53 protein-coding genes, 2 tRNA genes and 3 pseudogenes (1 of these 58 cut by a window edge) are annotated in these 55,576 nt (G+C 64.1%); 32 read left to right on the top strand and 26 right to left on the bottom strand.

Features of this window, described 5'->3' with window-relative positions; translation table 11 throughout:
- On the top strand, positions 1 to 1,429 hold the 3' portion of the coding sequence (locus CR105_RS23650) for a sensor histidine kinase, YfiR-like protein-associated (RefSeq protein ID WP_099792830.1). Its footprint begins 470 nt before the window's first position; only the last 1,429 of its 1,899 coding nucleotides appear in the window; the start codon falls outside the window, past its left edge; the stop codon is at positions 1,427 to 1,429.
- A 140-nt stretch (positions 1,430 to 1,569) separates the two neighbouring features.
- Here the strand turns inward: CR105_RS23650 and CR105_RS23645 are convergent, their stop codons facing one another.
- From CR105_RS23645 to CR105_RS23635, 3 genes are all read right to left on the bottom strand, one after another.
- Positions 1,570 to 2,097, bottom strand: coding sequence for an FxDxF family PEP-CTERM protein (locus tag CR105_RS23645; protein ID WP_229414093.1), 528 nt, complete (start codon positions 2,095 to 2,097; stop codon positions 1,570 to 1,572).
- A 405-nt stretch (positions 2,098 to 2,502) separates the two neighbouring features.
- Positions 2,503 to 2,579, bottom strand: a tRNA-Arg gene (locus CR105_RS23640).
- A gap of 116 nt (positions 2,580 to 2,695) precedes the next feature.
- Positions 2,696 to 2,772: transfer RNA gene (locus CR105_RS23635), tRNA-Arg, on the bottom strand.
- A 265-nt stretch (positions 2,773 to 3,037) separates the two neighbouring features.
- Here CR105_RS23635 and CR105_RS23630 point away from each other — a divergent pair.
- Entirely contained in the window at positions 3,038 to 4,183 is a 1,146-nt protein-coding gene (locus tag CR105_RS23630) for an alpha-hydroxy acid oxidase (protein WP_099792826.1), read from the top strand.
- A 26-nt stretch (positions 4,184 to 4,209) separates the two neighbouring features.
- Here CR105_RS23630 and CR105_RS23625 read toward each other — a convergent pair whose 3' ends face one another.
- Positions 4,210 to 5,157 (bottom strand): D-2-hydroxyacid dehydrogenase, encoded by a 948-nt coding sequence (locus tag CR105_RS23625; protein ID WP_099792824.1) that lies wholly within the window; start codon positions 5,155 to 5,157, stop codon positions 4,210 to 4,212.
- 165 nt (positions 5,158 to 5,322) lie between these two features.
- Between CR105_RS23625 and ligD the strand changes: the two genes are divergently transcribed.
- The 6 genes from ligD to CR105_RS23595 all read left to right on the top strand — a co-directional run bounded on the left by ligD (position 5,323) and on the right by CR105_RS23595 (position 15,805).
- On the top strand, positions 5,323 to 7,848 hold the full coding sequence (gene ligD, locus CR105_RS23620) for a DNA ligase D (RefSeq protein ID WP_099792822.1): 2,526 nt from the start codon (positions 5,323 to 5,325) through the stop codon (positions 7,846 to 7,848).
- 85 nt (positions 7,849 to 7,933) lie between these two features.
- Positions 7,934 to 9,607: an L-lactate permease gene (locus CR105_RS23615; protein WP_180288296.1), complete on the top strand. Its 1,674-nt coding sequence runs from the start codon at positions 7,934 to 7,936 to the stop codon at positions 9,605 to 9,607.
- Between the two features lie 93 nt (positions 9,608 to 9,700).
- Complete coding sequence (locus CR105_RS23610) at positions 9,701 to 12,547, top strand: type VI secretion system Vgr family protein (RefSeq protein ID WP_099792818.1); 2,847 nt, start codon at positions 9,701 to 9,703, stop codon at positions 12,545 to 12,547.
- Positions 12,548 to 13,152: 605 nt separating this feature from the next.
- On the top strand, positions 13,153 to 13,545 hold the full coding sequence (locus CR105_RS23605) for a hypothetical protein (RefSeq protein WP_143752810.1): 393 nt from the start codon (positions 13,153 to 13,155) through the stop codon (positions 13,543 to 13,545).
- Positions 13,542 to 14,048 (top strand): DUF3304 domain-containing protein, encoded by a 507-nt coding sequence (locus tag CR105_RS23600; RefSeq protein WP_099792814.1) that lies wholly within the window; start codon positions 13,542 to 13,544, stop codon positions 14,046 to 14,048. Before CR105_RS23605 ends, CR105_RS23600 begins: the two co-directional genes overlap by 4 nt.
- Positions 14,045 to 15,805, top strand: a complete 1,761-nt coding sequence (locus CR105_RS23595; protein ID WP_099792812.1) for a T6SS phospholipase effector Tle1-like catalytic domain-containing protein — start codon at positions 14,045 to 14,047, stop codon at positions 15,803 to 15,805. Before CR105_RS23600 ends, CR105_RS23595 begins: the two co-directional genes overlap by 4 nt.
- Positions 15,806 to 15,915: 110 nt before the next feature.
- On the opposite strand, the gene CR105_RS23590 is transcribed toward CR105_RS23595, so the two are convergent.
- From CR105_RS23590 to CR105_RS23580, 3 genes are read right to left on the bottom strand one after another with little or no spacing between them, the layout of a single operon-like run.
- Complete coding sequence (locus CR105_RS23590; RefSeq protein WP_099792810.1) at positions 15,916 to 16,149, bottom strand: hypothetical protein; 234 nt, start codon at positions 16,147 to 16,149, stop codon at positions 15,916 to 15,918.
- A gap of 5 nt (positions 16,150 to 16,154) precedes the next feature.
- The gene (gene ku / locus CR105_RS23585; RefSeq protein WP_099792808.1) at positions 16,155 to 17,246 is read right to left on the bottom strand and encodes a non-homologous end joining protein Ku; all 1,092 of its coding nucleotides are present in this window, start codon (positions 17,244 to 17,246) and stop codon (positions 16,155 to 16,157) included.
- Between the two features lie 25 nt (positions 17,247 to 17,271).
- Positions 17,272 to 18,243 (bottom strand): SDR family oxidoreductase, encoded by a 972-nt coding sequence (locus CR105_RS23580; RefSeq protein WP_099792806.1) that lies wholly within the window; start codon positions 18,241 to 18,243, stop codon positions 17,272 to 17,274.
- Positions 18,244 to 18,418: 175 nt separating this feature from the next.
- Between CR105_RS23580 and CR105_RS23575 the strand changes: the two genes are divergently transcribed.
- The 10 genes and pseudogenes from CR105_RS23575 (at position 18,419) to ureG (ending at position 26,876) form a co-directional block, all read left to right on the top strand.
- On the top strand, positions 18,419 to 19,864 hold the full coding sequence (locus tag CR105_RS23575; protein WP_099792804.1) for a GGDEF domain-containing response regulator: 1,446 nt from the start codon (positions 18,419 to 18,421) through the stop codon (positions 19,862 to 19,864).
- Positions 19,865 to 19,869: 5 nt separating this feature from the next.
- Positions 19,870 to 21,498: a SulP family inorganic anion transporter gene (locus CR105_RS23570; protein WP_099792846.1), complete on the top strand. Its 1,629-nt coding sequence runs from the start codon at positions 19,870 to 19,872 to the stop codon at positions 21,496 to 21,498.
- A 57-nt stretch (positions 21,499 to 21,555) separates the two neighbouring features.
- Positions 21,556 to 21,711, top strand: coding sequence for a hypothetical protein (locus CR105_RS28515; protein WP_180288291.1), 156 nt, complete (start codon positions 21,556 to 21,558; stop codon positions 21,709 to 21,711).
- Positions 21,712 to 21,902: 191 nt separating this feature from the next.
- Positions 21,903 to 22,736, top strand: a complete 834-nt coding sequence (locus tag CR105_RS23565; RefSeq protein WP_099792802.1) for an urease accessory protein UreD — start codon at positions 21,903 to 21,905, stop codon at positions 22,734 to 22,736.
- 11 nt (positions 22,737 to 22,747) lie between these two features.
- Positions 22,748 to 23,050, top strand: a complete 303-nt coding sequence (locus CR105_RS23560; protein WP_099792800.1) for an urease subunit gamma — start codon at positions 22,748 to 22,750, stop codon at positions 23,048 to 23,050.
- Between the two features lie 7 nt (positions 23,051 to 23,057).
- On the top strand, positions 23,058 to 23,366 hold the full coding sequence (locus CR105_RS23555; protein ID WP_099792798.1) for an urease subunit beta: 309 nt from the start codon (positions 23,058 to 23,060) through the stop codon (positions 23,364 to 23,366).
- Positions 23,363 to 25,063 carry an urease subunit alpha gene (gene ureC, locus CR105_RS23550; protein ID WP_099792796.1) on the top strand — a complete coding sequence of 567 codons (1,701 nt, stop codon included), beginning with the start codon at positions 23,363 to 23,365 and terminating at the stop codon, positions 25,061 to 25,063. Before CR105_RS23555 ends, ureC begins: the two co-directional genes overlap by 4 nt.
- 10 nt (positions 25,064 to 25,073) lie before the next feature.
- Positions 25,074 to 25,580, top strand: a complete 507-nt coding sequence (gene ureE, locus CR105_RS23545; protein WP_099792794.1) for an urease accessory protein UreE — start codon at positions 25,074 to 25,076, stop codon at positions 25,578 to 25,580.
- Positions 25,577 to 26,242 (top strand): annotated as a pseudogene (locus tag CR105_RS23540) (urease accessory protein UreF). The gene ureE and the pseudogene CR105_RS23540 overlap by 4 nt, the downstream one beginning before the upstream one ends.
- A gap of 16 nt (positions 26,243 to 26,258) precedes the next feature.
- The gene (gene ureG / locus CR105_RS23535; RefSeq protein WP_099792792.1) at positions 26,259 to 26,876 is read left to right on the top strand and encodes an urease accessory protein UreG; all 618 of its coding nucleotides are present in this window, start codon (positions 26,259 to 26,261) and stop codon (positions 26,874 to 26,876) included.
- On the opposite strand, the gene CR105_RS23530 is transcribed toward ureG, so the two are convergent.
- Positions 26,873 to 27,496, bottom strand: coding sequence for a 1-acyl-sn-glycerol-3-phosphate acyltransferase (locus CR105_RS23530; protein WP_099792790.1), 624 nt, complete (start codon positions 27,494 to 27,496; stop codon positions 26,873 to 26,875). The two genes, ureG and CR105_RS23530, sit on opposite strands and share 4 nt — an antisense overlap.
- 170 nt (positions 27,497 to 27,666) lie before the next feature.
- Between CR105_RS23530 and arsC the strand changes: the two genes are divergently transcribed.
- Positions 27,667 to 28,092, top strand: coding sequence for an arsenate reductase (glutaredoxin) (arsC, locus tag CR105_RS23525; RefSeq protein ID WP_099792788.1), 426 nt, complete (start codon positions 27,667 to 27,669; stop codon positions 28,090 to 28,092).
- Here arsC and CR105_RS23520 read toward each other — a convergent pair.
- Positions 28,074 to 28,730 carry a DUF2306 domain-containing protein gene (locus CR105_RS23520; protein WP_099792786.1) on the bottom strand — a complete coding sequence of 219 codons (657 nt, stop codon included), beginning with the start codon at positions 28,728 to 28,730 and terminating at the stop codon, positions 28,074 to 28,076. The genes arsC and CR105_RS23520 overlap by 19 nt on opposite strands.
- Before the next feature lie 88 nt (positions 28,731 to 28,818).
- On the opposite strand from CR105_RS23520, the gene CR105_RS23515 reads away from it, so the two are divergent.
- A complete protein-coding gene (locus CR105_RS23515) occupies positions 28,819 to 29,475 on the top strand; it encodes a response regulator (protein WP_099792784.1) in 657 nt (218 codons plus the stop codon).
- Entirely contained in the window at positions 29,472 to 30,854 is a 1,383-nt protein-coding gene (locus tag CR105_RS23510) for a sensor histidine kinase (RefSeq protein ID WP_099792782.1), read from the top strand. The genes CR105_RS23515 and CR105_RS23510 overlap by 4 nt, the downstream gene beginning before the upstream one ends.
- Here CR105_RS23510 and CR105_RS28510 read toward each other — a convergent pair.
- Positions 30,826 to 31,272 (bottom strand): hypothetical protein, encoded by a 447-nt coding sequence (locus CR105_RS28510; RefSeq protein ID WP_131021768.1) that lies wholly within the window; start codon positions 31,270 to 31,272, stop codon positions 30,826 to 30,828. The genes CR105_RS23510 and CR105_RS28510 overlap by 29 nt on opposite strands.
- A 104-nt stretch (positions 31,273 to 31,376) precedes the next feature.
- Between CR105_RS28510 and CR105_RS23500 the strand changes: the two genes are divergently transcribed.
- On the top strand, positions 31,377 to 31,673 hold the full coding sequence (locus CR105_RS23500; RefSeq protein WP_099792778.1) for an alpha/beta fold hydrolase: 297 nt from the start codon (positions 31,377 to 31,379) through the stop codon (positions 31,671 to 31,673).
- Here the strand turns inward: CR105_RS23500 and pepN are convergent.
- Entirely contained in the window at positions 31,670 to 34,312 is a 2,643-nt protein-coding gene (pepN, locus tag CR105_RS23495) for an aminopeptidase N (RefSeq protein WP_099792777.1), read from the bottom strand. The two genes, CR105_RS23500 and pepN, sit on opposite strands and share 4 nt — an antisense overlap.
- 117 nt (positions 34,313 to 34,429) lie before the next feature.
- Between pepN and CR105_RS23490 the strand changes: the two genes are divergently transcribed.
- Positions 34,430 to 34,774, top strand: coding sequence for an ArsR/SmtB family transcription factor (locus tag CR105_RS23490; RefSeq protein WP_099792775.1), 345 nt, complete (start codon positions 34,430 to 34,432; stop codon positions 34,772 to 34,774).
- Positions 34,761 to 35,267 (top strand): SRPBCC family protein, encoded by a 507-nt coding sequence (locus CR105_RS23485; protein ID WP_099792773.1) that lies wholly within the window; start codon positions 34,761 to 34,763, stop codon positions 35,265 to 35,267. Before CR105_RS23490 ends, CR105_RS23485 begins: the two co-directional genes overlap by 14 nt.
- Positions 35,268 to 35,392: 125 nt before the next feature.
- On the opposite strand, the gene CR105_RS23480 is transcribed toward CR105_RS23485, so the two are convergent.
- The 4 genes and pseudogenes from CR105_RS23480 to CR105_RS23465 all read right to left on the bottom strand — a co-directional run bounded on the left by CR105_RS23480 (position 35,393) and on the right by CR105_RS23465 (position 38,247).
- Positions 35,393 to 36,451 carry an alkene reductase gene (locus CR105_RS23480; protein WP_099792771.1) on the bottom strand — a complete coding sequence of 353 codons (1,059 nt, stop codon included), beginning with the start codon at positions 36,449 to 36,451 and terminating at the stop codon, positions 35,393 to 35,395.
- A gap of 9 nt (positions 36,452 to 36,460) precedes the next feature.
- Positions 36,461 to 36,757 (bottom strand): ArsR/SmtB family transcription factor, encoded by a 297-nt coding sequence (locus tag CR105_RS23475; protein WP_099792769.1) that lies wholly within the window; start codon positions 36,755 to 36,757, stop codon positions 36,461 to 36,463.
- Positions 36,758 to 36,951: 194 nt separating this feature from the next.
- A pseudogene (locus tag CR105_RS23470) lies at positions 36,952 to 37,311 on the bottom strand (DUF1304 domain-containing protein).
- Positions 37,312 to 37,353: 42 nt separating this feature from the next.
- A complete protein-coding gene (locus CR105_RS23465; protein ID WP_099792767.1) occupies positions 37,354 to 38,247 on the bottom strand; it encodes an EamA family transporter in 894 nt (297 codons plus the stop codon).
- 183 nt (positions 38,248 to 38,430) lie between these two features.
- Between CR105_RS23465 and sugE the strand changes: the two genes are divergently transcribed.
- Positions 38,431 to 38,751 (top strand): quaternary ammonium compound efflux SMR transporter SugE, encoded by a 321-nt coding sequence (gene sugE, locus CR105_RS23460; protein WP_099792844.1) that lies wholly within the window; start codon positions 38,431 to 38,433, stop codon positions 38,749 to 38,751.
- A 3-nt stretch (positions 38,752 to 38,754) separates the two neighbouring features.
- Here the strand turns inward: sugE and CR105_RS23455 are convergent, their stop codons facing one another.
- Positions 38,755 to 39,534, bottom strand: coding sequence for a substrate-binding periplasmic protein (locus CR105_RS23455; protein ID WP_099792765.1), 780 nt, complete (start codon positions 39,532 to 39,534; stop codon positions 38,755 to 38,757).
- Between the two features lie 266 nt (positions 39,535 to 39,800).
- On the opposite strand from CR105_RS23455, the gene CR105_RS23450 reads away from it, so the two are divergent.
- Positions 39,801 to 40,952 carry a glycosyltransferase family protein gene (locus tag CR105_RS23450; RefSeq protein WP_099792763.1) on the top strand — a complete coding sequence of 384 codons (1,152 nt, stop codon included), beginning with the start codon at positions 39,801 to 39,803 and terminating at the stop codon, positions 40,950 to 40,952.
- Between the two features lie 51 nt (positions 40,953 to 41,003).
- A complete protein-coding gene (locus CR105_RS23445; RefSeq protein ID WP_099792761.1) occupies positions 41,004 to 41,285 on the top strand; it encodes a lipid-A-disaccharide synthase N-terminal domain-containing protein in 282 nt (93 codons plus the stop codon).
- 18 nt (positions 41,286 to 41,303) lie between these two features.
- Here CR105_RS23445 and CR105_RS23440 read toward each other — a convergent pair whose 3' ends face one another.
- Entirely contained in the window at positions 41,304 to 42,272 is a 969-nt protein-coding gene (locus tag CR105_RS23440; protein ID WP_099792759.1) for a M14 family metallopeptidase, read from the bottom strand.
- Between the two features lie 106 nt (positions 42,273 to 42,378).
- Between CR105_RS23440 and CR105_RS23435 the strand changes: the two genes are divergently transcribed.
- On the top strand, positions 42,379 to 43,533 hold the full coding sequence (locus tag CR105_RS23435) for an acyltransferase family protein (RefSeq protein WP_099792757.1): 1,155 nt from the start codon (positions 42,379 to 42,381) through the stop codon (positions 43,531 to 43,533).
- On the opposite strand, the gene CR105_RS23430 is transcribed toward CR105_RS23435, so the two are convergent.
- Genes CR105_RS23430 through CR105_RS23420 form a run of 3 tightly spaced genes read right to left on the bottom strand, consistent with a single transcriptional unit; the run spans position 43,514 to position 45,577 of the window.
- Positions 43,514 to 44,044 carry a hypothetical protein gene (locus tag CR105_RS23430; protein WP_229414091.1) on the bottom strand — a complete coding sequence of 177 codons (531 nt, stop codon included), beginning with the start codon at positions 44,042 to 44,044 and terminating at the stop codon, positions 43,514 to 43,516. The two genes, CR105_RS23435 and CR105_RS23430, sit on opposite strands and share 20 nt — an antisense overlap.
- Before the next feature lie 13 nt (positions 44,045 to 44,057).
- Positions 44,058 to 44,930, bottom strand: coding sequence for a pirin family protein (locus tag CR105_RS23425; RefSeq protein WP_180288290.1), 873 nt, complete (start codon positions 44,928 to 44,930; stop codon positions 44,058 to 44,060).
- Positions 44,931 to 44,977: 47 nt separating this feature from the next.
- Complete coding sequence (locus CR105_RS23420; RefSeq protein WP_099792753.1) at positions 44,978 to 45,577, bottom strand: FMN-dependent NADH-azoreductase; 600 nt, start codon at positions 45,575 to 45,577, stop codon at positions 44,978 to 44,980.
- 114 nt (positions 45,578 to 45,691) lie between these two features.
- Between CR105_RS23420 and CR105_RS23415 the strand changes: the two genes are divergently transcribed.
- Positions 45,692 to 46,603, top strand: coding sequence for a LysR family transcriptional regulator (locus CR105_RS23415; RefSeq protein ID WP_099792751.1), 912 nt, complete (start codon positions 45,692 to 45,694; stop codon positions 46,601 to 46,603).
- A 116-nt stretch (positions 46,604 to 46,719) separates the two neighbouring features.
- On the opposite strand, the gene CR105_RS23410 is transcribed toward CR105_RS23415, so the two are convergent.
- Positions 46,720 to 47,343 (bottom strand): PEP-CTERM sorting domain-containing protein, encoded by a 624-nt coding sequence (locus CR105_RS23410; RefSeq protein ID WP_099792749.1) that lies wholly within the window; start codon positions 47,341 to 47,343, stop codon positions 46,720 to 46,722.
- Positions 47,344 to 47,507: 164 nt separating this feature from the next.
- A complete protein-coding gene (gene asd / locus CR105_RS23405; protein ID WP_099792747.1) occupies positions 47,508 to 48,356 on the bottom strand; it encodes an archaetidylserine decarboxylase in 849 nt (282 codons plus the stop codon).
- A 111-nt stretch (positions 48,357 to 48,467) separates the two neighbouring features.
- Between asd and CR105_RS23400 the strand changes: the two genes are divergently transcribed.
- Complete coding sequence (locus CR105_RS23400) at positions 48,468 to 48,788, top strand: hypothetical protein (RefSeq protein ID WP_099792745.1); 321 nt, start codon at positions 48,468 to 48,470, stop codon at positions 48,786 to 48,788.
- 110 nt (positions 48,789 to 48,898) lie between these two features.
- Positions 48,899 to 51,070, top strand: coding sequence for a TonB-dependent receptor plug domain-containing protein (locus tag CR105_RS23395; RefSeq protein ID WP_099792743.1), 2,172 nt, complete (start codon positions 48,899 to 48,901; stop codon positions 51,068 to 51,070).
- Between the two features lie 63 nt (positions 51,071 to 51,133).
- Here CR105_RS23395 and CR105_RS23390 read toward each other — a convergent pair whose 3' ends face one another.
- From CR105_RS23390 to CR105_RS23380, 3 genes are read right to left on the bottom strand one after another with little or no spacing between them, the layout of a single operon-like run.
- Complete coding sequence (locus CR105_RS23390; protein WP_099792741.1) at positions 51,134 to 51,976, bottom strand: EamA family transporter; 843 nt, start codon at positions 51,974 to 51,976, stop codon at positions 51,134 to 51,136.
- On the bottom strand, positions 51,973 to 52,617 hold the full coding sequence (locus CR105_RS23385) for an HD domain-containing protein (protein WP_099792739.1): 645 nt from the start codon (positions 52,615 to 52,617) through the stop codon (positions 51,973 to 51,975). Before CR105_RS23385 ends, CR105_RS23390 begins: the two co-directional genes overlap by 4 nt.
- On the bottom strand, positions 52,604 to 53,299 hold the full coding sequence (locus CR105_RS23380) for a ribonuclease HI family protein (RefSeq protein WP_099792737.1): 696 nt from the start codon (positions 53,297 to 53,299) through the stop codon (positions 52,604 to 52,606). The genes CR105_RS23385 and CR105_RS23380 overlap by 14 nt, the downstream gene beginning before the upstream one ends.
- Before the next feature lie 94 nt (positions 53,300 to 53,393).
- On the opposite strand from CR105_RS23380, the gene CR105_RS23375 reads away from it, so the two are divergent.
- The gene (locus CR105_RS23375; protein WP_099792735.1) at positions 53,394 to 55,292 is read left to right on the top strand and encodes a S9 family peptidase; all 1,899 of its coding nucleotides are present in this window, start codon (positions 53,394 to 53,396) and stop codon (positions 55,290 to 55,292) included.
- Positions 55,293 to 55,385: 93 nt separating this feature from the next.
- Here CR105_RS23375 and CR105_RS28730 read toward each other — a convergent pair.
- A pseudogene (locus CR105_RS28730) lies at positions 55,386 to 55,576 on the bottom strand (group II intron reverse transcriptase/maturase); the annotation flags it as partial.

Below are 55,576 nucleotides of genomic sequence, written 5' to 3'. Positions count from 1 at the left end.
TTACGCCACCATCCTCGGGGCGGTGATGCTCGGCGCGCTGGTGATCGCCGCGCTGGTGGCGTCACGGCTGCAGGAGAGCATCACGCGCCCGCTGCTGGCGGTCACCAACGTCGCGCGCGAAGTGATGCAGCGGCGCGACTTCACGTTGCGGGTGCCGGGCAACAACAGCGGCGAAATCGGCGTGCTGGTGGCGGCCTTTAACGACATGCTGGCCGAGATCGGCAGGCGCTCGCACGCCTTGCAGGAAGCGAACCTGACCCTGGAGCACGAGATGCAGGTGCGCCACCGCGCCGAGCAGGCGCTGCTGGTGGCCGACCGTCGCAAGGACGAATTCCTGGCGACCCTGGCCCACGAGTTGCGCAATCCGCTGGCACCGATCCGCACCGGCCTCGACATCCTGCGCCTGCGCAGCGGCGACGCCCAGGCCACCCAGCGCGCCACCGACATCATGGAACGCCAGCTGCGCCAGATGGTCCGCCTGGTCGACGACCTGCTCGACGTCTCGCGCATCAATACCGGCAAGTTTGCCATCAAGACCGGCCGCGTCGAACTGAAGGCGGTCGTCAACGACGCCCTCGAAGTGGTCCGCTCGTACGTCGAGCTGCATGGCCACGACCTCGTCATCGACTTGCCGGACCGGCCGGTGTTCCTGAATGGCGACGCCACCCGGCTGGCGCAGATCCTGTCGAACCTGCTCAATAACGCGGCCAAGTACACCAACCGCGGCGGGCGCGTGACCTTGAGCGCCCGCGTCGAGGACAAGAACTTGATCGTCTGCGTGTCCGACAACGGCATCGGCATCGCGCCCGACATGCTGGCCAACGTGTTCGAGATGTTCGTCCAGGTCGATTCGACCCTGGAGCGCACCAATGCGGGCCTCGGCGTCGGCCTGTCGCTGGCGCGCCGGCTGGTCGAACTGCATCACGGCACCATCGAAGCGAAGAGCGAAGGGATTGGCCGCGGCAGCGAATTTACGGTACGCCTGCCGATCGTCGTCGAGCCGGAACTGCCGACCAAGACGATGCCGGCCGCCTTCATCAGCTCGGAGACCTACCGCATCCTGCTGGCCGACGACAACGTCGACTTCGTCAACAGCATCGGCGCGCTGCTCTCGGCGATGGGACACAGCGTGGTGATCACCCACAACGGCCCGGATGCCTTGACGGCGGCGGCGCGCTTCTGTCCCGACTTCGCCTTCCTCGACATTGGCCTGCCGCAGATGTCCGGCTACGACCTGGCGCGCGGCATTCGCCGCCTGTCGTGCGGTCCGATGACCTTGCTCATCGCCGTGACCGGCTGGGGCCAGGAGAAGGATCGCCAGCTCGCCTTCGAGGCCGGGTTCGACCACCACATGGTCAAGCCGGTGCGCTTCGAGCAGATCGAGGAAATCCTGTCGAACCGCACCAGCGTCAAGAAGCTGCGCACGTAACGGCACTGGTGGCAAAAACAAAAACGGAAGCGTCGCCGCTTCCGTTTTTTTATCTTCAGCTTGGTCGCCGACGGCAAAACCGGGCTCTGATGGGACGCCGAGTCTCGGTGGGGTCAGATCCCGGACGTGACGTTGTCGCTTTACTTCGGCGAACGGCGGCGTGCCATGAAGCCGACCATGCCCAGACCTGCCAGCATCATGCCATAGGTTGCCGGCTCAGGCACAGGCTGCAGCATGACCGCGCCGCCGAAGGCGCCGGAGGTGTCCGACACCATCGTGCCGCTAACCTGAAGGTAATAGCTGCCTACCCCCAGGTTGTCGGCCCGCACGGTCCAGACGTCGATCGCACCGGTCGACATTGACGTGCCGGTGGCCAGCTGGGCGCCGGCTCCGCTGTACAGCGACAGGCCTGTGATGTCCAGGCCGACCGCTGCCGAGCGGGAGATCGACGAGACGATCGCATCGAGATTGGACGGCAGCTCGCCCGTCACCGAGAACGAGAACTGATCGGAGAAGGTGTCGTTCGCCTGGTCAATGTCGAAGGAATCGCCAAAGAATGCGCTGGTCCCCACCAGGTTCAGCGCCTGGGGCGGGGTGGAGATGTCCTGTTGGGCGTACGCCGCGCCCGAACCGAGCGAAGCGGTTGCCAACACTAATGCAGCGATCATGGATTTCGAGTTTTTCATTTTGTTACCTCGCAAGAAACAGCCGCGACATGCAGCCATGGTTATCAAGGATCGGGGGGTGAGATCACTGTATCAAAGCGCGTTTTCGAAAGCGCCTGTCGGTGTGGCGCGCGCGTCAGATTGTCAAACAAGTCGCGAGGGTAATTGGTTGCGCGTGACCTAGACGCTGACTTAACTCGTCATAGGAGAGACGGGTCTTTTTCCGTTGCCGCGGTTTAAAAAGTCGCTGGGTTGCCGCGCAAGCGTCAGGTCAGTCCTACGCGCAGAGAAGTCTGATTCCTCTGCAGAGTTGACAATTGATGAGATAGGGAGGGGATGCCGGCAATCCGGCGGCGCAAAGAAAAATGGCCCAAAGATTTCTCTTTGGGCCATTCATCTTACGAATTGTGGTGCGGCTGGCAGGAATTGAACCCACGACCCCTTGGTTCGTAGCCAAGTACTCTATCCAACTGAGCTACAGCCGCGAAAAACAAAATTATAGCAGGGGTTGAAGAAATCGCCAAGACGTATAGTTAGAAAGTAACGATGCGGTCGGAAACGAAAAAAGGGACCAGCTCTTTCGAACTGGTCCCTCATATTCTGGTGCGGCTGGCAGGAATTGAACCCACGACCCCTTGGTTCGTAGCCAAGTACTCTATCCAACTGAGCTACAGCCGCGAAAGCAAGCATTCTAGCAGTTTCGTTTTGTTTCCGGAAGAGTAAAATTTACCGTTTCCGCAAGCTAAAACATTGCTGCCTGGAGTTCCGACGCGCTCCTTTGCATCGGTACCGGAGGACTTGCCCTCCGAAGAAGCAGCATTGTAGGGGCAGCGCGCCGGTTTGTCCAGAGGCCGTTGAAAGGGCGCCACCGGGCGGCCGAAAGATTTTTCGCCAGGCAGCGCATCTGTTAGATTAGATGTCTCATTCATCATAAGGACGTTCCATGACCATCATCACCACGATCGAAGACTTGCGCGTGCTGGCAAAAAAGCGGGTGCCGCGCATGTTCTACGATTATGCCGATGCCGGCTCATGGACCGAATCGACCTACCGTGCCAACACCGATGACTTCGGCAAGATCAAGTTTCGCCAGCGCGTCGCCGTCAACCTGGAAAACCGCAGCTTGCGCAGCACGATGGTCGGCCAGGAAGTGTCGATGCCGGTGGCGCTGGCGCCAACCGGGCTGACCGGCATGCAGCACGCCGACGGCGAGATCCTCGCCGCGCGCGCCGCCGAAAAATTCGGCGTGCCGTTCACGCTGTCGACGATGTCGATCTGCTCGATCGAGGACGTCGCCGCCAACACCACCAAGCCGTTCTGGTTCCAGCTGTATGTGATGAAGGACCGCCCGTTCATCGAGCGCCTGATCGAGCGCGCCCGCGCCGCCAAATGCTCGGCGCTGGTGCTCACGCTCGACCTGCAGGTGCTGGGGCAGCGCCACAAGGATATCCGCAACGGCATGACGGCGCCGCCGAAGATGACTCTGGCGAACATCGCCAACCTGATGACCAAGCCGGCCTGGTGCATGGAGATGCTCGGCACCAGGCGCCGCAGCTTCGGCAACATCGTCGGCCACGCCAGCGCCGTGTCCGACATGTCGTCGCTGTCGTCGTGGACGTCGCAGCAGTTCGATCCTGCCATGTCGTGGGACGACGTGGCGTGGGTCAAGCAGCGCTGGGGCGGCAAGCTGATCATCAAGGGCATCATGGACGTCGAGGACGCCAGGCTCGCTGCCGACAGCGGCGCCGACGCGCTGATCGTGTCCAACCATGGCGGCCGCCAGCTCGATGGCGCGCAGTCGAGCATCGGCGCGCTGTCGGCGATCGTCGAGGCGGTCGGCGACCGCATCGAAGTGCACATGGATGGCGGCATCCGCTCCGGCCAGGACGTGATCCGCGCGCTGGCGCTGGGCGCCAAGGGCGTCTATATCGGCCGCCCGTTCCTGTATGGCCTGGGCGCCGGCGGGGAAGCGGGCGTCACCAAGTGCCTCGACATCATCCGCAACGAGCTCGATCTGACGATGGCGTTCTGCGGCCTGCGCGACGTCAACCATGTCGACAAGAACATCTTGCTGCCAGGCACGTTCTAGTAATGCGGGGATGACGTCTTAAAGGTCTACACGACGACATTCAGCGGCTGGCCCGTCACGAACGCCTCGACATTATCGACCAGCATATCGGCCAGCGTCTGCATCGCCCCCGCGCTGGCCCACGCCACGTGCGGCGTCAGGATAAAGTTCGGCTGATGCACGCCGAGCAGCGGATTGTCCGCCGCCGGCGGCTCCTTGCTCAGCACATCGAAGCCGGCGCCGCCGATCACGCCATCCTTGAGCGCCTGCGCCAGCGCCGCCTCATCGACCAGCCCGCCGCGCGCCGTGTTGATCAGCAGCGCGGTCGGCTTCATCATCGCCAGCTCGCGCGCGCCGATCATGTTGCGCGTCTGCTCGTTCAGCGGCAGGTGCAGGCTGATCACGTCGCAGGTGCGCAGCAATTCTTCCAGCGCCATGTTCGTCACTTCGGCGTCCTGCACCGGCGAGCGCGAGGCCACGCACACTTGCATGCCGAAGGCGCGTCCCAGCTGCGCCACCTTGTGCCCGAGCGCACCGTAGCCGACGATGCCCAGCTTGCTGCCGGCCAGGTCGCCAATCGGATGGTTGAACAGGCAGAACGTGCTCGACTTCTGCCACAGGCCGGCGTCGACATCGGCGCAGTAGGCGCGCAGGTTGCGGCGCAGCGCCAGGATCATGGTAAAGACGTGCTCCGGCACCGCCACCACCGAATAGTTGCGAATGTTCGACACGACGATGCCGCGCTCGCGGCAGGCCGCCAGGTCGACGTTGTCGGTCCCGGTCGCCGCCACAGCAATCATCTTCAAGTCAGGCAGCCGGGCAATATCGGCCGCGCGCACCGGCACCTTGTTGGTGATGGCGATGGTGGCGCCGGCCAGCCGCTCGACCACGTCGCCAGGCTGCGTGGCCGGATAGTCGCGCCACGCATGCTCGAAGGCGGGCGGGCGCACGTTGGCAAGCAAACTGTCGCGGTCGAGGAAGACGATTTTCTGCATGGCGGTCCTTATGAAGATTGAGTAAAAACACGGCGGTTCATCCGAGCATAACCCACATTGCGCTTTCAGGCAGCCGTCGCTTCCCCGCACACGGTTAGGTGGCGAACAGTCGCCGCGCGGCCCTCCCCATAGACTCGTCAGTATATTGAACGCAGGGGTACTCCAATGCCAGACGCACTCAAAGCCTACAAGGAAAAGCGCAATTTCTCGATCACCTCCGAACCGGCCGAAGGCGGCGAGGCGGGCCTCGACGGCCTCACGTTCGTCATCCAGAAGCATTGGGCCAGCCGGCTCCATTACGACTTTCGCCTGGAGCTCGACGGCACCATGAAAAGCTGGGCCGTGCCGAAGGGCCCCAGCTACGACACCAAGGACAAGCGGATGGCGGTGCATGTCGAAGACCATCCGATCTCGTATTCCAGTTTCGAAGGCACCATCCCCGAAAAGCAGTACGGCGCCGGAAAGGTCATCATCTGGGACAAGGGCACCTGGCAGCCGCAGGGCGATCCGCACACGGGCTACGAAGCGGGCAACCTCAAGTTCGAGATGCACGGCCACAAAATGCACGGCAAGTGGGCGCTGATCCGCATGAAGGGCAAGGGCGAGAAGCAGGAGCCGTGGCTGCTGATCAAGGAAAAGGACGACTTCGCGCGGCCCGCCAGCGAGTTCTCGGTGGTCGACGAAATGCCCGACAGCGTCAAGACGCTGAAGGCGCCCAAGGCTCCGAAGAAGAAAGCGGTGCCGGTCGAGGCCGCGGCGCCGAAGGCAAAAGTCGCCCGCGGCAAGGCGCCGGCCGGCGCCGTGAAGGCGGAGCTGCCCGACGAATTCGCGCCCGAACTTGCCACGCTGGTCGACAAGCCGCCATCCACGCCGGAAGACTGGGTGTTCGAGATCAAGTTCGACGGCTACCGCATGCTGGCGCGGGTGCAGGGCAAGAGCGTCGCGCTGATTTCGCGCAACGGCAAGGACTGGACCGCCAAGCTCGTCCCGCTGCAAAAAGAACTGCTGAAAATGAAGCTGCCGGACGGCTGGTATGACGGCGAGATTGTCGTCCACGACGGTGACGGGCGCCCCAACTTCGGCATGCTGCAGCTCGCGTTCGACGGCTCCAACACGGCGCCGATCGTGTTCTTCCTGTTCGACGCCCCATACCTGAATGGCTACGACATGCGCGAGGTGCCGCTGGTGGAGCGCCGCGCCGCGCTCCAGGCAGTGCTCGACAAGTCGGACTCGAACGTGGTGCGCTTCAGCGACGAATTTGGCAGCGATCCGGGCGAGCTGGTCGCGGCCGCCTGCAAGATGGGACTTGAAGGCGTCATCGGCAAGCGGCGTGACTCGCGCTACGTGCAGCGCCGCTCGCCGGACTGGATCAAGCTCAAGTGCGGGCAGCGGCAGGAATTCGTCATCGCCGGCTACACCGATCCGCAAGGCTCGCGCACCGGCATCGGCGCGCTGCTGCTCGGCACCTACGACAAGGATGGCGTGCTGCAGTATGCAGGCAACGTCGGCACCGGCTTTAACGAAGTGAGCCTGCGCGACCTGAAGGCCAAACTGAGCAAGCTCGACACCGACGAGAGCCCGTTTCCACCGAAAGCGGTGGCCGGACGCAAGCACCACTGGGTCAAGCCGAAGCTGATCGCCGAGGTCAGCTTTGCAGAGTGGACCAGCTCCGGCTCGGTCAGGCATGCCGTCTTCCAGGGACTGCGCGACGACAAGCCGGCCAGGGTCATCACGCGCGAAACGGCCAAACAAGTGGAGGAAGTCGTGGACAAGCAAACCGAACCCGTCGCGCCCGAGGGCAAGCTGCCTGCCAGCCTGAAGGTCACCAATCCGGAGCGGGTGATCGACGCCCAGAGCGGCGCCACCAAGCTCGACCTGGTGCGCTACTACGCGCTGGTCGGCCCGCTGATGATCGAGCACCTGAAGGGGCGCCCGCTGTCGCTGGTGCGCGCGCCGGCCGGCGTCGGTGGTGAGCTGTTTTTCCAGAAGCACGCCGATATCGGCAAGCTGCCCGGCATGAAGCAGATGGACAAGGCGCTCGATCCCGACCATCCGCCGATGCTGGAGGTGGCCACCGTCAACGGCATCCTGTCCGCGGCGCAGTGGAACGTGGTGGAGTTTCACAGCCAGAACGCGGTCGGCAAGGCCTATGAAACGCCGAATCGCGTCATCTTCGACCTGGACCCGGGCGAGGGCGTCGACTGGAAGACGATCCAGGAAGCGGCTGCACTGATGAAGGCCTTTCTCGACGAACTCGGGCTGACGTCGTTCGTCAAGACCAGCGGCGGCAAGGGCCTGCACGTGGTGGTGCCGATCAAGCCGGCGTACGACTGGGATACGGTCAAGGATTTTTCGCAGCAGGTGGTCAGCCACATGGCGATGACCTTGCCGGACCGGTTTGCCTTCAAGAGCGGCCCGCGCAACCGCGTCGGCAAGATCTTCATCGACTATCTGCGCAATGGCCGCGGCGCCACCACGGCGGCCGCGTGGTCGGCGCGCGTGCGTCCTGGCCTGGGCATTTCGGTGCCGATCAGCTGGGAAGAACTGCCGTCGATCAAGGGCGGCGACCACTGGAATGTGCAGACCGCGCACACGCGCCTGGACAAGGGAAACGAGCCGTGGGCGGCGTATGCGAAAAGTGCGCGCAGCCTGACCGCGGCGATGAAGAAGCTGGGGTTTACGCCGGGGTAACGAATCAACGTTGTTCCGCAACCGGGACTACACTCGAAGTCAGATGGGGTAGAGCGCTCACCGTATAAATTCGGAGGCAATCATGATCTGGCAGCATGTGTACGATCCCTTGCAAAACTTCGCGCTGTCGACCATCGCGGCGGGCATTCCGGTCGCCGTGCTGCTGGCGGCGCTGGCATTTTTCCACATGCGCGCGCACTATGCGGCCGGGCTCGCGCTGCTGATCGGCATCGGCATCGCCGTCAGCATTTTTGGCATGCCGGCCGACATGGCGGTCAAGGCGGCCGGCTACGGCATCGCTGCCGGTTTGTTCCCGATCGGCTGGATCGTCCTCAACATCATCTTCCTGCACCGTCTGACAACGCTGAACGGCTACTTCAAGGTACTGCAAAACAGCATCAGCGGCATCACCGAAGACAGGCGGCTTCAACTACTGCTGGTCGCCTTCTGCTTCGGCGCATTCTTCGAAGGCGCGGCCGGCTTCGGTACGCCGGTGGCCGTCACCGGCGCCATCCTGATTGGACTCGGCTTTTCGCCGCTGGCCGCATCCGGCCTGGCCCTTATCGCCAACACCGCGCCAGTAGCGTATGGCGCGCTCGGCGCGCCGGTCATCGCGCTGTCGGCCGTTACCGGACTCGACCTGCACGACCTGTCCTCGATGATCGGCCGCCAGTTGCCGTTCTTTTCGCTGCTGGTGCCGTTCTGGCTGATCTGGGCGTTCGCCGGCAGACGCGGCATGGCCGAGATATGGCCGGCCATCCTGGTGACCGGCGTCTCGTTCGCGATCCCGCAATTCGTCGTCTCCAACTACCACGGCCCATGGCTGGTCGATGTAATCGCCTCGATCATCTCGATGGGATCGCTGGTGTTGTTCCTGAAAGTGTGGCAGCCGAAGCAGGTCTGGCGCACAGTCGCCTTCGCGAACTACCATGACGACTCATTGAAAGACGTCGTCCATGACGAAGTGCCGACCCACGACGCGACCGGCGCCAGGATTTCTGTCGTCAAGGCGTGGATGCCGTGGGCGCTGCTGTCGATCCTGGTATTTATCTGGGGCACGCCCTGGTTCAAGAAGCTGCTCGACGCCATCTGGTCTTATAGGTATCCCATCCCCGGTCTCGACACGATGATCATGAAGATGCCGCCTGTGGTCAAGGAGCCTGTGCTGGAAGCGGCCGTCTACAACTTCAACGTTCTCTCCATGGCCGGCACCGGCATTATTGTTTCCGCCATCCTGGCAGGGTTCTTGATGGGCTATTCGGTCCGCCAGCTAGTCAAGGAATACTGGGAGACCATCAAGCTGGTGCGTTTCTCGCTAATGACAATCTGCGCGATGTTTGCGGTCGGTTATCTGACGCGGTACTCGGGCCTGGATGCGACGCTCGGCCTGGCGTTCGCGCTGACCGGTGCGTTCTACACGCTGTTCGGCACCATGCTCGGCTGGCTCGGCGTCGCCCTGACCGGGTCCGACACGGCCGCCAACGTGCTGTTCGGCAGCCTGCAGAAGACTACCGCCGAACAGCTCGGCCTGTCGCCGATCCTGATGGCGTCGGCCAACAGCTCCGGAGGCGTGATGGGCAAGATGATCGACGCCCAGTCGATCGTCGTGGCGGCCACCGCGACCAAGTGGAGCGGCCACGAGGGCGACATCCTGCGCTACGTGTTCTTCCACTCGGTCGTGCTCGCGATGCTGGTCGGCGGCGTGGTATCGCTGCAGGCATACGTGTACCCGTTCACCCTGATGGTCGTCGGAGGTTGATCAATATCAAGCAGCGGCAAAGGCACGGGCTTAGTATTTTCCGATAGGAATCTCCTGCCCGTTGTCAATTTTGTCGAAAGGCGCCGTCTGCTTATGAGTTCCTCGCTTGCCCGTGAAGTGCTGAGTGCGCTGTCCGAATTCAGCAGCCACACACGGCTCTATGAGCTGAAATTCAAGGATGAGCGCAAGGGCGCCAGTCTGCTCGTCGACGCATTCGCCGCCGACGAACAGCTGCTGGGCGTTGGCGGCATTGACGTCATTGCGCTGTCGACCCGGTCAAAGATTGCGCAAGCTTCGCTGCTGGGGCAGGAAACATGCCTCGAGATCAGCTTGGCCAACGGCACGCGCGCCAGCTTTAGCGGCTTCGTTAGCAAGATTGCTTCGCTCGGCAGCGACGGCGGCCTGGCGCGCTACCGGCTGCGCCTGTCGCCGTGGATCTGGTTGCTGAGCCAGGCGCGCAGCAGCCGCGCCTGGCAAGACAAGACCGTGATCGAGATCATCGATTCGGTGTTCGAGCAGTATCAGCCGTATGCGCAATGGGTGTGGAGCGGCGATGTCAACCTGTTCATGAGCGACGCTGTCGCCCGCAGCTATTGCTGCCAGTACCGCGAATCCGACCTCGACTTCGTCACCAGGCTGCTGACTGAAGAAGGACTAGGCTGGCGCTTCGAGGAGCACGATGACGGCAGCCGAATGGTGTTGTTCGCCGACAGCAGTCAGCTGAGCGCGGCGCCGGATGACGTCAGCAGCGAAGCAGGTGGCGGCATCCGATACCACGCCGCCAGCGCGGTCGAAAATAGCGACAGCATTCAGTACCTGCAGGCGTTTCGCAAACTCGGCGTTGCTGTGGTGAAGGTGCTCAGCTACGACTACAAGGCTAAGCAGACTGTGTCGGTCAGCGTGTCGACCAAGTATCCGATCGGCGGAAAAAATGCTCAGGCCGTCGAAAGTTTCGATGCGCCCGGACAGTACGCCTACGCCGACGCGCGCCAGGCTCGCCGCTATGCCGGGCTGAAGATGGAAGCGTATGAGGCGCGTGGCTTCATTTGGCAGGGAAGGTCGACCGTGCGTACCTTGCGGCCAGGCACGCGCATATGCATCACGGACATCCCGATGAAAAAATATCGCTATGACGCGCCTGAGTTTGTGCTGACGCGGGTAGCAAGCGTTGGTGTGAACAATCTGCCGGTCACTGCCAAAAATGGATTGACCGAATTGTTTGGGGCGCTGCCGGAGCTGCTTGAAGAGTCTATCAAGGGAATTCCCCTCGCCGAATTTGACCGGGCAGTAGAGCAGGCGCAGAAGAGCGGTTATGCCAACTGCTTCGAGGCGATTCCCCTCGAGCGGCCATGGCGCCCGAAGATGGAGCTGAGGGTTGCTCCGACTGCCAACGGCAGCCAGACCGCAATCGTTGTGGGACCGGATGGGTCGGACGAGCCGAATGGCGCCGATGAAATCTACTGCGACCGGCTCGGCCGCGTGCGAATCCGTTTTCACTGGCAGGAAAGCGATGCGGCCTGCTGGGTGCGCGTCGGCCAACGTTCCGCCGGCGCCGGCATGGGCAGCCAATTTCTGCCGCGCATCGGCCAGGAAGTGCTGGTCAAGTTCATCGAAGGCGACATCGACCGCCCTGTGATAGTCGGCGCACTGTACAACGGGCGAGGCGAGGGTGGTGTGATGCCGACCCCCCGCGGCGTATCGGACCGTGAAAGCAGCAGCGCTGCCTTCGAACGCGCCCACGATCAAATGCCATCGGGACAGGTCAACCTCGCCGGTGGCAACAGCCCGGTATGGCACGGCGCATCGGCCGGCAGCGCAGGGCATCGCAACAACTCGGCTCAGTGGGGCGTGCGCAGCAAGGAGTTTGGCGGTCGTGGCTATAACCAGTTGCTGTTCGACGATACTGACGGACAGGGCCGTATTCAGCTCAAGACTACGCATGCGGCAACCGAGCTCAACCTTGGCCACCTGATCCACACCGCCGACAACTATCGCGGCAGCATCCGCGGTAGTGGCGCCGAGTTGCGGACGGATGCCTACGGCGCTTTACGTGCCGGCGCCGGCTTGCTGATATCGAGCTACAAGATCAGCCATTCTTCCGCGGTTCGCGAAGCTGCAGGCGAGAACGCATCCGGCAACGCGCTGCTGAAGCAGGCGATAAAACTTGCCGAAAGTTTTAGCGCAGCCGCCAAGACCCACGAGACGGTCGGCCTCGCAGGCCACCTCGGCGCGACCAAGGCAGGAACCAGCGCAATCGACGACGAAGCAGCGCCGCTGAAGGCGTTGTGGACGGCATCAGCAGGAATGCTCAGCAAAAATAGCATTGACGAGGCGCGCTCCGACGCGGGATCGAAAAATGTCGACGCCGGCGCCGGCAAGGTGCCTCACGCCGGTGCGCCGATGATTGGCATCGCTGCGAAAGCAGGTCTCGGCGTTGTAGCCGGCCAGGATGTCCAGCTGTCCACCGGCGAAACCGTGACGATTGCTAGCGGAGCCGACACCGAGTTCACCGCCGGCGGCCAGATGCGCGTCCACAGCGGCCAAGCCATTGGCGTGCTCGCGGGCGCCGTAAAAGCCGGCGAAGGCGACGTCGGCCTACAACTCATCGCCGGCAAGGGCGCGATCGACTACCAAGCGCAGGCAGACGAACTCAAAGTGCAAGCTCGCGACGATATCAATGTCATCAGCGCCAACGCCCACATGGACTGGGCCGCCGCAAAGAGCATCAGCCTGTCCACCGCCGGCGGCGCCAACATCACCATCGACGGCGGCAATATCACGGTGCAGTGCCCTGGCAAGATTACAGTTCATGCGGGTATGAAAAAATTCGGCAATCAAACAAAGTTCAACTATTCAATGCCGCTTTTGCCAAAATCGATCTGCGTTGAATGCCTGTTGGTCGCAGTTAAGTCGGGAATTCCATTTGCAATCCCAAAATGATTGAGAAAGGCGGCCATGGTGAATTACATGCAGGATCGACCCCAGTCATGCGTCAAATCCGAACTAGTCGGTTGGCTTGGAACACCTCAGCCTTGTGCGAACTACGAGAAGTGGGTGTTGGTTGACCGTGCAGTCCTCGGCGAACCAATACTTAGTGGGCTACTAAAGGATGTGCGCCCAAATGGAATCGTCAATGTGCTTGCTGGCACAGAGTTCTCTTCTTATGGAAAACTTGCCCCGCATCTGATACGACTGTCATGTGCATACAGCCCGACCGAATTTCTGGGTTGCGTACTTGAGAGGTCGTCTGGCTTTCCATCTGTAGCGGTATTGGACGCTTGCAGCGACGTGGTTCATTTGGTCGACACCTTGCGCTGGTTAGCGCGGGCGCGCACGGAGGATGCGTCGAACTTTATTGCCGGTTCGCGGACACCCGCGTCACTCCAGCCCTTATGGAAGTGATTCATGCTCATCAGCGTTCTAGGCTGGCGAACAGTATTGACGGATGGCAGATAATTGATCGTCACGGAGCCATCTGTCCGCTTAATGAGAACCTTAACTCCATATCTCTCTCGCCGCGCCACTCTGGCCCTACAGAAAGTGGCTTGGAAAAATTAATTCTTTCAGAGAAGCAATTCTCGTCAATGATGGCATCGTGCGAAGCTGACGAGATTTTCCACCTGTTCTGCGAAGGGGCCACAGACTTGGTGCCTGAAGGTGGCCTCGGTCTATTTCACGCTCGCCTTACCAAGCTAGTTACAGCGGCTAGGCGCCTAGGGCTTGAGGCGACCGGAGAAATCTTTCAGTTTTGCGTGATCGCCCTAACGACTCAAGAGTCGTTTTATCTCAATCCAATTCTGGTTGGTGCATGGCAAAAAATTCGGCATAAGGCCATCAGCTTTTCCGCGCTTGTTGCGAATTGGACCGATGAAACGTGGGATACGTTATCCCGAGGTCATCACTACCCGTTGGAACACACCCTTGAAAGTGAATTATGAGATTGGAATTGATTGGCACACACAGCAAGCGGGCGCTTGGGATTGCACTGGTTTTGTCAATTATCTCGGGCTGTCAGCCGGTCGAAGCTCCTGCAGAACATGCGGTCGGCATGGGCGGGATAGTTGGCGCGAACTATTCGGACAACGGGATACAGTGGTTTACGGTTGACGGTGCCGGCGGGATGCGCCTAGGCACCTACACCGGCGGTGGTGGCCATGTGTGCTGTGCTATCTATCCAAGGACATGGACTCCGAACTTTAGAGTGAAAGTTCAATGGGCACGTTCAGATGGGCGCGACGCGAGCGGGACAACGTGGAAGATAAAACAACTCGAAAGAATTGTCGCCGTAGATAAATATGTTGTAGAAGGAAACGTATATGTTCTTTTCTTTCCTGACGACGAAGTAAAGGTTTTCGTTTCCGATGTCGGGATTGGGAATCCAAATTTTCCGACAAGACCTGGCTATCCAGAAGACGCGAAGAAAGAACGGAGGGCGCAATGAGTTCGGTCGAAACCCCCAACGCTAAACTTCCAGGACTACGGAAATTATCACCGAAAGAACAAAGTCAACGGGCTGCAGCCTTCGCTTGCCTGTCCAATGATGGAAAAATTACTTGTGAACGTGTCGTATCAATAGGAATTTTCTTCGACGGAACAAACAATAATAAATATCGCGATAAAAACGACGGTAGCTATTCAAATGTAGCAGTGCTCTTTGACGCTCATCGGGACTCATCGAAAACGGGATATTTTAGATATTACATACCCGGCTTAGGAACCCCCTTCCCAGAGATCGGCGAGATGAGAGAATCTGACGACGGGAAGGCAACGGGCGCTGGCGGGGACTCACGCATCGACTACGCCATGATTCAAGTGTATAACTCCATATTTAGAGCGGTACACGGCGACCGGGATTTGGTTCCGGCAGCGGAAGCGCGTCGGGTAGTCACGAGTCAAGCGAACGGACTTAAGACAGCGTGGCTTTTGGGAAAAGGTAAGCGCGCCGGATATTTCGGTGAATTGGAAAAGCAACTTGTCGCGAGTATTTTTGGAAAACGTCCAATTGTAAAGTTTATAAATTTGTCGGTATTCGGATTTTCTAGAGGCGCAGCAGAAGCACGCGCGTTTTGCAATTGGCTTAGTGAATGCTGTGCCGAGGGAACGCGTGGCGGTTACCGGTTCTGCGGAATACCTATTCGCTTTCAATTCGTAGGTATCTTCGATACCGTTGCATCTGTAGGTATCGCTGATTCTTCGCCGGTGGGAAGCGGTTTTCTCGATTGGGCAGACGGGACGATGAGAATTCCAGAAATTGTCGAGCGGTGTGTGCACTTCGTCGCGGCGCACGAGATACGGAAGTCGTTTCCCCTCTCATCGTCCCGGGATAAATCTATTTACCCATCCAATTGCGTCGAGGTTGTATATCCAGGCGCGCATTGCGATGTGGGGGGAGGCTACAGTCCCGCCGATCAGGGGAAAGCGATCGGTGACCGCTCCAATTTGGTATCGCAAATTCCTCTCGTGCACATGTACTTGGAAGCGCAAAAAACCGGCGTACCCTTATTAAGTATGCGAGAATTAGACGCCGAAAAAGCGATAGCTGCGGATTTTCAGATTAGTAAGCAGTTAGCTATCGGATTCCGGGATTACGCCGAGTGGTCGCGTAGCCAGTCCGTAACTGTAGAAAAAGTGTTATTCGATCATATGCGGTTATATTGGCGTTGGCGCATACAGGCGGGTCCAAACTTTAAAGAGCTCAGCAGCTATAAGGCGGCGAATGCACAGGATAGAGAAGATATGCTGGCCAGCGAGAAAGATTTCCTTCAGGACATGTGGCACGTTGAACGGATCAAGAAGCACCATGGTCCCATGTCTCTTGTCCGTCGTGCCGCCGCAGATGAGAAACGCAGCAAGCTGACCGTACCGGTAACGGTATGGCGATTTTTCGACGAGCACATCCACGATCCCCACGCTTCGTTCCGCTTGTTAGGGCCTATGACTGCCGATGACCGTTCCGTGGCTATCGCAAGGATAAAGGAGCGGAGAACCGCGGGAAAAGTGTTAAACAGGCTGGAGAGGAGGGTGCTTGCCGCAGATGCGATATCGCCAGGGTCTTTTCCTGTGATGAGCGATGCGGACACTGCGGACTTGCATGAGATTACGGACCTTGTCGCAAGTAGGGCCGTGAAGACAATTACCGACACTCGCCGTGAAGCTGATGGGCACATCAGAAACCGGCGAGTTTTCGACGAGAGCTGATGTTGATGGGAGTGCGCCCAGCAAGTCTCCCGAGACGGTATCGTCCGAACTTGACGCGGAAGTTGACTAATGAGGACTGCGGCGAAGTATGTTTGAAAGGTGCTCTGCGACTACTCCTCGTTCTTCACAATCCCCCGCACATTCGTCCCCAACAACGCCACCTGCAACGCAATCAACGCATACGCCTCATCATGCCACCCCCAAAAAATCCACAGCAAGTTACTGAGGATGAACATGCAGAACCCGAAGATTCGCCGATCCGGCCGCTTCGACCCAATCAGGTACGCCGCATACAGGGTCACCGCCATAGCGGGCCACTGCACCAGGTCGATCCAGTCCTCCATTGCGCTTAAGCCGCCGACTTCCGCCGCGCCGGCGAATGCGTTTTGGCCGGCGCAGCAGCAGATGACTTCGACGCAGCGGCCTTCTTCGGCTTTGCCGCATTAGCAGAAGCCGAAGCCGCAATCTTCTCCGTACTCTTCGAAGAAGCCACCTTGCGAGGCTTCGCAGAAGAGGGCGCTTCCTCCTCGTCATTCGCCGCTGGCTTGCGCGCCTTGCGTGGCGGTGGCGGCTCGTCATCATCCTCCGCCGCAACCTCAGCATCGTCCTCAGAAAACTCCGCCGCTGCCTTGCCCTTGCCTGACTTCTTCCCGCCAATACTTTGCTGCAGCAGTGCTACCAGGTCGACCACATTGCTGGAAGCAGGCCGCGCCGCTTCCTTGCCCGGCATGGTGATGGTCTTGGTCTCTTTCGCCTTGACCTTCTGCTCCACCAGCGCAAGTACGTCCTCGCGATAAGTGTCGTGATACTGCTCCGGCTTCCATTCCTCGCTCATGCCCTCGACCAGCGCCATCGCCATCTTCAGCTCTTTGTCCGACACGGCCGCGGTCTTGGAACTGGCGGTCGGAATCTTCAGCTCATCAGTCTCGCGGATCTCGTCGGCAAAGCGCAGCGTATTGAGCACGATGGTATCGCCCACGCACACCAGCGCCGCCAGATGCTGCTTCACACGGATCACCACCGTCGCGATGCCGATCTTGCCGGCCGAGCGCAACGTCTCGCGCAGCAGCGCGTACACCTTGTCGCCGCCCTTGCCGGGCGCCAGATAGTAGGGCTGTTCGTAGTACAGCAGCGGCACATCTTCAGCGTCGACAAAAGCGAGGATGTCGATAGTGCCGGTCGCCTCCGGATTGGCGCGCCGCAGGTCCTCGTCCGACAGCACCACATACTCGCCGGCGGTGTATTCATACCCCTTGACGATATCGTCCCAGGTCACTTCCTTCTGGTTGTTCTTGTTGTAGCGCTTGAAACCCACCGGCGAAAAATCGCGGCGATCCAGCATGGTCAGGTCAAGTCCATGAGTTTGTACTGCCGGGTACATCTCGACCGGGATGTGGACCAGCCCAAAACTGATCGCCCCTTTCCACATGCTGCGTGCCATACCGATTCCCCTCGATGAATGAAGCTTACTCGCCAACCGTGCCGGTCACCGGCAACACGATCCCGGTGATATAACTGGAACAGACCGATGAAGCCAGAAACACATACGCCGGCGACAGCTCTTCCGGCTGCGCCGCGCGGTGATAATCGGTGTCGGCGCCAAACTGGGCAATCTCCGACGCCGGCTTGTCCGCCGGATTAAGCGGCGTCCACACCGGCCCCGGCGCGATCGCATTGACCCGGATGCCCTTGTCGATCAGGTTCGCCGCCAGCGACATCGTGAACGCGTGAATCGCACCCTTGGTGGTCGAATAGTCAAGCAGCATCTTGCTGCCCTTCAGTCCCGTCACCGACCCCGTATTGATGATCGATGCGCCCCGCTTCAGATACGGCAGCACCGCCTTCGCCATATGGAAGTAGCCATACACGTTGGTGCGCATCGTCTCGTCAAAGCGCTCTTCGGTCAGGTCGAGCAGCGACGACGCATGCTCCTGGAACGCCGCATTGTTAACCAGTACGTCCAGCCGCCCCCACTGCGCCACCACCTTGTCGACCGCCTCCTGGCAGAACGCCATGTCCTTGACGTCGCCGGCCACCGTCACGCAGCGCTGGCCCTCGGCCTCCACGCAGCGCTGGGTTTCGGCCGCATCCTCATGCTCGTTCAGGTACAGGATGGCGACGTCGGCGCCTTCGCGCGCGAACAGTACCGCCACCGCGCGCCCGATGCCCGAGTCGCCGCCGGTGACGATCGCCACCTGGCCCTGCAGCTTGCCGCTGCCCTTGTAGTGCTCGGCCATGAACTGGGGCCGTTGCTCCATTTCGGCCTCGATGCCCGGTTTGCTCAGGTGCTGCGACGCCATCGGCGGGCCGGGATGAATCACCGGGCCGGTCTGCACCGCCTCCTTGCTCTCCTCGCCACGCTGCTCCGACGCATCCTTCTGGTCCTGCCGGCTCTGGATTGCCTTCTGCTTGTCAGCTACATCGTCCTGGATGGCCATGATGTTTCCTTTTCGTCATTTGTCATTTAGAGTATCTGGCGGCGGCCCCGCATCGCACCGTGCGCTCTCGCACACAGGGCGACATTTCGTCTTTGTCTTTGCGCCCCTTGTGCTTTATGGCAAACTACGGGCGGACACCGCGCCCGTCCGGGCCGAGCAATTACGAGGAGTACGTATGTCGCAGCAGGCTGATGCCATCACCCAGCAGGTTGGACTGTTCCTGAACCCGGTCGCCCAGCGGCGCGTCGACTTTCAGGCATCCTGCGGCAAACAGTTCGGTCGCCTGTTTCTTGCCGAAGATGCCGAACAGGCTGCACACATTCTTTCTCAGCAGCAAATTGATCTGCTCGTCATCGACCTCGAGCATTTCGACCGCAGCCTCGACCTCGAAACCGTCGGCGCTCTTGTTAGACAGCGTAATGGCGCGCCTGTTCTGCTGGTGTGCGCATTTTCCACCGCTGGCTGGCTGGTCGAACTGATGGCCAGCGGCCCGCTCGACTATGTCATCGGTCCGGTCCGCGCCGATGAACTCAATCAGCGGCTGGCTTCCCTGGCGTCGGTTGCCGCGTCCGGCGCCGACGAACTGCGCCGGCTACTGGCGATGGGCTCGCACGTGCAGCAGGCAGTGCAGGGCGGCGATGACCAGCGCGCTCTCGCCGTCAGAATCTGCGCCGCGCTGTGCGCCTGGCCAGGCGTGGTGCACGCGGCGATGTTTGAAGCCAGCGCCGGCGAGCTCGCGCTCAGCGCCGAGCATTCCCCGTCCGGCCTCGACCTCGAACGTATCCTTGCCAGCACCGACTCGTTGTCGCAGTCTTCGGTGCGCCACGTCTTCCCGGGCCTGCTGGCCGCCTTCACCGGCGAACTGGCGCTGCTCGACGCGCCCGAAAAGGCCGGCGACCCGCAACTGGCGCAGGCCCTGCTCGGCATCGGCGCCGGCATGGCGATCGGTGTACCCATCCTGGCGACCGGCCCCGGCGCGCCGCTCGGCGCCATCAGCCTGCTGTTTGCGCGGGCCCACGTGTTCACGTCCGACGAACTGGCCACCTTGTCCGACCTGGCGCAGCTGGCCGCCTTCGGCCTGCGCTTGGACGAAATGAGCCGCGACGCCGAACAACTAGTCGCTCGCCTGACGGGTCTGGCCACCACCGACGCGCTGACCGGCGTGGCCAACCGCCGCCGCGGCGAGGAGCTGCTCGAGCAGGAAGTCAAGCGCGCGCGCCGTTACCGCGCGCCGCTCGCGCTGATCGCCTACGACATCGACCATTTCAAGGACATCAACGACCGCTACGGCCACCCGTGCGGCGACGCCGCGCTGCGCATCGTCGGCGAAACAACCCAGGCCGCACTGCGCGCCAGCGACCTGCTGGCGCGCTCCGGCGGCGACCAGTTCCAGATCGTCGCCGCGCATACCAACGCGATCGACGCCCTCAAGATGGCCGAAAAAATCCGCGTTGCCATCGCCGGCACCGCCTTCCCGGGCTGCGACCGCCTCACCATCAGCCTCGCGGTGGCGCAGCTGGGTGACCAGGAAAGCGCCGACTCGCTGATGCTGCGGGTGAGCGCGGCACTGGCGCGCGCCAAGCGCGCGGGACGCAACTGCGTGGAACTGGCGATGCGGTGACCGGCATGCTGGGCTGGTTGAGGCAGTATCGGCGCGGCCTGCTCGCCGGCGACATCAGCGCCGGCATCGTCGTGGCGATGATGATGATCCCGCAGGGGATGGCGTACGCCATGGTGGCCGGCCTGCCGCCGGTCGTCGGCTTGTACGCCAGCATCCTGCCGCCGCTGCTCTATGCGCTGTTCGGCTCGAGCATGGCGCAGTCTGTCGGGCCGATGGCGATCATCTCGCTGATGACGGCCGCCGCGCTGGCGCCGCTGGCGGCGCCCGGCTCCGGCCTGTACATCGTGCTGGCCGCGCAGCTGGCACTGTTGTCGGGCGTTGTGCTGCTCGTTTGCGGCCTGCTGCGCATCGGCTTCCTGGCCAACTTCTTCTCGCGCCCCGTCATGAGCGGCTTCACCATCGGCTCGGCCCTGGTGATCGCGTACGGCCAGCTACCGGCGCTGGCCGGCGCCGACCTGCCCGCGCTGCACCTGCCAAGCGCGCTGCTTGGCATCGGCTCGCTGCTGCTGTTGCTGGCCGCGCGCAGTTGGCTCGCGCCCTTGCTGCGTCGCCTCGGCATGCGTCCCGCCGCCGCCGATGTCGGCGCGCGCCTGGCGCCGATGGCGGTGGTGATCGGCGCCACCGTGCTGGTCGCCTCGCTCGGCCTCGACGTGCGTACCACCGGCGCCGTGCCCACCGGCTTGCCGAGCCTGAACCTGGCGCTGTCGCACGCACACTGGCGCCCTTTGCTGCAGCCGGCGCTGCTGATCGGCTTCATGATTTTCTTGATCAGCATGTCGGCGGCGCAGGCGCTCGCCCTGAAGCGGCAGGAAAAAGTACACAGCAACATGGAGCTGATCGGCCTGGGCGCCGCCAACGTCGGCAGCGCGCTGACCGGCGGCTTTCCGGTCACCGGCAGCATGTCGCGCTCCGCCGTCAATTTCGCCGCCGGCGCCAATACGCCGCTGGCCAGCGTCATCACAGCGCTGCTGCTCGCGCTCGCGCTGGTCGCACCCACCGGCTGGCTGGCGCTGATCCCGCTGCCGGCGCTGGCCGCCACCATCATCGTCGCCGTCCTCACCATGCTCGAACTGTCGACGCTGCGCGTGGCGCTGCGCTACGACCGCGGCGACGCGCTCGCGCTGGTGGCCACCGCCGCCGGCGTGCTGGCGTTCGGCGTGGAGGCGGGCGTCGTCATCGGCGTGGTGCTATCGATGGGCACCCTGATCTGGCGCGCCAGCCGCCCGCACATCGCGGTATTGGGCCGTATCGCCGGCACCGAACACTTTCGCAATATCGAGCGCTACCCGGCCGGCACCGCACCCGACGTCCTCATGCTGCGCATCGACGCCGGCCTTTTCTTCGGCAACGTCGACGCCGTCAACGCTCGCGTCGAGGACGAACTGGCGCAGCGGCCGTCCACGCGGCACCTGGTGTTGGTGCTGTCGGCCGTAAACGCGATCGACACTTCCGCGCTGTTTGGCCTGGCCGAACTCAATCAGATGCTGCGTGCGCGCGGCATCGGCCTGCACCTGGCCGAAGTCAAAGGCCCGGTGATGGACCGGCTGAAGGCGAGCGACCTGCTGTCGACCCTCAACGGCAAGGTGTATTTAAGTACCGTCATGGCCTGGGACGAGCTGACCGGAAAAACGTGACAACCTGATAGCGCTGTGGCATTGTTCGACACTGCTCAACCCAACAGGATCCTTTCCATGCGCGTTCGCCACCTGATCACCGCCGGCTGCCTCGTCGCCGCGATTGCCTGCTACGCGGCCGGCGCGCGCAATCTCGCCGCATTGATGCTCCTCGGCCTGGCGTTCGAAGTCGCGTTCTGGATCAGGCTCACGCGCTCGAAAAAGCACCCATAAAATATCGCAGTCGGTCCTGCCATTGGCAGGACCGACTCCTCGTGCACGCGGGGACCCCATCTCCCGCACCCTGATGGTGCGCGCCGAGGTGCACTAACGCGCCTCGGCGCACCAGATCTCCGAGCCGGCGCCGTAACTGCGCACCATCGCTGTGCGCCGCTCTTGGCACGCATCCTGCTAACCCTTGGGGCATGCCAGACTGCCCACGCTCCGACCATCCCACCACCACCTGGCGCGCCAGCTTGCGGCTGCGCTTCGCCGACGATGCCGGCGTCACCCGCCTGGTCGAACGCGCCCACAGCGGACCGCTGCGCGTGCAAAAGCCGCTGTATCCGGAAGGCCCGCGCATCTGCCACGCCATCGTCATCCATCCGCCCGGCGGCGTGGTCGGCGGTGATTGCCTCGAACTCGATGCCGGCGCCGGCGCCGGCAGCCACGCCTTCCTCACCACGCCTGGAGCGTCGAAGTGGTACCGCGCCAACGGCCGCGTCTCGCGCCAGGACGTGCGCATCCGCGCCGGCGCCGGCGCAGCCTTCGAGTGGATGCCGCAGGAGACCATATTTTTCGACGATGCGAACGTGGTCCTCGATCACGATGTCCAACTGGAGGAGGGGGCGCGCTACATCGGCGGCGAGATCCTGTGCTTCGGTCGGCGCGCTTCCGGCGAGTCGTTCCGCCGCGGCGTAATCCGCCAGCGCACCCAGGTTCGCAGCGCCGGTAAGCTGGTGTGGTGGGAGCAGGGCGCAGTCGACGCCGACGGCATCAGCAGCCGCTTCGGGCTGCACGGCGCCTCGGTCTGCGCAACGCTCATTGCCGTCGGCCCGCCGATGCCGGCAACCCTACTGGCCAGCATGCGCGCCATCGACCCGGCACTGGCGCTTAGCCAGGTCAAGTCGGTGTGCGTGGCGCGCTACCTGGGCGACGACAGCGAGGCGGCGCGCGGCGCCATTTTTAAAGTATGGCAGGCGCTGCGTCCGCACCTGCTTGGCTGCGATGCGCCGCTGCCGCGCATCTGGAATACATAAAGGACTGGCACATGGACCTGAGCCCACGCGAAAAAGACAAGCTGCTGATCTTCACAGCCGGCCTGCTGGCCGAACGGCGCCTGGCGCGCGGCCTCAAGCTCAATTACCCGGAAGCGGTGGCCCTCATCAGCGCCGCCATCCTCGAGGGCGCGCGCGACGGCAAGACGGTCGCGCAGCTGATGTCGGAGGGCGCCACCATCCTGACGCGCGCCGACGTCATGGACGGCATCGCCGAAATGATCCCCGACATTCAGGTCGAGGCCACCTTCCCGGATGGCAGCAAGCTCGTCACCGTCCACAACCCGATACCATGAGGGCGCCATGATCCCCGGACAATACCTGCTTGAACCCGGCGACATCGAGATCAACGTCGGCCGCCGCACGGCCACGCTGGCGGTCGCCAACAGCGGCGACCGGCCGATCCAGGTCGGCTCGCACTTCCATTTTTTCGAGGTCAACTCCGCGCTGCTGTTCGACCGCGCCGATGCGCGCGGCATGCGCCTCAATATCGCCGCCGGCACCGCGGTGCGCTTCGAACCGGGCCAGCAGCGCACCGTCGAACTGGTCGACCTGGCCGGTGCGCGCCACGTCTACGGCTTCAACGGCCTGGTGATGGGGGCGCTCGAATGACCACCATCACGCGTCAGGCCTACGCCGAAATGTACGGCCCCACCACGGGCGACCGCATCCGGCTTGCCGACACCGACCTGTTCATCGAGATCGAGCAGGACTTCGCCTTGTACGGCGAAGAGGTCAAGTTCGGCGGCGGCAAGGTAATCCGCGACGGCATGGGCCAGTCGCAGCGCTGCCATGCCGACGTGATGGACACCGTCATCACCAACGCCGTCATCATTGACCACTGGGGCATCGTCAAGGCCGACATCGGCATCCGGAACGGCATGATTGCGGCGATCGGCCGCGCCGGCAATCCCGACATCCAGCCGAACGTGACGATGGCGATCGGCGCCGCCACCGAGATCATCGCCGGCGAAGGCGCCATCGTCACCGCCGGCGGCGTCGACACCCACATCCACTTCATCTGCCCGCAGCAGATCGAGGAAGCCTTGATGAGCGGAGTGACGACGATGATCGGCGGCGGCACCGGGCCGGCCACCGGCACCGCCGCCACCACCTGCACGCCGGGGCCGTGGCACCTGCACGCCATGCTGGGCGCCGCCGACGCCTTCCCGATGAACCTCGGCTTTCTCGGCAAGGGCAACGTCAGCCAGCCGGCGCCGCTCGAGGAACAGGTGCGCGCCGGCGCCATCGGCCTGAAACTGCACGAGGACTGGGGCAGCACGCCGGCCGCGATCGACAACTGCCTGGCGGTGGCCGACCGCATGGACGTGCAGGTGGCCCTGCATTCCGACACGCTCAACGAGGCCGGCTTCCTCGAGTCCACCTTGGCCGCGTTCAAGGACCGCACCATCCACACCTTCCATACCGAAGGCGCCGGCGGCGGCCACGCGCCCGACATCATCGCCGCGGTCGGCCAGTCCAACGTGCTGCCGTCGTCGACCAACCCGACCCGCCCGTTCACCGTCAATACGCTCGACGAGCACCTCGACATGCTGATGGTGTGCCACCACCTCGATCCGGCCATCGCCGAGGACGTGGCGTTCGCCGAGTCGCGCATCCGACGCGAGACCATCGCCGCCGAGGACATCCTGCACGACATCGGCGCCATTTCGATGATGTCGTCCGACTCGCAGGCGATGGGCAGGGTCGGCGAAACCATCATGCGCACCTGGCAGACGGCGCACAAGATGAAGCAGCAGCGCGGCGCCCTGGCGCCCGACACCGTCCGCAACGACAACTTCCGCGTCAAGCGCTACATCGCCAAGTACACCATCAACCCGGCCATCACGCACGGTGTGTCGCATGTCGTCGGCTCGCTCGAAGTAGGCAAGATCGCCGACATCGTGCTGTGGAAGCCGGCCTTCTTCGGCGTCAAGCCATCGCTCATCGTCAAGGGCGGCATGATTGCCGCCGCCCAGATGGGCGACCCGAACGCCTCGATCCCGACGCCGCAGCCGGTACACTACCGGATGATGTTCGGCGCCTTCGGTGGCGGCCTCAAAAAATCGTTCACGTTTGTCTCGCAGGCCGCGTTCGACGCCGACATCGGCCGCCAGCTCGGCCTGCAAAAGACGCTCATTCCCGTGCGCGGCATGCGTCATCTGCGCAAGTCCCACATGATCCATAACGGCGCCACGCCGCACATGGAAGTCGATCCCGAAACCTACGAAGTGCGCGCCGACGGTCAACTGCTGGTGTGCGAAGCTGCCGCCGTGCTGCCGATGGCGCAGCGCTATTTCCTGTTCTGAGGGAGCGAACATGCTGACCTTGCACACCAAAATCGCCAGCGCCGCCGACCTGTACGGCCGGCTCGTTCTGCCGTACGACCAGCGCGAAAAATGCCGGCTGCGCGCGCGCCTCGACTCCGGCGAGGAAGTGGCCATCTTCACCGTGCGCGGCACCGTGCTGCGCGGCGGCGACCTGATGACCGGCGCCGACCACCGCGTGGTCGAAGTGGTCGCCGCGCTCGAGCCGACCTACGCAGTGCGCTGCGACAGCGCATTCGTGCTGGCGCGCTGCGCCTTCCACCTCGGGAATCGCCATACCCAAGTGCAGATCGGCGAGGGCATGCTGACCATCCGCGCCGACCCGGTGCTGCGCGAAATGGTCGAAGGACTCGGCGCCAGCGTGGAGGAGCAGTCCGCCGCGTTCGAGCCGGAGCAGGGCGCCTACGCCGGCGCCAGCCACCGTCACGACGACCATTTTCTAGCGCCCGTTCCCGCGCGCCAGAAAATCCACCGGCCTGGCGACCAGGCGCCCGCATGAACGCCGCCGCGCTGCTGCACTTGCTGCAGTTCGCCAGCCCTGCGCTGCCGATCGGCGGCTAAAGCTACTCGCAAGGGCTGGAAACGGCGATCGACGAGGGCTCGGTTACCGATGCCGCTTCGGCGCGCGCGTGGATCGCCGGCTGCCTGCACGACGTCATCGCCACGTGGGATGCGCCGCTGCTCTGGCGCCTGCTCAAGGCCTTCGACGCCGGCGACGACGCCGAAGTAGCCTTGTGGAGCGAGCGCTTCATCGCCTCGCGCGACAGCGCCGAGTTCCGCGCCGAGACGATCCAGATGGGCTATTCGCTGACCAGGCTGGTGGCCGAACTTGGCGTGGCCGACGTCTCGAGGCTGGGCGCCGAAGTCAGTCTGCCCACCGCATTCGCCTGCGCCGTGTCGGCGCTTGGCATTCCGCACCGCGAGGCGCTGCTGGCGATGCTGTTCTCGTGGAGCGAGAACCAGGTGCTGGTGTGCGTCAAGTCGGTGCCGCTGGGGCAGGTGGCCGGCCAGCGCCTGCTGCTGTCGCTGGCGCCCGACCTTGAACAGGCGGCGCAGCGCGCCTGCACGCTGACCGATTGCGCGATGTCGAACTGGGCGCCTGGCTACTCCATGCTGTCGATGCGGCACGAGGTGCAGCATGGACGGCTTTACCGCTCATGAAAAAAAGAGGAACACGATGAGTTCAAATCCACTGCGGGTCGGCATCGGCGGGCCGGTCGGCTCCGGCAAGACGGCGCTGTGCGAGATGCTGTGCAAGGGCATGCGCGACGACTACGACATGGCCGTCATCACCAACGACATCTACACGCGCGAGGACATGGACATCCTGGTGCGCGCCAACGCCCTGGCGCCCGAGCGGCTGATGGGAGTGGAAACCGGCGGCTGCCCGCACACGGCCATTCGCGAGGATGCCTCGATCAACCTGGAAGCGATCGCGCGCATGCAGGCCGACTTCCCGGACCTGGACCTGATCCTGATCGAGTCCGGCGGCGACAATCTCGCGGCCACCTTCAGTCCCGAGCTGTCCGACCTGACCTTGTACGTGATCGACGTCGCCGGCGGCGAGAAGATCCCACGCAAGGGCGGTCCCGGCATCACCCGTTCCGACCTCCTGATCATCAACAAGACCGACCTCGCGCCGCATGTCGGCGCCGACCTGGCCGTGATGGCGCGCGACGCCGCGGCCCAGCGCGGCGCGCGGCCGTTCGTGTTCACCAATCTGCGCAGCGGCGAAGGCGTCGACAAGGTGATGGCGTTCATCCGCGAGCAGGGCCTGCTCGACGCCGTGTACTAACCGACCGTGTCGGCGCCGACGCGCGGCGGCGCCAGCACGATCGGCGCTTCGAGTTCCGGATGCAGGCCGTGGTGGCCGTCGTAGACGGCGGCGATGGCGGCCATGTCGCGCTGCTGGTCGCCGGTCAGCTCCAGCGTGTCGACCACCGACAGCAGCTTGTTCGGGTAGTCGATATACACCAGCAGCAGCGGCACGCGGGCGGTGAGCGCGAGGTGATAAAAGCCGCTGCGCCAGTGCGGGCGGTGGCCGCGCGTGCCCTCGGGCGCGAGGGCGATCCAGCACCACGGCGCCGCTTTCATCGTCGCGGCCAGGCGCGAGGTGGCGCCGGTGGAGGCGCCGCGTTCGACCGGCATGCCGCCCCAGGCGCGCATCGTGACGCCGAGAATCCCCTTGAACAGCGACTCCTTGCCGAGCCAGCGGAACGGCTGTCCGACCGCCCACTTGGCCAGCAGGCCGACCGGAAAATCCCAGTTCGACGTGTGCGGATACACGACGATGACGCCGTGCGGGCCCGGCAGCGGCTTGTAGCGCACCTTCCAGCCGATCAGGTGCAGCAGGCGCAGCGACACGCGCTGCCCGCAGGTGGGAAGTGCTGCCGGGCGCAGCGCATATTGGTCCATCGAATCTCCATCGGCCTGCTGGACAGGCTCTCTTGTGTATTGCTTACATTGCGAAAAAGATTCCGCGTGGCATTTTATAGCGCCCGCCGAGAAGCGGCAAGTAGCCGCGCGGTGTAGCTGCCAGCACCGGGTTAATAGTATGATTCGCTGACCCGAACGACAGGACTTGTATGGACATCACGATTTACCACAACGCCCGCTGCGGTACCTCGCGCAACACGCTGGCGCTGATCCGCAACACCGGCATCGAGCCGACCGTCATCGACTACCTGACCAATCCGCCGTCGCACGCGCTGCTCAAGGCGATGATCGCCGCCGCCGGCCTCACAGTGCGCGGCGCCATCCGCCGCAAGGAAGCCGCGTATGCCGAGCTAGGCCTGGACAACGCGGCGCTCGGCGACGACGCCCTGATCGACGCCATGCTGGCGCATCCGATCCTGATCGAGCGCCCGTTCGTGGTCACCACGCAAGGCGTGCGCCTGTGCCGGCCGTCCGAATTGGTGCTCGACATCCTGCCGCTGCCGCAGCTTGCGGCGTTCAGCAAGGAAGACGGCGAGGCGGTCATCGACGCCAGCGGTCAGCGCATTGCCCGGTAAGCGCTCCGCTGGCCGCGCCACAGCCGCCAGAACATCCAGCCGATGATCGCGATGCCAAGCGCCGACGGCAGCAGCTGCGACCATGGCTGGCCGACGCGGATCAGGTTACCGCTGGCCGCCGACAGCATGCCGAACAGCGAGGCGACCGTCTTGTAGACATGCTCGTAGCGCCACAGCGTCGCGTGCCAGTGGGCCGGGAACCACCAGCGGCACGTGTCGTAGCCGATCACCATCGCCAGCGCTCCCAGCGACGAATACACCACCGCGGTCGAGCCATCGGCCCTGGCGGCGAGCATGACGATGGGCGCCAGCGCGAACGCGAAGGTGGCGGCGCACGCCGTCATGGCGGCGTCGACCAGCGCCGGGCCGCGCTCCCTGGTGTACACCGCGCGCCAGCCGCCGGCGAACTGGTACAGCACCAGCACGGTGAGGATGGCGAACACGGGGATGAAGCGAAACAGCACATTGCCGGCCGCCGCCGACGCGCACAGGCCGAGCGTGAGCCAGGCGAAGCGGCGGCCCAGCTGGCGGTGCCGCGCGGTTCCTTTGGCGCCGGCGAGGATGATAAAGCCGACCGCCATCGCGGCGATGCCGCAGCCGACGTGGATGATTACATTGAGCAGGTGCGTGGGTTGCATTGATGTTCCTCAGGTTCGACAGGTGCAGCCGATTGTAGGGACGCGAACCTTTGGCTTACCCAAAGGTTGAAACCGATATACTCGCCAGATGCACATACTGATCATCGAAGACGACCTGGATCTCGGCGCGGCGCTACAGCAGGCGCTCAAGACCGAAGGCATCAGCAGCGAGTGGCGGCGCCGCGTGGCCCACGCGCCGCACGCGTTTGCCGACGACGACTACGACTGCGCGCTGCTCGACGTTTCGCTGCCCGACGGCAGTGGCCTCGACCTGCTGGCGCGCTGGCGTCGTGCCGGCGTCGCGCTGCCGGTCATGATCATCACCGCCCGCTCCGGGCTGGACGATCGCCTGGCCGGACTCGACGGCGGCGCCGACGACTTCATCATCAAGCCGTTCGCCACCGCCGAACTGGTGGCGCGCCTGCGCGCCGTGCTGCGCCGCTACGCGCGCCAGGCCAGCGAATGCTGGAGCATTGGCGCACTCGAAATCGAGCCGCGCCGCTACCTGGCCCGCCTCGACGGCCGCGAACTGGATCTGTCGCCGCGCGAATTTCACCTGATGCTCGAACTGGCGCGCGCACCCGGCACGGTGGTGCCGAAAGGCGTGCTGGCGCAGCGGCTGGAACCGCTCGGCGACGCCGTCGACTTCAGCGCGCTGGAAGTGCACGTCTCGAATTTGCGCCGCAAGATCGGCGCGGAGCGCATCCGCACCGTGCGCGGCATCGGCTACATGCTGGCCGCATGAGGGCGCAACCGACCCTGGTGCGGCGCGTGGTGCTGGCGCTGATGCTGGCGTTCGGCCTGATCTTCGCGCTCAATCTGGCCGTCATCTATTGGCAGGTGACCGACCAGGGCCGCCTCGACGCCCGCCTGCGCGCGCGCGCCGAGCGCCTGCTGGTGTCGCTCGACGGCGCCACGACGGCCGGCGAGGCGCGCATGCTGGCCGGCGCGGTGGCCGGCATGCTGAACCAGTCGGTCGGCGATGCGCCGGCACTGGCGAACCCGCGCGCACAGCGTCCGGCCGGCGTGCTGATGGTGCTGTCGGACGCCGCCGGCACACCGCTATATCGCTCCGCCGGCCCATCGTGGACGACGCCGCTTGCCGGCCAGGCCGCCGACGTCGCTGCCGATGGGCGCAGCTGGCGTGTCTACCGCGCCACCTCGCCACGCTGGTCGGTGGCGCTGGCCGAAGAAAAATTCGCCCCCGCCGCGCTGCTGCTCAGGATCAGCCGGGACATGGGCTTTTATCTGCTGGTGTCGTTCGTGCTGGTGCTGGGCGCGATATGGCTGGCAGTGTCGAGCGGATTGCGGCCGTTGCGCCAGTTGTCCGAGACGATTGCCGCGCGCGGCGCCGACGAGCTGCAGTCGCTCGGCGTGAGTGCGGTGCACGCCGAGTTGACGCCGCTCACCTCGAGCATCGACCGCCTGCTGGCGCAACTGCGCAGCAAGATGGAAACCGAGCGCGGTTTCGTGCAGGACGCGGCGCACGAACTGCGCACGCCGCTGGCCGTGATTTCGGCTCAGGCGCACGTGCTGGCCACAGCGCCGGCCGGCGAGCAGCGCGCCGGCGCCGAGCGCGACATGGACCGCGCCATCGGCCGCGCCTCGCGCCTGATCCGCCAGCTGCTGGCACTGGCGCAGGCCGACAGCGCGCCGGCGGCCACGGCGACGGCGACCGACGTCGCCCAGCTGGTGCGACAGGAGCTGGCCTCGCTGGCGCCGGCGGCGATGCGTGCCGGCGTCGACCTGTCGCTCGAATCGCCCGACACGCTGGTCCATCACGTCGACGTGCACGCGCTGCAGTCGATTTTGCAGAACCTTGTGTCGAACGCGGTCGAGTACGTCGGCAGTGGCGGCCAGGTGCTGGTCGACCTGCGCGCGCGGGCCGGGGCGCTGGCGTTGACCGTGTCCGACGACGGTCCAGGCATCGCGCCGGAAGATCACGCGCACATATTCGAGCGCTTCCGCCGCGGCGCGGGGCAGCAGGCGGTGGGCTCTGGCCTCGGCCTGGCCATCGTGCGGCAGGCCGCGGCGCGCATGAATGGCGTCGTGCGGCTCACGCCTGGCCTGGGCGGCAAAGGCTGTGGTTTCGTCGTCAACTTGCCGTCGGCAGAAAGGAGTTAGCATGCAACGCATTCAGATCAATCCACCGGGCGGTCCGATCGAGCTCGAAGTGGCCCTCATCGGCGCCGGCGAGCCGCTGCTCGTGTTCCTGCACGAAGCGCTCGGATCGCTGGGCGGCTGGGGCGACTGGCCGCAGCAGTTGTGCAAAGCGGCCGATTGCCGCGGCCTGGTGTTTTCCCGCTACGGCTACGGCCACTCGCAGGCGCGGCCCGCACGCCAGGACTGGACCGCCGACTATCTGGACATCGAAGCGCCGCAGAATCTGCCGGCGCTGTTCGAAGCGCTTGGCATCGACGCCGAGAAGGAAAGGCCGATCCTCTTCGGCCACGGCGACGGCGGCACCAATCGCGCTGCAGTACGCAGCCGCGTTTCCGCAGGCAGTCGGCGCCATCATCGTGCTGGCGCCGCATTTGTTCATCGAGCAGGTCGCGCGCGAGCGGATACTAATGATGCGCGGCGTGGCCGGACGGCCGGCTGCGCGCTTGGCTGGCGCGGCGGCACGACGACCCCGAGGGCGTGTTCATGGGCTGGAGCGGTTGCTGGACGGGGCCGCATTTTGCCGACTGGGATATCCGCGCCACGCTGGCGAGCATCCGCTGTCCGACCCTGGCGGTGCAGGGCAGGCAAGACCAGTTCGGCACGCTGGAGCAGCTGGACGAACTGAAACGCCAGGCGCCGCACGCCGAACTGCTGGTGCTCGAGGAGTGCCGCCACATCCCCCATGAAGAACGGCCCGACGAAGTGCGGGCCGCTGTAGTGGACTTCTTGCGCAACACCGGGGTCAGACCTAGGTATGACCCCGGTGTTGCAAACGTTTAACCCTTCGACACCGTCAGCGCCTTCTTCATCATCAGGCAGCGCTGGTCTTCCTGGTGCGTCGTCAGCAGCGAGCGCCGGGTCGACGCCGACAGGTCCTTGTACTGCGCGACGGCCGTGTCGAGCCGCTTCACGCTGGCCGGCGTGCAGCTGGCCGGGATCATCGTCGCGTAGCTGCGCATGTAGACCGGGCCGGCTGCCTTGTCGATGGCCGGTAGCCGCGCCAGGCGCGTGGCGGCACTCGCTTCGCTCAGCGCAGTCTGCTCGACCGGGTACAGGCTGCCCATCGCCACGCGCACCTTGGAAAACGGCAGCGTGGTCTTCAGGTCCTCGATCTTGGCCAGCCATTCGGCCTTGGTCTGCGGATCGGGCCGGACCACGGTCGCGGCAATCGCGGCGGCCTGGCCGCTGTCGGACTTGTCGCGCGCCTGCTCGGCGACGATCAGCTCGGCACTGCCAGGATAGTCGAAGCGGTTGAGCCGGCCGATGATGGACCAGCGCACGTCCTGGCTGATGTTCAGCCCTTCGACCTTGAGCTTGCCGTCAAGCAGCGCGGCGAGGCGGTCGAGCGCGATCTTGCTGCTCGACACGCCGAGGTAATGGCCAAACCAGCGGCGCTGGAAGTTGCTGTCGCCCTTGTTCGCCTGCACCGCGGCCCACGCCTGCTCTTCCATCGCGTCGCCGGTCTTGCGCACGTACGCCGGGTCGGCCTGCATCATCTCGATGTAGCGGCGCGACTGCGACATCATGCCGAGCACATTGGCCAGCAGGGTGTAATCCTTTTCCGACGACGCATTCGCCAGCGCGGTCTTGATGAACTCGTTGAGCGGCAGGTGGCCGTCGCGCACGCCATCCCACAGGCTCTGCCACAGCATCGAGCGCAGCAGCGGGTCTTCCACCGACGCCAGGCTGGCCTGCGCGGTGGCGAACGAACGCTTGTCGAGCTGCACCTTGGCGAAGCCCCAGTCCTGGTAGTTCGGATACACCAAGTCAGGGCAGGCGCTGCCGACCAGCCCCGGCACCTTGGTGCTGACGCCGTTGTAGGTGACCGGTACGTTCTTGCCGAGCACCATCTTGCCGCCTTCGACCTTGAAGGTGGCCACCTGGACGCGCTGCTCGCGCAAGGTCGGCAGGGCCGCGCTCGGCGCGCTTTGCTGCAAGGTGAAATTGTTGATCTTGCCGTTCGCGCAGCTGTACTTGGCGGCGATCGTGTTGACGCCGGCGTTGTACAGCCACTGCTGGGTCCACTTGCTGAGGTCGCGCCCGGCCGCTTCGCCGAGGCTGCCGATGAAGTCGTCCAGGGTCGCGTTCTTGTAGGCGTACTTGACCAGGTAGTTGTGCACGCCCTTGCGGAACACGTCTTCGCCGAGCAGGTGGCGCAGCTGCATCAAGGTCGAGGCGCCCTTGGCGTAGGTGATCGAGTCGATGTTGTCGAACGCGTTCGCGGTCGACGCCACCGGCACTTCGATCGGATGGGTCGCGAACGACTGGTCGGTAAAGTAGGCGCCTTGCTTGGCGCCCGAATAGAAGCTCTGCCACGCATTCTTGAATTCGGTCGACTCGGCCAGGCCCAGCGTGCCCATGAAGGACGCGAAGCTCTCGTTCAGCCACAGGCCGTTCCACCATTTCATCGTCACCAGGTCGCCGAACCACTGGTGCGCCATCTCGTGCATGATGGTCGAGGCCAGGCCCTGGCGCTGGGCGGCGGTCATCTCGGCCTTGTGCAGGAAGCCGCGCTCGCCGAAGGTGACGGCGCCGGCGTTTTCCATCGCGCCGTACAGGAAATCAGGCACCAGCAGCTGGTCGTATTTTTCGAACTGGTAAGGGATGCCGAAGTACTCGTCGAAGAACACCAAGCCCTGCTTGGTGTAGCGGAACCAGTCCGCCGGCGTGACTTGCGCGGCCACCGACTGGCGCGCAAACAGGCGCATCGGATACTTGGCGCTGTTGTCTTCCCATACCTTGTACGGGCCGGCGTGCAGCGAGAAGTTGTAGGCGCTCAGTTTCTTCGATGCCGGGAACGTCCAGCGCTGGCCGGCCGGATCATCCTTGACCGCGCTCTCGCGCGTGGTCGAGACGACGACCCAGTCGGCCGGCGCCGTGACGTTGACCTGGAATGTCGCCTTCAGGTCCGGCTGGTCGAACAGCGCGAACATCTGGTGCGCGGCGGCCGGCTCGAAATGCGAATACGTGTAGACCTTGCCGTCGACCGGATCGACCATGCGGTGCAGGCCTTCGCCGTTGGTGCTGTGCAGGCGCTGGTAGGTCACCGCCACGGTGTTGCGGCCCTTGACCAGGTCCTGCGGCTGCAAGGTGATGAAGAACTGGTTGTACTGCGGCGTCATCGTCTTGCCGTTGACCACCAGCGCGCTGATGGTCGCCTTGTTGAGGTCGATGGTCAGCGGGGTCGACGTGTCGCTCAGGTCGAAACTGATCTTGCTGGTGCCGCTAAAGGTTTCTTTCCCCGTCAGCGCGAAGTCGAGCACGTAGTCGACGTTGGACACGCGGGCCGATCGGGCCGCCGCTTCCGCCTGCGTCAGGTAGGTGTTGTCGGCACGGGGCGGCAGGCTGGCTGCAACGGCGGAGCCGCTGGCGATGGCGGCAATGGCGACGGCGAGCAGGCGGGGAGCGAATGGGTTCACGAAGTATCCTAGAGAGGGGTGCAGCCCGGCAGAATAGCACGGCAATACTGGAAAGAAAATCTTGACTTGATATGTATATCGCAGTACTTTACCATCTGGTTAAATAAGTGTATTGACATGGACGGCGACCAACTCAGCATCACCTTCGCGGCGCTTGCCGACCCGACCCGGCGCGCCATCCTTGCGCGGCTCGCGCACGGCGAGGTGTCGGTCACCGAACTGGCCGCGCCGTTCGCCATCAGCCTGCCGGCCGTGACCAAGCATCTGCACGTGCTGGAGCGGGCCGGACTGGTCTCGCGCAGCCGCCAGGCGCAGTGGCGCCCGTGCAAGCTCGAAGCGGCGCCGCTGCGCGCGGCCTCCGGCTGGATCGACGATTACCGCGAACACTGGGAAGCCAGCCTCGACCGGCTGGACACGTATCTTCATCAACTTCAACAGGAGCCTGCAGATGATCAATCTTGACGCCAATGTGGATTTCCATATCAGCCGCACCTTCAATGCACCGCGCGAACTGGTCTTCAAGACCATGACGGAGACCGATCACCTGCGGCACTGGTGGGGACCGAAAGGCTGCCGCATCGAAGTGGCGAGAAATGAGCCGCAGCCAGGCGGCATCTTCCACTACTGCATGCATTTCCCGGGCGGGATGAATATGTGGGGGCGCTTCGTCTACCGCGAGCTTGTCGCGCCGGAGCGGCTTGTCTACGTCAACGGCTTTGCCGACGCCGACGGCAATGCCGCGCCAAATCCGATGAGTCCGAACTGGCCAATGGAGATGCTGATCACGGTGACGTTGACGGAGGAGGGTGGCAAGACGGTGCTGAAGCTGGTGTCGGCGCCGATCAACGCGACCGAGCTGGAGCGCGCCAATTTCCTGGCCGGGCATGCGTCGATGCAGGGCGGCTTTGGCGGCATGTACGACCAGTACGAGGAGTACCTGGCCAAGTTGGCGTGATCGCTGCTCTTGCGTGGTAGGGGTACCGGCCTGCGCGGGTACGACGGTCCTTGCGATCGACCAGACTCTGAGTCGTCGTTCCCGCGGAGGCGGGAACCCTTACCACTTGGCACAGTGATAACGCGTTACGCAGCCAAGGCGGGATAGTCCGTGTAGCCCTCAGGACCGGAGCCATAAAACAGCTGCGGGCGCACCTCATTGAAGCCCGCATTGTCCTTCAAGCGCCGCGGCAGATCCGGATTCGCAATGAACAGCTGCCCGAACGCGACCGCATCGGCCTTGCCTGAACTCATCAGCTGCTCGGCGCTCTCGCGCGTCATCTTTTCGTTAGCGATATACACGCCGCCGAATTCCTTCTTCAGCAGCGGGCCGATGCTGTCGTCGCCGATCGCTTCGCGCGCGCAGATGAACGCGATGCCGCGCTGCTTCAGTTCGCGCGCCACGTAGCCGAACGTTTCGGCCGGGCTCGAATCGCCCATGTCGTGCGCGTCGGCGCGTGGCGCCAGGTGCATGCCGACACGGTTCGCGCCCCACACGGCGATGCACGCATCGGTCACTTCCAGCATCAGGCGGGCGCGGTTCTCGATCGATCCGCCGTAGTTGTCGGTGCGCTTGTTGGTGCTGTCTTGCAGGAACTGGTCGAGCAGGTAACCGTTGGCGCCGTGGATTTCCACGCCGTCGAAGCCGGCCAGCTTGGCGTTCTCGGCGCCTTTGCGGTACGCGGCAACGACGCCGGCAATTTCCTCGGTCGCCAGCGCGCGTGGCACGGCATAGCTACGCATCGGGCGCAGCAGGCTGACGTGGCCGTTGGCGGCGATCGCGCTCGGCGCAACCGGTGCATTGCCGCCGAGCAGCTCAGGATCGGAAATGCGGCCAACGTGCCACAGTTGCAGGAAGATCCGACCGCCAGCCTGATGCACCGCATCGGTGACGATCTTCCAGCCCTCGACCTGTTCGTCCGACCAGATGCCTGGCGTGTCAGCGTAGCCGACGCCTTGCGCGGTGACCGAGGTCGCTTCCGCGAGGATCAGGCCGGCGCTGGCGCGCTGCACATAGTATTGCGCCATCAGCGCGTTCGGCACGCGGGCGCCGCCGATGGCGCGGGCGCGCGTCAGCGGCGCCATGATGATGCGGTTCGGCAGTTGCAGGTCGCCAATGGTGATCGGGTCAAATAATGTCGTCATGTAAAGCTCCTAGAGTCCGTCTTGCATATGGGTGAGGAAAGCCTGGATGGTTTCCTCGTTGCGTTTATAAAAAATCCACTGGCCGACCTTGCGCGACGTGACCAGCCCGGCGCGCTGCAGCGCGGCGAGGTGGGCCGACACGGTCGACTGCGACAGGCCGGTACGCGCATCGATCAGGCCGGCGCAGACGCCGATGTCGAGCGGGTGATCCTGGTGAGCGAAGTGCTCGTGCGGATCTTTCAGCCAGCACAAAATCTGCCGCCGCACCGGGTTCGCCAGCGCCTTGTGAATTGCATCGATGTCCAACTGAGTCTCCTTGTATCGGGTTTCTGCGAACCTAATATCGCCATCTTACGATATATCCGCAAACCCTGCTTCCGGCGCGTTACACCTTCGGGGTCAGACCCCGATTTAGTTCCGCAACTCAGGCGAAATAAAGCAGCGCGAGCGCAATTGCTCCTGCACATTTTGGGGTCAGACCCCGATTTGGTTCCCGCCGATCAGGCGAGAAAAAGCAAGGCCAGTGCGATTACCGCCGGCAGCGCCTGTATATAGAGGATGGTGCGCTTGACCGTTGCCGCGCCCCACACGCCGGCCACCGCCACGCACGCCAGGCCGAACACGGCGAAGGCGCGCGCCACCGCCGCATCCGGATGCAGCAGTCCCAGCACTAGCGCGGCCACCAGGAAGCCGTTGTAGCAACCCTAGTTCGACATCGCCGGCGCCATCATCTCGGCCTTCTCGGCGCTGAGCCCGAACACGCGCCGCCCGCGCGTCTTGAACAGTACCGTCTCGAGCAACACGAAATACACGTGCAACAGCGCGATCAACGCAATCAGTACCTGGGCGCCAATGGCCATGGAGAACTCCGGAATGGGAAGAGTTCCTAGTGTACAGCTTGATTAGTAGCGGGCCGCGGTCGCCATCGCCCACAGCCGGGCGCCGAACTGATTCAACGCCAGGCCGCCGAGCACCAGCACGCCGGCCGCCACCTTCCACCACTGCAGCGATTCGCCCAGCAGCAGCGTCGCGCTGAGCATGCCGACGATCGGCACCAGCAACGTAAACGGCGCGATCGTCGCGGTCGCATATTTTCGCATCAGCATCGACCAGATGCCGAAGCCGAGCAGCGTATTCGGGTAGGCCTGGAACAGCAGCGTCATCAAGGTCTTGCCGCTGAACCGGTCGACCGCCAGTTGCCAGGCGGCGGCGCCTTCGACGATCCATGACAGCGTCAGCAACGGCGGCGTGGCCAGCAGCGACGCCCACACCACCAGCGACAGCGCGCTGACCTGGCCCATCTTTTTGGTGGCGATGTTGGCCACCGCCCAGCAGCCGCCAGCCAGCACCACGCACGCGAAGCCGATCAAGGTGGCCTTGCCCTCCAGATGCACCGCCACCAGCGCCATGCCGCAAAATGCCACGAGTGCGCCCATCAACTGCACCGCCTTCGGCCGCTCGCCGAGCACCAACACCGCCAGTCCCATCGTGAAGAATGCCTGCAACTGGACCACCAGCGACGCCAGGCCGGCCGGCATGCCAAGCTTGAGTCCGGTAAATAACAACGAGAACTGAAATGCGAACTGGAACATGCCGTAGATCGCCAGCAGCCGCCACGGCAGCTGCGGCAGCTGCGGCCGCTTGACGAAGAACACCAGCGGCAGCGCCGAAAACAGGAAGCGCAGCGCGGAGAACAGAATCGGCGGCAAGTCTTGCAGGCCAACCTTCATCACCACGAAATTGACGCCCCAGATGATGACCACGCCGAGCGCGATGAAGATGTCGGAAACGGTCATCGTGTGCTTCATGCAGCTATCCTTGGGGGCAACGTCGGGGTCGGGTTGTCGATTATGGGCCACATCGGCCGTCGCTGCAGGCGGGCGCGGCCGTCAGGTTGACCGCCGCTCGCCGCGCATGCTAAGTTGGCGTTCTTTTTTCACCCCGGCACGGACGACCCTGCCAACATCAAGGAGTTCGCCATGAGCTGGTTCATTCTGTTTTTAGCCGGCCTGCTGGAGGTGGCCTGGGCCGTTGGCCTGAAGCAGACCGCCGGCTTCACCCGGCTGTGGCCGTCGGTGTTTACCGTCGTCGCGATGACCGGCAGCGTGCTGCTGCTGGGCCTGGCCTTGCGCCATCTGCCGCTCGGCACCGCCTACGCGGTCTGGACCGGCATCGGCACGGTCGGCACCGCCATCGTCGGCATGGCGGTACTCGGCGAGCCGGCCGGTGCATTGCGCCTGTTGTCGATCGCGCTGATCGTCGCCGGCATCGCCGGCCTGAAGCTGCTCACGCCTGGCTGAGCTCTACCGCGGCCGCGCCCAGCGCTCGTAGATGCGCGCCAGTTCGCCGTTCGCCTTCAGCCGCGCCAGCGCGCGGTCGATCATCGGCGCCAGCGCCGGATCGGCCTTGCGGCTGACCCAGAAATACACCGGCTCTTCGTTGAATACGGCCGGCAGCATGCGCACCTTGTCTTCCAGTCGTCCGGCGTGGATGAAGTACAGCAAGGTCAGCTCGTTCATGTACGTGTAGCGGCCGTGTCCGTGCAAAATCTTGCGCAGGTTGACGATGCTGTCGCCGGTGCTGTCGTCGACGGCGATGCCGCGCTCCTTGAGCTGCAGGATGTAGGCCGAGCCGCGCGCGGTGTTGACGAGCGGCTTGAGCCGCACCAAGTCATCGAAATTGTTGACCACTTGCAGGTCGTCGGCCGCCGCGGCGAGCCGGTGCCTGACGTCGTACAGTGTCACGCGCGAGCGGATCGCTACACTTTGCCGGCGCGGCGAATCGAGCAGCCCGCAGGCGGCGTCCACGCGCCCCGTTTCGAGCGCGTTTTCGATTACCAGCAACGACCGGCCGCGGTCGAAGCCTTGGAACTTCAGGCGCGGCTCGATCCGTTCGATCGCCGCCAGGATCTCCGGGCACAGGCCCTGCGGCGGGCCGCCCTCGACCAGCCACTTCGGCGGAATGCTCTCCTGCGCCATGATCTGCACGGTCATCTGCCCGCTGGCTGCGGCCTTGCCCGCCAGCAAGGCGCAGGCCAGCCAACCGGCGAGGCGCCCGAGCTTGATGTCTCCGCTAATTTTCATTTTTAGTAGATAGTTAGGTAACACAATGAGCTGATTGTCGCATGAAACATATGTACAGAGTTACGTTTCTTGTTGCTACCGGGTAAGTGAGGACGGAAGGCAACAGTGGACCGATACGCAGCCGCGGGTGCCCCCGCGGCCGCCGCAATCCGCACTTTGTCCATATCTGCGTTCGTTTGACGTGGATCGCCTGTGCCAGTCGACACACGGAGAACATGGGGTATCTGCCTGCCAAGGCACGCCTGTCCTCATGTACTGGAATACCAATGAACGACTCCGCCGGCGCCGATGCCTTGCTCAATCTGTTCCTCGCGCTGGCGATGTTCGACATCTACCGCTACATGGAGCAGCCCCACAAGCGCTACAGCCGCCGCGCGTTTCTATGGATTGCGCTAGGCGTGCTGACCAAAGGCCCGGTGGCGCTGCTCATTCCGTTCGCCGTCAGCGCCATTGCGTTCGCGCTGCACGGCAAGTTGCGCGAATGGCGCGAGGCCGTGCTCGACCCGGCCGGCTGGGGCATCCTGCTGGCGGTGGCGGCGCCCTGGTATGTGACCGAACACCTTCGTCAGGGCGACGCCTTTATCGCCGGCTTTTTCATGCACCATAACGTCGAGCGATTCATGACGCCGCTGCAGGGCCACCGCGGCAATGCCTTCTACTATGTGCCGGCCGCGCTGCTGCTGCTGCTGTTGCCGTACAGCGGCCTGTTCCTGCGCATCCTGCCCGCCGTGCGCCAGCTGCGTGCCCGGCCGCTCGACACGTTTCTGTGGTGCTGGTTCCTGCTCGTGCTGGTGTTCTTCTCGCTGGCGGCGACCAAGCTGCCGCACTACCTGCTGTATGGTGTGACGCCGCTGTTCGTGCTGATGGCGATGCGGTGCGGCCTGCTGCAGTCGCGGTCGCTGGCGTTTGCACCGCCGGTCCTGCTGCTGGCCGCCGTGGTGGCGCTGCCGGCTGCGCTGCAATACTTCGGCGCCGGTATCGGCGAGCCATACCTGCGCGAAGCGCTGACGCGCCGCGAGGCATTCGGTCTCGGCTACCGGGTGGCGGCGCCGACAGCGCTGCTCGCCTGCCTGGTGCTGGCGTTGATGCCGCGCTACCAGGTGTGGCAAAAACTGGTGGCGAGCGGCCTGCTGTGCGCGGCCACGGTTGGCGGCCTGCTGCTGCCTGCGCTGGGCGAACTGCAGCAGGGGCCGGTGAAGGAAGCGGCGTTGATTGCCCGCGACGCCGGGTTGCTGGTGCGCACCTGGCACGTCAATGTGCCAAGTTTCAGCGTCTACCGCGGCAAGATCACCGAAAGCGCCACAACGCCGCGACCGGGCGAGGTATTGCTCACCCGTAGCAGCAAACTCGGCGAGCTGGGCGCGTTCGAAGTGCTGTACCACAAGGGCGGCGTGCTGCTGGTCAGGCTTGCAACTTGAGGCTGACAATGGGTCCGCAGCTGGTGCGACGACAAACGAAAGGAGGATTCGATGGACCCTGAACTATTGTGGCTGGCCGTCGGCTTCGGCGGCCAGAGCCTGTTCATGCTGCGCCTCGTCATCCAGTGGCTGCACAGCGAACGCCAGCACCGAAGCGTGATTCCGGTCTCGTTCTGGTATTTCAGCCTCGCCGGCGCCGTCGTGTTGCTGGTCTATTCGGTGCACCGGCGCGACCCGGTGTTCATCGCCGGCCAGCTGCTCGGCGTGGCGATCTACCTGCGCAACGTGATGCTGATCCGCGCCGAGCAGGCCGCGCGCGACGCCGCGGCGTGAGCGGCGCGACCGGTTCGGTCAGTCGCGCGCGAACTGCGGATTGGGCTGGGTCAGGTAGTACCACTCCTGGTTCGCGCCTGCATTGACGTCGGGGAACAGGATGCGTCCGTCCAGCTCGGACAGCACCGGGGTGCCGTCGGCGCGCACGCCGATCTGGTCGCCCTTGCTGACCGCATCGAAACTCGACCAGGTGCGCACGAACGCGTCGGCCGGATCGGCCTTGTCGTGCACCACCACCATCGACAGCGCTTCGACCTGGTCGGCCGGCACCGGCGCCGGCGCCGGCGCGTCGATCACGTTCAGGAACGCCAGCGTGTTCCTGATGGCGCGGTAGGCCACTTCGGGCGCGGCCGGATCGTTGTGCTGGCCGCACTCGAGCGTGAGCGCATAACCGCCGGTGCTGCGCATGTATTCGGTGGTGCCGACGCCATAGCGCAGCACCGTTTCGAGCTGCGACGCGTCGCTCATGCGGCGCTGCACGCCAGCGCCGTAAGTGCCGAGCCAGCCGTCGACGAAGCGTCGCACGCCGAGCCGGCGCGCCAGCGCGCGTTCTTTCGCGGCATGCTTGAACGGCTGCAGCGGGCCGTCGTTGTCGAGCGGCCCCATCATCACGAACGGCTCGCTGTCGGCATTGAACGAGTGCAGGTCGAGCAACACATCGTGCTGCGCCAGCAGCGGGCACAGCCAGTTGGCGATCTGGTCTTCGAAGTCCTGCGGATTGTCGTTCGGGAACAGGTTGCGGTTCAGGTTGCGGTCGCCCGAGCGGCGCACCAGCCGGTAGGCGAGGGGATTGGTCACCGGCACGAACGTCACGCTGCCATTGACCACCAGCAGCTTGCCGCTGTCGATCTCTTCCATAACGCGTAGGATTGCCATGGTGCCGCACGTTTCGTTGCCATGGACGGCGCCGGTGATGATCAGGCGCGGACCTTTGCCCAGTCCGGTGTAGTTGATCGATTTGAACTGCAGGTCGCGTGCGGTGGTCATTGCTTGGCTATCCCTCAAAAATTGGCTGTCGACATTTTATCGGGAAACACTGGCGCGTGCGGAAACTGCATGGCATGATTTGCGCTTCCCACTTGCCCGGCCGCGCATGACCGATCTTCGACCTTCCCCGCGGGTGCACGGCCTCGACACCCTGCGCGCTCTCGCGGTCAGCTTCGTGGTGCTGCACCATTACACGCTGTTCGTCGGCTCCGACGACACCTTCGGCTGGGTCGGCAAGATCGGCTGGGTCGGCGTCGACCTGTTTTTCGCGCTGTCGGGCTACCTGATCGGCAACCAGATCTTCGCCGCGATGCGCACCCCGCAAGGCTTGTCGCTGGGCCGCTTCTACGCGCGCCGCCTGCTGCGCACGCTGCCCAATTTCTACGCCGTGCTGGCGCTGTACTACCTGTGGCCGGGCTTTCGAGCCGGCCAGCCCTTGCTGCCGGTCTGGGAGTTTCTTACTTTCACCCAAAACATCAACCTGGAGCCGGGCAGCGCGTTTTCGCACGCCTGGTCGCTCTGCATCGAAGAGCAGTTCTACCTGCTGCTGCCGGCCTGCGCGCTGATCATTGCCGCGGTCGGTGGACAACGCGGCGGCGCGCTGCGCTGGTCGTGGGGCGCCATCGCCTTCATCATCGTGGCCGGCATGCTGGTGCGCGGCGTGCTGTGGCAGGAGCTGGTCGACGGCGCCGCGCGACCGCTCAATTCCTACTACAAGTACATCTACTACTCGTCGCTGTGCCGGCTCGACGAACTGGTGGCCGGCGTCGCGCTCGCGCTGCTGAAGAACTATCACGCCAACCTGTGGCAGCGCCTCACTGCGCACGCGCACGCCGCGCTTGCCGCCGGCGTCGCGCTCACCGCGTTGACGTTCTACCTGTTCTTGGCCGATCACTACGGTTTTGCGATGACGGTGTTTGGCTATCCAATGCTGGCGCTCGGCTTTGCGCTGCTGATCGTGGCGGCGCTCGGCGACGGCGTACTGCGCCGCACCGGCATTCCCGGCGCCGGCAAGCTGGCGTTGTGGTCGTACGCGATCTACCTGACCCACAAGCAGGCCTGCATCCTGCTTGCCGAACCGCTCGCCGCGCGCGGGTTCGACGCCGATTCGGCGGTGGCGATCGGCGTGTCGATGGTAGTGTCGGTGCTGTCGGGATGGGTGCTGTTCCGGCTGGTCGAGACGCCGTTCATGATGCTGCGCGACCGTTACCTGCCGTCCAACCTGCGCGCGCCGGCCGCGCTTAGTGCGCAGCCTCGATGACGTCGAACGCCGACGGCATCGCGCCCAGAAATCCCAGCACCGCGTTGGTGTCGTAGCCGCTGTCCTCGATCACCTTGCGCAGGTTCGGCATGGCGTCAGGCGTATGCGGGCTGCGGTAGGCGTTCATCAGCAGCGCGACCAGGTCGGTCGGGCTGCCGCACGAGCGGCGCATGCGCATTTCGATCACCGCCAGCAGCGCGCGCTGCATGCGCGGCGTCGGATGGGTGATGTGGGAAAAAATCAAGGGCGTATTGGTGATCGACTCGCACAGCGAGCGTTCGATCTGCTCCGGCTTGACGTCCGACGCGATGTCGAAGTAGGCGCGGTTCCAGCGCGTGCGCGCGTACTGGTGCCCCGGCGGGAACGAGTCGACGGTGTCGAATCCGCATACGCGGCTGACGTAGGCAAGCGCCTGGAGGAGGGTGGGGATCAGCATGGTGCGTAGTGTAGCCGAATGCGCGGCGGCGCGTCCGGGCGTCTCCGTGGTCTGACCCTGTGGGGTCAGACCCATTCACGCCGCGTATCTAGGCGCCGAACGTCCCGGCCCGGAAATCCTCGACCGCCTGGCGCAGCTCGTCCTCGGTGTTCATCACGAACGGCCCGTACTGCGCGATCGGCTCGCCCAGCGGACGTCCGGCGATCAGCAGCACCCGGCTCGCTTCGGCCGCCTTGATCCGCACACCTTCCGCGCCGGGAGGATTCGTCAGGATCGCCAGCCGCGTGTTCGCCACGCCCTTGCCTTCGACCGTCACTTCACCGCGAAACACGTACAGGAACGCGTTGTGCCCCGGCGGCAGCTGCTGCTCGAAGGTGGCGCCGGCCGCCAGCTCGATGTCGAGATAATACGGCTCGGTGCCGTCGCGCTGCACCGCGCCTTCGACACCGTGGCTGCGCCCCGCGATCACCTGCACCGTGGCGCCGCTGTCGGTACTAAAGCGCGGAATCTCCTGGTTCGGAATGTCGCGGTACCATAGCGCGCTCATCTTGTCCTTGGCCGGCAGGTTAAGCCATAGCTGAAAGCCTTCCATCAGGCCTTCGCTCTGCTCCGGCATTTCGGAGTGGATCACGCCGCGTCCCGCCGTCATCCACTGCACGCCGCCGTTGGTGATCAGGCCTTCGTGGCCGGCGCTGTCCTTGTGCCGCATGCTGCCCGTGATCATGTACGAGATAGTCTCGAATCCGCGGTGCGGATGCTCGGGAAAGCCGGCGATGTAGTCGCCCGGCTTCTCGCTGCCGAACGCGTCGAGCATCAGGAACGGATCGAGCCGCCGCTGCAGCGTCTGCGTCAGCACGCGGTTGATCTTCACGCCGGCGCCGTCCATCACGAACTGGCCATTGACCAGGCGCTCGACGCTGCGCGCCGTTTCTACCCTTGCTGCTGTCAACTGCTTTGTCATCATGTTCTCCTGGTTGATTTTCCTGGTTCAGGCGCCGCCGCCTGTGCTTACGCCAGTGCTGCTTCGATGTCGGCGTCGGCTTGTGCCTGTGCCTTCGCTACTGCTTCGGGGCCCAGGCCCAGGCCTTCCGAGTACACGAACGTGACGTCGGTCAGGCCGAGAAAGCCGAGGAACGTCGTCAGGTGCGGCACCTGCGAATCGCTGGCGCCGTTGCGGTGGATGCCGCCGCGTGGCAGCGTCACGTAAACCTTCTTGTTCTTCAGCAGGCCTTCAGGCCCGGTTGCGGTGTAGCGGAACGTGACGTTGGCGCGGGCGATCGCGTCGAACCAGCTTTTCAGCTGCACGCTGATGCCGAAGTTGTACATCGGCGCGCCAATCACGATCACGTCCGCTGCCTGCGCCTGGGCGATCAGGGCGTCGTCGAGGGCGACGCGCGCGGCCTGCTCGGCAGTGCGCTGGTCGGCCGGCGTGAACAGCGCGCCCAGGGCTGACTGGTCGATCATCGGGTGCGGCTGCGCACCCAGGTCGCGCACAACGACGACGGCGCCCGCATTGTCGGCGACCAGGCCGGCGACGATCTTGTCGTTCAGGCGGTTCGATTCGGAACCGGTGACCTTGGCGCTGGAATTAATTTGCAAAATGTTCATGTGGAGCTCCTTCGTGTTGTCTGGTTGAACTGCGATGAAGATCACTTTAACAGTTCCAAAAACAGTCCGGAAGGCGCTAGAATGGATAACATTGTTCTTCTGATGGGATAATCGATGGATCTGGAACCGAATGATTTGCTGCTGTTTGCGCGTATCGTCGAAAGCGGCAGCTTCAGCAAGGCCGCGCAGCGCGTTGACCTGCCAAAGTCGACTGTGTCGCGCCGCATCGCGCTGCTGGAAGCCAAGCTCGGCGAGCGGCTGCTGCAGCGAACCACGCGCAAGCTGGTGCTCACCGAGTTTGGCGAAGGCTTGCTCGAACATGCGCGCAAGGTGGTCGATGAAGTGGAGGCGGCCGGCGCCCTGGTGCAGCATCGCCAGCAGGAGCCGAGCGGCAAGCTGCGCGTGTCGATGCCGTCCGACTTTGCCAATCTGGGACTGACGCGCGTGATGACCGAGTTCCTCAAGCGCTATCCGGCCATCACGCTCGAACTTGATCTGTCGCCGCGCCGGGTCGACCTGGTGGCCGAGAACTTCGACGTCGCCATCCGCATGGGCGACCTGCCGGACGATTCGTCGCTGGCGGCGCGCCGGGTGGCGCTGGAAAAATTGGGCCTGTATGCGTCGCCGTCATATATCGCCTTGCGCGGACTGCCCGAGACGCCCGACGATCTGCTCAAGCACGATCTGCTGTGCCTCCTGAGCCGCAATGGCGGCTCCCTTCCGTGGGTGCTCACGCGCGGCAAAACTCAGTGGTCGCGTGACCTTCCGGCGCGCCTTACCGCCAATTCGCCGGACCTGCTGGCGCGCGTCGCCTGCAACGGCGCCGGCATCGCGGCCAGCTCCGATTTGTTCGCCACGCCGTTTGTGGAAAAGGGGGAACTGGTGCGGGTGCTGCCAGAGTGGGACCTGCCGATCGTGACGGGATGGGCGGTGTTCCCCGGCCGGCGCCTGATGCCGGCCAAGACCCGCGCCTTCCTCGACATGATGGAAGTGATGTGCTGCGAGGAGGCCAGCAAGCGCCTCTAGCCGTCAAACGCTGGGGTCAGGTCTGACATTCGGACACGAACTCGTCTGTGTGGACGCTGTTAAAGCCGGGGCCGTGTCCGAATGTCAGACCTGACCCCAGCTTTCTGGGCAAGGCCTTACGCCGCCCGATGCTGACGACGGCGTGCCACGCCGAGACCGAGCGCGCCGATGCCGAGCAAGGCTGCACTGAACGGCTCGGGCACATCGCCGACGACGTCTGCCTCGCTGAAGTGAAGGTTATCCATGATAAGGCTGGTGCCATCAACGAGGTTGCTCATGCGGATCTCATCGAAAGCGATGCCTTGGAAACCCAGGAATGCCGTCGTATTGCAGCAATCCGAATTGGCGTATAGATAGGATTCGACCAGGGCGCCCTGGTAATACGCTGCAACGGTGGTAATGGTGTTGGGGTCAAATTCCCAGTAAGCGCCGGCAGCGTCAACCGTATTGTTGAAGAAAATGCTGTAGGGCTCTAGAAGGCCCGCGCTTGCCAGGAACTGCCCGGAAAAATTGGCCGGGTCCGCAAATTTCACCCCGCTACGCAATCCTGGGCCGAAGGTCAGGCCGTAGGCGGCGAACTGATTTGCGACGACTTCGTTGGCCCCCATCGCAACCTCATCAAAGGTAATCTGGGCATCGCCGGGACCAAACACTGCCGCGCTGTATAGCGGCGTTGCATGCGCGGCGGCTGCCAGCGCTAATGACGCGGCGAGCACGCCCGCTTTAATGAGGTTATTCATGTGAAGTGTCCATTCAGGGAAGTATGGTTAGCGGTTCTTGGAGACCGAGTTAATACTTAAGCAAGAACAGGACCTAGAGATGAAATTGTTATGTGTCACAACTTACGCGCCGCGAAGATGCGATTGTCGACCCATCTGTAAGATAAATCGACAACGCGCCGCTGCTAGGGCCGGTTGCCCATCATCTCGCCCAGGCGAATGCCGCGCTCCGGCACCCACGCCTGGTTGAAATTGATCGTCCCCTGCTTGAACAGCATGACGATGGTCGAGCCGAGCAGGAAGCGCCCCATCTCCTCGCCTTTTTTCAGCACGATGTCCTTGTCGCTGTAATCGAACTCGGTCACTTTGCCGAGGCGCTGCGGGTTCACGACGCCGTGCCACACCGTTTCCATGCTGCCGACAATGGTCGCGCCGACCAGCGTCAACACGAACGGTCCATGCTCGGGCGACTCGAACACGCAAACCACGCGCTCGTTGCGGGCGAACAGGCCCGGAATGCCGCGCGCGGTGGTCGGGTTCACCGAGAACAGCGCGCCGGGCACGTAGATCATCCGCGTCAGCCGGCCGTCGCACGGCATGTGCAGGCGGTGGTAGTCCTTCGGGCTCAGATACAGGTTGGCGAAGCTGCCGTGCTGGAAGTGCGCCGCCAAGCTGGTGTCGCCGCCGACCAGTTCCGCGGTGCTGAACTTGTGTCCCTTGGCCTGGAAGATTTGGTGGTCGTCGATCTCGCCGAACTGGCTGATGGCGCCGTCGACCGGGCAGATGAAATCGGCCTGCGCAAGCGGGCGCACGTCAGGCTTTAACGGCCGCGTGAAAAACTCGTTGAAGCTGGTGTAGCTGGCGATATCCGGGTTGACCGCTTCGTCCATGTTGACCTGGTACTTTTCGACGAACCAGCGAATCAGGTTGGTCGTCCAGACGCCGCCCTTGGCGCCGGCGATGCGGCCGGCGAAGGTGGTCAGGGCCTGCTTCGGCAGCAAATACTGCGGCAATACTTTAATGCGGTCGGACACGGTGAGCCTCTTACTTGGACGATTGTTGATTATAAACGCGTACTGCGCCTCGTCAGGGTTTTCCGCCGCGCGTCGCTTGCGGGTGGCACCAGCGCGAGCTAAGCTTGGTGAATGGAAGCCGGTCCATCCCAGTTCGAAGAATTCGCCGCTGAGGCAAGGGAGCGCTTTGCGCGGATCGAGTCGCGCCTGGACCTGTCGGCGACGAAGAGCGACCTCGCTGACCTGCGCACTGAAATGCACAGGGAATTCGCGTCCATGACCAAATGGGTGGTCGGGACTGCCCTCGTGCTGGGGGCGGCTGCAATAACGATAATCACGTTTGTGCTCAACTACGCGACGCCGCCTAAAGCTCCGCCGGCACCGCAGCTTATTCCCTCAACTCAGCCGCCAATTGTTATCCAGTTGCCGCCTTACCCGGCGCCACGTCAGTAGACGCTGTTGCGGCGACCGAACATACATACCAAAAATAGTTACTCTTGGCCAACTCAGGCCAGGTGGAATCGCGGACAATAGCGGCCTCTGCAATTAACCGCCTTGTCTCCATGTCTTCACGCCAGCATCATCTCCGCCTGGCCGTTATCGCCGCCGCCTTGTCCGCCGCGATGTCCGCCCACGCCCAGCAGGCAGCATCGGCGCCAGCCGAAAAGCCGGCCAAGCCGGCCGACGAAAAAATGCAGCAGGTCGAGGTGCGCGGGTCCACCGAAGCGTACAATCCGCGCCGTGACGACACCGCCAGCAAGATCGTCGTCAACCACGACGAAATCGTCAAGTACGGCGACACCAGCGTCGTCGATGTCCTCAAGCGCCTGCCCGGCATCACCGTCAGCGGCGGCTCGGCGCGCGGCGGCGGCGAAGTGCGCATGCGCGGCCTTGGCGCCGGCTACACCCAGATACTGCTCAACGGCGAAGCTGCGCCGGCCGGCTTCTCGCTCGATTCGCTGGCGCCCGACGTCATCGAACGGATCGAGGTGCTGCGCTCTGCCAGCGCCGAATTTTCAACGCAGTCGATCGCCGGCACCATCAACATCATCCTCAAGAAGGCGATCAAGAAGGGCCAGCGCGAGCTCAAGGCAGGCGTCGGCAAGGGCGCCGGTTTCGTCAATCCGACCGCCAACCTGCAGCTGTCCGACAAACTCGGCCAGATGTCTTACTCGTTCACCGCCAACGTCTTTCACCGCAAGTATGAGCAGGATACGCCGAGCGAGCAAGAGGGCTTCGATCCGGCCGGCCGCCTGGTCATGCAGCGCAATTCGCAGTCGCGCGACAACGGCCAGTTCAGCGCGATCAACCTGTCGCCGCGCCTGAACTGGACGCTGGCGAACGGCGACACCATCACCTCGCAGAGTTTCGTCAACGTCAACCGCTATCGCGGCAACGACAACGTCGCAACCTTCACCACCGTGGGGCCGCAGCCGGCCTATCCGCGCGCCTGGTTCCATAACCTGAACGAGAATGAGTTCTTCCGCACCGACCTCAATTGGGTGCATAAACTCGAAACGGGCGCCAAGCTCGATCTGAAGGTCGGCGGCGTCGTCGGAGGCCTGGGCAACGAGCAGCGCCGCCTCGGCTTTAACCCGGCCGGCGCGCAGACCCTCGACAGCGAAGTGCTGTCGAAAGGGACCGACCGCGGCGTCACCTCGACCGGTAAATTCTCGACGCCGATGTTCGAAGGCCACGCGCTGTCGGTCGGCTGGGACGGCGGCATCAGCACCCGCGACGACCAGCGCGCCGAGCGCGGCCTGCCGGTCGAGCTGTTCGATGCGCGCGTCGACCGCTTCGCCGCGTACGCGCAGGACGAATGGAACATCACGCCGCGCTGGTCGGTGTACCTGGGCGCGCGATGGGAAGGCATCCGCACGCGCACCGCCGGCAATACCTTCGACACCGCCGAGACGACATCGAGCGTGTGGAGCCCGCTGTTCCAGACCCTGTACAAACTGCCGGGCACCAAATCGGACCAGGTGCGCTTCGCCGTTACGCGCACCTACAAGGCGCCGAATACCCAGAGCCTGATTCCGCGCCGGTTCAAGAGCGTCAACAACAGCTCCACCGAGCCTGACTTCCAGGGCAATCCGGATCTGAAACCCGAACTGGCGCTCGGCTTGGACGCCTCGTACGAGCATTACTGGGGCGAGGGCGCGCTGCTGTCGGCCAGCGCATCGATGCGCCGCATCGACAACTTCACCCGCAACGGCGTGCTGTTCGACGGCGAGCGCTGGGTGCAGCTGCCGGTCAACGACGGCCGCGCCACCACGCGCGGCATCGAGCTGGAAGCGAAATTTCCGCTCAAGTCGCTGATCGCGACGGCGCCGGCGCTTGACCTGCGCGCCAGCGTCAGCCGCAACTGGTCGTCCGTCGACGCGGTGCCGGGTCCGAACAACCGCCTCAATGCGCAGACACCGTTTTCCGCCACGCTCGGCGTCGACTACAAGCTAGGCGCGCTGACCACGGGCGGCAGCTTCGCCTTCAAGACCGGCGGCCCTGTGCGCATCTCCACCACGCAGAGCAGCTACCAGACGGCGCGGCGCGAACTGGAGGTGTACGGACTATGGAAGTTCAGCCCGCAAAACCAGCTGCGCGTAGCGGTGTCGAACATTCTCGGCCAGGGTTACGAGGCGCAGAACACGTACGCCGACCAATTCGGCACCGTCAACCGCAGCACCTCGTACAAGGGCCCGGTCGTGCTGCGCGCGACGATGGAGATGAAGTTCTAGTTTTAGGCGGGATCCCATTCCGTCGAACCGGGTGGCGTGTGGCCCTGCCGTGCGTGCTTCGCTCTAGGCCAGCCGCATCGCCACCGCCCCAAACGCCACCAGCGCGATCGCCGCCAGCCGCCTGGCGCCGACCTTCTCGCGCAGCACCAGCATCGCAATCGCCACTGCGAACAGGATCGACGTCTCGCGCAGCGCAGCCACTGTGGCTACCGGCGCCTTCGTCATCGCCCACACCGCCAGGCTGTACGAGCCGAGACTGGCCGCACCGCCCACCAGCATGACGCCGACGTTCTTGCGCGCATACCCCGCCAGTTCGCCGGGCCGCGTCCTCGCCGTCCACGCCAGCAGGCCGATCGCCGTCAGCATGTAGATCCACATCGTGTAGGCCAGCGGCGAGCCCGATTTGCGCACGCCAATGCCGTCGATCAGCGTGAACGCGGCGATCATGCAGGCGTTCAGCAGCGCGAAAACTGTCGCGCGCTCTGCGCCCCGGTGCTGCGCGCGGGTGATGAAAAACAGCGCCAGGATGCCGCCGCAGATGCAGCCGATCGCCAGCCATTGCTGGCCACCCAGGTGTTCACCGAGCAGCGGGCCGCTGACCAGCGCAACCATCAGCGGCGCGCTGCCGCGCATCAGCGGATAGGCGTGGCTCATGTCGCCGTGGCGGTAGGCGGCGATCAGCAGCGCGTAGTACGCCAGCTGCACCGCGGTGGACACGCCGATGTACGCCCAGCTGGCCGCATGCGGCGCCGCCACGAACGGCAGCGCCAGCGCCGCCATCGTGCCGGCGCCAACTGCCACCATCACGGTTGCCAGGAAGGTGTCGCTGCGCGACTTGACCAGCGCGTTCCAGCTCGCATGCAGCAGCGCGCCGAGCAAGACCGCGCTGACCACCAATGAACTCATCCCCACTCGCGCGCAAAGGCGGCGCGAAATTCGAGCAGCCGCTCCAGGCGCTGCTCGCCTTCGGCGCGGCCGGCTTCGGTCTGCATCTTGCCTGGCAGGACAGCGATCTTCGACTCGATGTGATCGAGCGCGAACGCGCGGTCGTCGCGCGTGCGCCGCGCAGCCAGCGGATCGTCCGGATGCGCCAGCGCGCTGCCCATCTGGCCGGCGATGTAGAACAGGCGCGCCAGGCCAACTGCGCCGAGGGAGTCCAGGCGGTCGGCATCCTGCACGATTTTCGCTTCGATCGTATCGGCCGCAATCGCTGCCGAAAAACTGTGCGCCTCGATCGCGTGCGCCACTGCGGCCAGCCGATCGGGCGGAAAGCCGGCGGCAGCCAGCTGGGTGCTGGCCAATGCGGCCGACTGGCGCGACGCCGTCGCCCGCTGCGGATGGTTCTTCGGCAGGTTGACCAGGTCATGCAGGTAGCAGCCGGCCATCACCACCAGTCGATCGGCCTCGGAATGCGCCGCCAGCAGCGTCTGCGCGTTGCGCCAGACCCGGTGCAGGTGATTGATGTCATGCGCGCCGTCGCCGGTCGCGCTGTCGCTCGCCAGTGCGACCAGCGTCGCCTGCCAGTCGTTCGATTCAGGATTGGTCAAAGGTGTTCTCGGAGGATCTCGTGGAGGGGACGCGGCCAGCGCGCTGGGAAAGGGCGTCAGCCGCGCTGTTCTTGTGGCGCGGGATCCAGCGCAGCGTCACGCCGCCGTGAAGCTGCCCGATCAGTGCCAGCGCCGCCTGCCGGCACGGGCGCAACGACGCCGCGGCCGATATGTCGGGACCGGTGACGTCGTCGATGACGACCTTGCTGTCGCCATAGATGGTGAGGCCTTCGGCGCGGTGCGCGACGGCCGCCTCGAGCAGCGCCACCAGCGCGCGGTACTCGGCCTCGCTGCTGTTGCCGTAGCCGGCCGCGCGCGAGATCTCGATCTGTTCGCCGGCAGGACCTATCAGCAGCGCGCCGATGCCGCAGTCGCCCGGATTCGGATGGGCCGAGCCGTCGAACCAGGCGCGCCACGCAGTCGGTTGGCCGTCGTGGCGCGCCTGGCGCTTCGCCAGCGCGGCCGCGCGCAGCGCATCGCGCGCATCGGCGCGCTCGGCGGCGATAGCTTTCGCCGCTTCGCGCGCCGCCACCAGTTCGGCCAGCGACGCCGTGCCGGCGGCCGCCTGCAGCGTCGCGCGCAGCGCCTCTAACGGCGAGCATCCGGTGCGCCGCGTCAGCAGTCGGCTGGCGACAAGTTCTGTTTTGAATGCGGCGGTCGACAGGCGGGCGAAATCGGTCATTCCGGCAGCATAACCGGTTTGCCCAAGCTTGACACCGATAGACAACTTTGCAACACTCGACTGGCCCCGATCGGTGGGCGTCCCTGGAGGATTTATGAGATTTATCGGTACCCTGGTTCGATTGTCCGCTTTCGCCGCGATGCTGCAGCCGGCGTTCGCCGCGCCGGTCAAGGAGGTGTCGAAGACGCCCAAGCGCTACACCATCGAGCGGTTCATGGCCACGACGTCGATCAGCGGCGCGTCGTTCAGCCGGGACGAGAAGCAGATCCTATTCTCCAGCAACGAGAGCGGCATCTTCAACGCGTACACGATCCCGGTCGCCGGCGGCAAGCCGGTCGCGATGACGAAATCGACCACCGACAGTACCTACGCCGTCAGCTTTTTCTACAACGATGACCGCATCCTGTTTACGCGCGACAGCGGCGGCAACGAGAACAACCACCTGTTCGTGCGCGAGCTGGATGGCGCCGAGAAGGACCTCACGCCGGGCGATAAGCACAAGGCGTCATTCGCCGGCTGGCGCCCGGACGGCAATGCCTTCTACGTCACCACCAACGAACGCGATCCGCGCTTTTTCGACCTGTACCGCTACGACGCCAAGACCTACGCGCGCACCATGTTGTACAAGAACGAGAGCGGCATGAATGTCTCCACCATCAGCCGCGACGAGCAGTGGCTGGCGCTGCAGAAGACCACCACCACGTCCGACAGCGACATCTACCTGTTCAACCTGGCGACGGGCGAATCGAAGCACATTACGCCGCACACCACGCCGGCTTCGTACGGCGCGGCTACCTTCGATCCGCAGTCCAGGCGCCTGTTTTTCACCACCAACGCGAGCGGCGAATTTGCCGCCATCCGCACCTACGACATCGCCAGCGGCGCTACCGCCGAACGCGAAAAGGCGGACTGGGACCTGCTTGGCACCTCCTATTCGCGCGACGGGCGCTTCCGTACCAGCGTCGTCAACCAGGACGGCAGCATCGCGGTGCGGGTAGTCGAGGGCCCCGCCGAGAAGGCCGTGGCGCTGCCCAAGCTGCCCGGCGGCGAAATGCGCCAGACGACGTTCTCGCCGAGCAGCCGGCTGATGGCGTTCTACGTCAACGGCGACCGCTCGCCCAACAACCTGTACGTGCACGATTTCCAGACCCGCCAGACCAGGCAGTTGACCAGTAGCCTGAACAAGGAGATCGACCCGGCCGATCTGGTCGAAGCCGAAGTGGTGCGCTTCACGTCGTTCGACGGCACCGTCATCCCGTCGATCTACTATCGGCCGAAGAACGCATCGCCGACGAACAAGGTACCCGCGCTGGTGTGGGTGCACGGCGGCCCGGGTGGCCAGACCACGCGTGGCTACAGCGCGCAGATCCAGTATCTGGTCAATCATGGCTACGCCGTCCTCGGCATCAACAACCGTGGCAGCTCCGGCTACGGCAAGACCTTCTTCACCGCCGACGACCGCAAGCATGGGCGCGAGCCGCTGTGGGATTGCGTCGAGGCGAAGACCTTCCTGGCCAGCCTCGGTAACATCGACCCGCAGCGCATCGGCATCGTCGGCGGCAGCTATGGCGGCTATATGGTGCTGTCGGCGATGGCATTCAGGCCCGAGGCGTTCAAGGTAGGCATCGATATTTTCGGCGTCAGCAACTGGATCCGCACGCTCGAAAGCATTCCGGCCTACTGGGAGACCCAGCGCAAGGCGCTCTACGACGAAATTGGCGATCCGGTGGCGGACCGTGCGATGCTGATGGCGACGTCGCCGCTGTTCCATGCGAAGGAGATCCGCCGGCCGCTGATGGTGATCCAGGGCGCCAACGACCCGCGCGTGATCAAGCCCGAGAGCGATGAAATCGTCGACGCGGTCAAGAAGAACAATGTGCCGGTGGAGTACATCGTCTTCGCCGACGAAGGGCATGGCTTCAGCAAGAAGAAGAACCAGGCCGAGGCGAGCGCGCGCATGCTGGCTTTCCTCGACAAGTACCTGAAGCCGTAGGGCCAATCGGCATAGGGGGCAGCTAATTAAAGCTGCTCCCCTGCCACACCACCCGGCATGCGGGTCCGCACCGGGCGGTTCGAGTAGTTGAGGTTAAGTCAGGCGGGGCACGCCAAGTCGGTCAAAGTAGGCGATTGTGAGGACTGTTTTCAGCAGTCGATCAGCGTTTCGCCACCAGCATGTACTACTCGCTGCAACTCGTTGCGCGACCAACGGCGTGGCACCAAGTTGCAACAATTCCCGATACATGGTTTTCCCACGCTTCCAATGCTTGAGCTGGATAG

This window comes from Massilia eurypsychrophila (genome assembly GCF_002760655.1).
Taxonomy (GTDB): Bacteria; Pseudomonadota; Gammaproteobacteria; order Burkholderiales; family Burkholderiaceae_D; genus JAFCUW01.
This window is presented reverse-complemented; position numbering and strand designations above follow the sequence as displayed.

Bases quoted from the DNA above. Each gene is read 5' to 3' on its own strand.
- CR105_RS23645 (WP_229414093.1), bottom strand. From the start codon at position 2,097: ATGATCGCTGCATTAGTGTTGGCAACCGCTTCGCTCGGTTCGGGCGCG.
- CR105_RS23630 (WP_099792826.1), top strand. From the start codon at position 3,038: ATGACCATCATCACCACGATCGAAGACTTGCGCGTGCTGGCAAAAAAG.
- CR105_RS23625 (WP_099792824.1), bottom strand. From the start codon at position 5,157: ATGCAGAAAATCGTCTTCCTCGACCGCGACAGTTTGCTTGCCAACGTG.
- ligD (WP_099792822.1), top strand. From the start codon at position 5,323: ATGCCAGACGCACTCAAAGCCTACAAGGAAAAGCGCAATTTCTCGATC.
- CR105_RS23610 (WP_099792818.1), top strand. From the start codon at position 9,701: ATGAGTTCCTCGCTTGCCCGTGAAGTGCTGAGTGCGCTGTCCGAATTC.
- CR105_RS23600 (WP_099792814.1), top strand. From the start codon at position 13,542: ATGAGATTGGAATTGATTGGCACACACAGCAAGCGGGCGCTTGGGATT.
- CR105_RS23595 (WP_099792812.1), top strand. From the start codon at position 14,045: ATGAGTTCGGTCGAAACCCCCAACGCTAAACTTCCAGGACTACGGAAA.
- CR105_RS23590 (WP_099792810.1), bottom strand. From the start codon at position 16,149: ATGGAGGACTGGATCGACCTGGTGCAGTGGCCCGCTATGGCGGTGACC.
- ku (WP_099792808.1), bottom strand. From the start codon at position 17,246: ATGGCACGCAGCATGTGGAAAGGGGCGATCAGTTTTGGGCTGGTCCAC.
- CR105_RS23580 (WP_099792806.1), bottom strand. From the start codon at position 18,243: ATGGCCATCCAGGACGATGTAGCTGACAAGCAGAAGGCAATCCAGAGC.
- CR105_RS23575 (WP_099792804.1), top strand. From the start codon at position 18,419: ATGTCGCAGCAGGCTGATGCCATCACCCAGCAGGTTGGACTGTTCCTG.
- CR105_RS23570 (WP_099792846.1), top strand. From the start codon at position 19,870: ATGCTGGGCTGGTTGAGGCAGTATCGGCGCGGCCTGCTCGCCGGCGAC.
- CR105_RS28515 (WP_180288291.1), top strand. From the start codon at position 21,556: ATGCGCGTTCGCCACCTGATCACCGCCGGCTGCCTCGTCGCCGCGATT.
- CR105_RS23565 (WP_099792802.1), top strand. From the start codon at position 21,903: ATGCCAGACTGCCCACGCTCCGACCATCCCACCACCACCTGGCGCGCC.
- CR105_RS23560 (WP_099792800.1), top strand. From the start codon at position 22,748: ATGGACCTGAGCCCACGCGAAAAAGACAAGCTGCTGATCTTCACAGCC.
- CR105_RS23555 (WP_099792798.1), top strand. From the start codon at position 23,058: ATGATCCCCGGACAATACCTGCTTGAACCCGGCGACATCGAGATCAAC.
- ureC (WP_099792796.1), top strand. From the start codon at position 23,363: ATGACCACCATCACGCGTCAGGCCTACGCCGAAATGTACGGCCCCACC.
- ureE (WP_099792794.1), top strand. From the start codon at position 25,074: ATGCTGACCTTGCACACCAAAATCGCCAGCGCCGCCGACCTGTACGGC.
- ureG (WP_099792792.1), top strand. From the start codon at position 26,259: ATGAGTTCAAATCCACTGCGGGTCGGCATCGGCGGGCCGGTCGGCTCC.
- CR105_RS23530 (WP_099792790.1), bottom strand. From the start codon at position 27,496: ATGGACCAATATGCGCTGCGCCCGGCAGCACTTCCCACCTGCGGGCAG.
- arsC (WP_099792788.1), top strand. From the start codon at position 27,667: ATGGACATCACGATTTACCACAACGCCCGCTGCGGTACCTCGCGCAAC.
- CR105_RS23520 (WP_099792786.1), bottom strand. From the start codon at position 28,730: ATGCAACCCACGCACCTGCTCAATGTAATCATCCACGTCGGCTGCGGC.
- CR105_RS23515 (WP_099792784.1), top strand. From the start codon at position 28,819: ATGCACATACTGATCATCGAAGACGACCTGGATCTCGGCGCGGCGCTA.
- CR105_RS23510 (WP_099792782.1), top strand. From the start codon at position 29,472: ATGAGGGCGCAACCGACCCTGGTGCGGCGCGTGGTGCTGGCGCTGATG.
- CR105_RS28510 (WP_131021768.1), bottom strand. From the start codon at position 31,272: ATGAACAAATGCGGCGCCAGCACGATGATGGCGCCGACTGCCTGCGGA.
- CR105_RS23500 (WP_099792778.1), top strand. From the start codon at position 31,377: ATGGGCTGGAGCGGTTGCTGGACGGGGCCGCATTTTGCCGACTGGGAT.
- CR105_RS23490 (WP_099792775.1), top strand. From the start codon at position 34,430: ATGGACGGCGACCAACTCAGCATCACCTTCGCGGCGCTTGCCGACCCG.
- CR105_RS23485 (WP_099792773.1), top strand. From the start codon at position 34,761: ATGATCAATCTTGACGCCAATGTGGATTTCCATATCAGCCGCACCTTC.
- CR105_RS23480 (WP_099792771.1), bottom strand. From the start codon at position 36,451: ATGACGACATTATTTGACCCGATCACCATTGGCGACCTGCAACTGCCG.
- CR105_RS23465 (WP_099792767.1), bottom strand. From the start codon at position 38,247: ATGACCGTTTCCGACATCTTCATCGCGCTCGGCGTGGTCATCATCTGG.
- sugE (WP_099792844.1), top strand. From the start codon at position 38,431: ATGAGCTGGTTCATTCTGTTTTTAGCCGGCCTGCTGGAGGTGGCCTGG.
- CR105_RS23455 (WP_099792765.1), bottom strand. From the start codon at position 39,534: ATGAAAATTAGCGGAGACATCAAGCTCGGGCGCCTCGCCGGTTGGCTG.
- CR105_RS23450 (WP_099792763.1), top strand. From the start codon at position 39,801: ATGAACGACTCCGCCGGCGCCGATGCCTTGCTCAATCTGTTCCTCGCG.
- CR105_RS23445 (WP_099792761.1), top strand. From the start codon at position 41,004: ATGGACCCTGAACTATTGTGGCTGGCCGTCGGCTTCGGCGGCCAGAGC.
- CR105_RS23440 (WP_099792759.1), bottom strand. From the start codon at position 42,272: ATGACCACCGCACGCGACCTGCAGTTCAAATCGATCAACTACACCGGA.
- CR105_RS23435 (WP_099792757.1), top strand. From the start codon at position 42,379: ATGACCGATCTTCGACCTTCCCCGCGGGTGCACGGCCTCGACACCCTG.
- CR105_RS23430 (WP_229414091.1), bottom strand. From the start codon at position 44,044: ATGGGTCTGACCCCACAGGGTCAGACCACGGAGACGCCCGGACGCGCC.
- CR105_RS23425 (WP_180288290.1), bottom strand. From the start codon at position 44,930: ATGACAAAGCAGTTGACAGCAGCAAGGGTAGAAACGGCGCGCAGCGTC.
- CR105_RS23420 (WP_099792753.1), bottom strand. From the start codon at position 45,577: ATGAACATTTTGCAAATTAATTCCAGCGCCAAGGTCACCGGTTCCGAA.
- CR105_RS23415 (WP_099792751.1), top strand. From the start codon at position 45,692: ATGGATCTGGAACCGAATGATTTGCTGCTGTTTGCGCGTATCGTCGAA.
- CR105_RS23410 (WP_099792749.1), bottom strand. From the start codon at position 47,343: ATGAATAACCTCATTAAAGCGGGCGTGCTCGCCGCGTCATTAGCGCTG.
- CR105_RS23400 (WP_099792745.1), top strand. From the start codon at position 48,468: ATGGAAGCCGGTCCATCCCAGTTCGAAGAATTCGCCGCTGAGGCAAGG.
- CR105_RS23395 (WP_099792743.1), top strand. From the start codon at position 48,899: ATGTCTTCACGCCAGCATCATCTCCGCCTGGCCGTTATCGCCGCCGCC.
- CR105_RS23390 (WP_099792741.1), bottom strand. From the start codon at position 51,976: ATGAGTTCATTGGTGGTCAGCGCGGTCTTGCTCGGCGCGCTGCTGCAT.
- CR105_RS23380 (WP_099792737.1), bottom strand. From the start codon at position 53,299: ATGACCGATTTCGCCCGCCTGTCGACCGCCGCATTCAAAACAGAACTT.
- CR105_RS23375 (WP_099792735.1), top strand. From the start codon at position 53,394: ATGAGATTTATCGGTACCCTGGTTCGATTGTCCGCTTTCGCCGCGATG.